Source organism: Nioella aestuarii, from assembly GCF_050896395.1.
Taxonomy (GTDB): domain Bacteria; phylum Pseudomonadota; class Alphaproteobacteria; order Rhodobacterales; family Rhodobacteraceae; genus Nioella; species Nioella aestuarii.
This window is the reverse complement of the sequence record NZ_JBPBBA010000008.1, coordinates 1-56330: the sequence shown is the minus strand read 5'-3', so window position 1 is coordinate 56330 and position 56330 is coordinate 1. Positions and strand designations below refer to the sequence as shown.

The window sequence follows — 56330 nt, the reverse complement described above, 5'->3', positions numbered from 1 at the left end:
CCAGAGGCGTCCTTGACCAGAACGCCGCCCGGCACCGGCACAACCTTGCCGCCGAAGGCGCCGTTCGCGGCAGCCATGAAATAAGCCTGATCCTCGGCCCGCGCCATCTGCGCGCTACCCGGCATTCCCAGCATCACAGCACCATAGGCTTTGCCGCGGGCGATTTCGAACCGGCCCGGGCTGGCCCCATCTTCGCGCTCAAACGCGAGCAGATGCCCACCCGCATCCAGCACCGCCACCGAAAGCGGCTTCAGGCCCAACTCGCTGCCCTTCTCGCGCGCCACGCGCACCATTGTCTTCGCTTGGTCGAGTGTGATCATGTCAACGTTCCATTAAGGTTAACGGTGTGCCCGGTCCCGTCAGGGACTGCCCGGATGCCCATTCTTCTTGGCAAAAATACTCAACTGGAACACCTGCCACAGGCAAGTCCTCTCAGGCAGAGCCCTTCAGTTCCAACCGCCGCCGATGCAAAACCGGTTCCGTGTAGCCAGAGGGCTGAACACGCCCTTCAAACACCAGATCGCAGGCTGCCTTGAAGGCAATTCCGTCAAAGCCCGGCGCCATCGGACGATAGTTCGCATCGCCCGCATTCTGACGGTCCACCACCTCGGCCATTTTCTTCATCGCCGCCATCACGCGCGCTTCGCTGACCACGCCGTGATGCAGCCAGTTGGCCAGCGCCTGGGACGAAATCCGGCAAGTTGCGCGATCTTCCATCAGGCCCACATCGTGAATATCGGGCACTTTTGAACAGCCGACGCCCTGGTCGACCCACCGAACCACATAGCCCAGAATGCCCTGCGCGTTGTTCTCGATTTCCTGCGTGACCTCTTCATCGGACAGATTGCGCCCCTCCATCACGGGAATGGTCAGCAGATCCGCCAGCGTGCCGCGCGCGCCGCCTGACTTGATCTCTTCCTGCCGGGCCAGCACGTCGACCTTATGGTAATGCGTGGCATGCAGCGTGGCCGCCGTGGGCGACGGAACCCAGGCGCAGTTCGCGCCAGATTGTGGGTGGCCGATCTTGGCCTCCAGCATCGCATGCATCATGTCGGGCATCGCCCACATGCCCTTGCCGATCTGTGCCTTACCCTGCAATCCGCACGCCAGTCCGATATCGACATTGCGATCCTCGTAGGAGGCGATCCAGGGGGTCGATTTCATCTCACCCTTGGGCAGCATCGGCCCGGCTTCCATGCTGGTGTGAATCTCGTCGCCAGTGCGGTCAAGGAAGCCCGTATTGATGAACGCCACCCGGTTCTTGGCGGCCCGGATGCATTCCTTGAGATTGGCTGACGTGCGCCGTTCCTCGTCCATGATCCCCAGCTTCACCGTGTAGTGCGGCAGGCCCAGTGCGGCCTCGACGCGTGTGAAGATCTCGTCTGCAAATTCCACCTCTTCCGGCCCGTGCATCTTGGGCTTCACAACGTAGACCGATCCGGTCACGGAATTGCCGCCCGGCTTGCCAAGGTCATGCATGGCGACAAGCGTTGTCACCATCGCATCCATCAACCCTTCCCCGACTTCCAGACCGTCGCGGTCGAGGATCGCAGGGTTGGTCATCAGGTGGCCTACATTGCGCACCAGCATCAGCGACCGGCCCTTGAGCACCAATGTCTCACCTGAAGGTGTCACAACGCTCACATCCGGGTTCAGCGCACGGGTGAAACTCTTGCTGCCCTTGCTGACCTCCTCGGTCAGGTCACCCTTCATCAGGCCCAGCCAGTTGGAATAGGCCAACACCTTGTCTTCTGCGTCCACGGCAGCAACAGAGTCTTCACAATCCATGATGGTGGACAGCGCGGATTCCAAGATCACATCGGAGATGCCCGCCGGGTCCGATGCCCCGATCGGGCTGCTTGAATCTACTTTAACACGGATGTGCAGGCCATTGTTCTTGAAAACATATTCTACACCGCCGGCAGAGGTTCCGACAAACTGTGGATGACCTGTCAGCGCCGCCATATCCGTGACGGAGGACCAGCCGCCCTCTACCGGAACTGCGCCATCGAGAAAGTCCTTGGCCCAGGCAATAACCCGCGCGCCGCGCGCCGCGTCATAGCCTTTACCCGCCGGCAAATCACCCATGGCATCGGTGCCATAAAGCGCATCATACAGGCTGCCCCAACGGGCATTTGCCGCGTTCAACGCAAAGCGCGCGTTCATGATCGGGACCACCAGTTGCGGGCCGGGAACCGCCGCGATTTCGGGGTCGGTCGCGCTGGTTTCCAGCATAAAATCGGGGCCTTCCGGCACCAGATAGCCGATCTCTTGCAGAAACGCTGTGTAGGCTTTCTGATCATGAGGCTGGCCGCGCCGGTTCACATGCCAGGCATCTACCTGAGCCTGGATCTCTTCGCGCTTTTCCAGCAAGGCCCGGTTTTTTGGCCCAAGGTCATGTACCACCGCAGAAAAACCTGACCAGAAGTCTTCGGCCGACACCCCGGTCCCCGGCAAGGCGCGTGTCTCAATAAACGCCACAAGGCGATCATCCACCTGAAGCCCGTGTTTGTCGCTGCGCGTTGTCATGGCCAAATCCCTCTTGAACGTCCCGGTGCGTATGCATTCGCATGCCGTCTCGATATGATCTAGAGCGGAAGTTTCCTATAGGCAACAACTTTGGTAAAACTTTCTGACCAAAAACACCTTCAAATAGGAAATGAAAGCTGACGAGGGGCGACACGCACCGGGCTTGGTCGCTCAGGTCGAGGCGCGGCATGTCTCGAAAGCAGCGCGGCCCGCGTTTCGCGAAAGCCCTCGGCATACCGCACGGCCCAGATTCGCTGACGCGCGGCGCGGGCGGCTCTCAGGGGCTCCACCACTGGCACCGGATAGGCATGGCCAAGCAACCGCCCCGCCCCGGCCCAATCCCAGGGACAATGCAGAAAGGCATCAGGCACAGGCCGCAACTCTGGCAGCCACTGTCGAATGAAGCGCCCATCCGGGTCTTGATCCAGCCCCTGTTTCACCGGGTTGTAAATGCGCGGCGTGTTGATCCCCGTGGTGCCCGACTGCATCTGCACCTGCGGCCAGTGAATACCCGGCTCGTAATCCGTGAACAGCCGCGCAAGATGCTGCCCCGTTACCCGCCAGTCCAGCCAAAGGTGATAGCTGGCAACCGCCATCAGCATCGCCCGCATCCGAAAGTTGATCCAACCGGTATGGATCAGCTGACGCATACATGCATCGACGAAAGGCAAGCCGGTTTCGCCTGCCTGCCAGGCGGCCAGCCGGACCGCATCGGGGACACGGGGCCTTATCCCTTCATAGGCAGGATGCAGGCAGAGCGTCTCGATATCAGGCTGGCTTTCCAGCTTTTGAATAAAATGATCGCGCCAGGCCAGCCGCGAGCCATACCCCTTGAGACACCGGTTTGGCCCGGCCTCGGACCGACTTCGGTCAACCGCCTGAACTGCCTCGCGCATGGACAGCGTACCAAAAGCAAGATGCGGCGACAGGCGCGAACAGGCGGCCCCCGCCGTCAACGGTGACGACATGCGCGATAGGTAGCCCGCCGCGCGGCGATCGAGGAAGGCCGATTGCAGGTCGAGCGCCCGCGCGCGCCCACCCTTTTGCCGCCCCGGACAGGGATCGAAGGCCAAGCGCAGATCGGCCGCATCGGGAATTATCCCGGGATCGAGCCCGTGGGGCGGCAGGCCCGAAGGTACCGTCTCCAGCGGTGCGCGCATCGCCTTGTCGCGCCGCGCCTGCCAGCCACGCCGGTGGCCAAGCCCACGGCTAACGCCGGGTTGCCGCACTTCCTGCCATTCGACGCCGTGCATCCGTGCCCAGTCAGCAACCCGGCGGTCGCGGTCGAACGTCCAGAGATTGCCAGTTTCCTCGTGGCTGATCAGCCGCGTGATGCCATGTGTGGCGCGCAAGGCGTCCAATACGTCGACCGCATCGCCTGTTCGCACCAATAGGGGCGCTCCCATGCTCCCTAGATCGCCCCGCAGCTCGTGCAGGCATTCAGCGACGAAGCGCCATTGCCGGGCCGAGCTGTCGGGCAGCGCCCAATAGTCCGGCTCCACGACATACAGCGGCAAAACAGGCCCGCCTGCGGCCGCCGCCTGTGCCAATGCCGGGTTATCCTCAACCCGCAAATCCCGTTTGAACCAGAGAATCGTGCCCATAAGCCAGATAGGAACATAAAGTGAACATCTGCGGAAGGGGTCTCAGGGATGGTCGCCGCGCGCCTCCATCATGCGATAGAAATCCTGTAGCCGCCTGCCACGCTCTGGCTTGAACCTAGCGCCCTCCTCGACCGCGTCCATCCGGTCCAGCCGGAACATGCGGAAATCCTCTCGCAGCTCGCACCAGCCCACCAGGGTCCAGCTTGCGCCCCAGAACCAAAGGCCCAGAGGGCGGACGATACGTCGGGACGCAGCGCCATGCTGATCGGTATAGGCGAAGGACAGCCGGACGGACCGGTCCACCGCGCCCTCCAATCGGTCGATCAGCGCCCGAAGGTCATCCGAAATGCGCCAGCCGATGGCATGGACCTGCACCTGGGCGGCGCGCTGTCTTTCCGGTTCGGGCAGGACGGCGCCGATCTTGACCAGCGCTTCTTCAGCCGCGCGTGCCATCCCCGCGCCACCAAAGGCCCGGATCAGCCGGGCACCGGCAACCAGTGCGGTGACCTCATCGCGCGTGAACATGAGCGGCGGCAGGTCATAGCCTTCCTCCATCACATATCCCACCCCGGCCTCGCCATCGATGGGCACGCCGGTCGACTGAAGGTCCGCGATGTCCCGATAAATCGTCCGGGTCGAGACCTCCAGCCGCTCGGCCAAGGCCTGCGCCGTCACCAACCGCCCACCCCGAAGATGCTGTACGATCTGGAACAGGCGGTCAGCGCGGCGCATCGGGTTACGATGCCTCGAACAGGCCGATGGAATTGCCATCGGGATCAGTGGCATAGAAGAAGCGGCCTGCTGGTATCTCGATGATCGGTGACACAACGGCGCCGCCGGCCTCCGTCACGCGGCCAATGGCATCCTCCAGCTTGCCCTGTGTGGCCAGATGCACCGTCGGGCCAGTGCCATCGCCTGCGGGTTTGCCCTCGTAGAGATGACCGGCGACACCGCTCGCGAAATCGGCGGCCTGGAAAATCGCCGTTTCATTCGGGCCCATTTGTTCGCGCTTCAGGTTCAGGCCAGTGGCCTTGGCATAAAATGCCATCGCAGCGGTCAAATCACTGATCGGCAGTTCAATCCAGACGGTGGTGTGGGCGGGGGCGAAACTCATCACTTTATCCTTTCAGGTGAGCGTATCGAATGCACCCTGTCTGTCACACCCCTACTGACAGCATTCTGTCAGCATGCCTCTTGCGCCTGCGCGCGCGTTACGAAACCTTGCAGTGATCCAATGCAGGAGACCCCGATGCGCGACGCTGCCCCGCAGACCATTCACCTTTCCGACTATACACCGCCCAATTGGCTGATCGAGCTGGTGGAACTGGACTTCACCCTCGACCCGAAGGCCACGCGCGTGACATCCCGGATCCGGTTCTTCCGTAACCCGGCCTCCACGAAGGGCGATCTGCATCTGGATGGTGAACAGCTGACGCTGATTTCGGCCAGCATTGACGGGGTAAGCCTGTCGGAAAACGAATACCAGCGGACCGAGACCGCCCTGACCATTCCCGCCGACCGTCTGCCGGATGAGGCGTTCATCTGGGAGGCAGAGGTAGAGATTGCCCCGGCTGACAACACCGCGCTAGAGGGTCTCTATATGTCGGGCGGCATGTACTGCACCCAATGCGAGGCGCAGGGCTTCCGCAAGATCACCTACTACCCTGACCGCCCCGATGTCATGGCCCCCTTCACGGTGCGCATCCATTCGCCGATGCCGGTGCTTCTGTCGAACGGCAACCCGGTAGAGCGGCACGGGCCGGTGGCCGAATGGCACGATCCCTGGCCCAAACCCGCCTATCTGTTTGCCCTCGTCGCCGGTGATCTGCTGTCCTATTCCGATCATTTTATGACCATGTCGGGCCGACCCGTGGCGCTCAACATCTGGGTCCGGCGCGGGGACGAGGACAAAACCCACTATGCCATGGGGGCTCTTAAGCGGTCCATGAAATGGGACGAGGACGTCTATGGACGTGAATACGATCTCGACGTGTTCAATATCGTTGCTGTCGATGATTTCAACATGGGCGCGATGGAAAACAAGGGGCTGAACATCTTCAACTCCAAATACGTTCTGGCCAGCCCCGAAACCGCCACCGACCGAGACTATGAGTTTATCGAGGCCATCATCGCCCATGAATATTTTCACAACTGGACCGGCAACCGCATCACCTGCCGCGACTGGTTTCAGCTTTGCCTGAAGGAAGGGTTGACCGTCTTCCGCGACCAGCAGTTTTCCGGTGACATGCGCGGCGCGGCCGTGCAGCGCATCGACAACGTGCTGCAATTGCGCGCCCGCCAGTTTCGAGAGGATGCAGGGCCGCTTGCGCACCCTGTCCGGCCTGAAAGCTTCGTCGAGATCAACAATTTCTATACCGCGACAGTCTACGAAAAAGGCGCCGAGGTGATCGGGATGCTGAAGCGGTTGGTGGGCGATGACGGGTATTCCAAGGCGCTTGACCTCTACTTTACCCGCCATGACGGCGACGCCGCAACGATCGAGGACTGGCTGGCCGTGTTCGAAGAGGCCACAGGCCGTGATCTGACCCAGTTCAAGCGCTGGTATTCCCAGGCGGGCACGCCGCGACTCAGCGTCAAAAGTGACTTTAGTAACGGAACCTACAGAATTGAATTCAAACAGGAAACAAAGCCGACACCAGGCCAGCCAGACAAACAGCCACAGGTGATCCCAGTTGCCATCGGCCTGCTGGACAGCAGTGGTGCTGAGGTAGAGCCAACCCGCGTGCTGGAGCTGACCGAGACGCGACAGGCCTTCCAGTTCCACGGCCTGAAATCGCGCCCCGTGCCCTCGATCCTGCGTGGCTTTTCCGCGCCCGTGATCCTCGATCACACCCCCAGTTTCGAGGATCGGGCGCTGCTTCTGGCCTATGACACCGACCCGTTCAACATGTGGGAAGCCGGGCGCTCTCTCAGCCGGGAAACGCTGATGGCGATGCTGACCGACGACACCCCACCGGCGCAGGCTTATCTTGACGCGCTGGTCCGGGTTGCGGGCAACGATACGCTGGACCCTGCCTTCCGCGCCCAGGTGCTGGCGCTGCCGTCGGAAGACGACATCGCACAAGGCTGTGTAGAGGCAGGGCTGGTTCCCGATCCAACCCGCATTCATGCCACCAGAAAAACGCTCACAACCACGATTGCCGAGGCGGGGCGAGAGACACTTGAAACCGTATACGATCAGATGGTTACGGATGGCCCATACAGTTCCGATGCGGGCCCGGCTGGCAAACGGTCCTTGCGCAATTGCGCACTGCGTTTCCTGTCCCTTCTGGACGGCCCCCTCCGCGCCCGCGCTCAGTATGACGCTGCCACAAACATGACCGACCAACTCGCCGCATTCGCCTGCCTGCTGGATGCCGGCGATACAGACGTCGCCGCGCGGTTCCATGAACAATGGCATGGCGACCGGCTTGTAATGGACAAGTGGTTCATGATGCAGGTCGCACATGCGGCTCCTGAGGATGCTGTCAATCGCGCTAAGATCCTTACAGAGCACCCTGATTTCGATTGGAAAAACCCCAATCGCTTCCGGTCCGTCATCGGCGGGATAACCGCCGCCAACCCGGCCGGGTTCCATGATCCTTCGGGCGCGGGCTACGCGTTCCTGGCCGACTGGTTGCTGCGCCTCGACAAGGCCAACCCACAGACCGCTGCCCGAATGTCCACGGCGTTTGAAACCTGGCGGCGCTACGATGCTGACCGGCAGGCGCTGATCCGCGATCAGCTCAGCCGCATTGCAGACGCTGACGGGCTCAGCCGGGATCTGGCCGAGATGGTGGGGCGGATGCGGACAGACTGACCGCAATTCCACGCGTTCACCGTGTCATCGCCATGAAAAGGACCGAATGGGACGGCACCATCGTCCCATGTCCAAGCGCTACACATATTTGGAGCATCAACGCTCCGGGCTGGCCTGGATGGGGCTGGTCTCTGGCCTCATGATGCTGGCCGTGGCGGCTGATCGCACGGCGCCGATCTGGGTTTGGGCCCTGCTGACCCCCTGTATCCTGATCTGCGTATTGCAGATCGCTCTGCGGCCGTCCTATGGCATCGACTATAGCGCGCGCAGCCTGTCGATCTTCAACGGGTTCTCCCGGCGCAGCCTGCCGCTGTCCCGCGTCGATCACCTTCGGCTTGGCGCTGACCATGCCACGATCGTGCTACTCTCTGGCGATGAGATCATGCTGCCTCAGCAGGTGTTGCACAACACGATCGCGCTGATCCGCGAAACCACGGATCGGGGCATTCCGGTGCGTGCGCTCTAGCCGCTGCAATAGGCCTGCTCCGATACCCAGGCCCGCATCCCTTCGCGTCGCTGGCTGCTGTGAAACGGCCCCCATTCCGCCGCCACGCCCCGCATTCCGCGCGACACGACGCCATCGCGTTCCACGTTCTGCGCCATGATCCGCACGGCGCAACGCAGGTTCGCCGCACCGTTCATCAACGCTTCCCCCGTGCCCACAGCGCAACCGCGATAGCGCGCCGTGGCGGGTGAAATCTGCACGAGCCCAAACCAGCGCCCTCCGCCGCCAACCGCATCCGGCCGGTGTGTGCTCTCGTACCAGCTCAGCGCTGACACGAGTCCGGCCCAAAACGCCGCCCGCTGATCGGGGCCAGCCTCGGCATAGGCCGGGCACCAGGTGTCGATATCTTCCGGCACCACGTCCAGCAGACCCTCCTGCGCCAGCACGGCCCGAAACAGCGCCGGCCCCCAACCGGGGCGCGCCGGCGCTTCCATGCCGGGGCGCAGGTCATCCCAATGAAGGGATGGCACCGCCAAAGCCGGGCGCGGCAAGGGAACCGGGCTCGCCTCTGGCGCAAATCCTGGTCGCGGCACAGGCGCCGGGCTGCCCATCGGGGCCAGGCCCTGCGCCGTGGCAAAGGCCGGGATAAACATGAGGACACAGAGCATCAGTGCACGCATCGCGCAGCTCCTCTCGGCCCCCATGCTGCCCGCCCTGGCCCGCCGTTTCAAGCGCCTAGCCCTGGCAATAGCTTTGCTGGTGCAGCCAGTCGCGCATCTCTGTGTTTACATGCGCCTGCCGCATCGGCCCCCAATCGGCGGCGACACCGCGGCTTCCCTGGCTCACCACCCCGTCGCGCGGCACCGTCTCAGCCATGATACGAAGCGCACAGCGCAGATTGGCGGCCCCGTCGGTCAGCTCTGCACCGGACCCGGCCTCGCAGCCGCGATAGCGCGCCGTGGCGGGCGAGATCTGCATCAGCCCGAACCAGCGCCCGCCGCCCCCGACCGCCTCAGGCTCCCAGGTGCTTTCATAGCGCGCCAGGGCCGAGACAAACCCCACCCAGAACGCCGCCCGGTCCGCCGCGCTGGCGGTTTCATATCCCGGGCACCAAACCTCCGCATCCGCGGGCACAATCGCCGTCAGAACCGACGCATCCCCCTCCAGCATCTCGATGGAGGCGCGGGTCCAGATCTCGGCCTCGGGCCGGTGATCCCATCGCGTGGCGGGAAGTGTTTCAGGATTCGGCTGCGTCGTGGCGCAGGCCGACAGGACGGAAAGGGCCAGAAGCCCCAGAACGATGGAAGACAGCCGCATGGCCAGACTCACAAGATGTTTCAGACCGCGCTTCTCTGCGCCCCTGCGCAGCCTTTGCAAAGCCTCCCCCCCTCTCAGCACCCCAAATCCGGCAATCCCCCGCCGATCCCGCTTCTTCTTGGCCCCAACCCTCCCGCTGGAGGCATCCTGCGCGCAAAACACGCACTCCCTCCGACCCAGTATACCGCCCTCTCCACACGCCCGTGGCAACGCGGCCCGGTGAGGCCTCCGGCGTAAGCCGGGGGTTGAGACGGGCCGCCCGCCGGTCGACGCGCAATGCGCGGCGAAACCCCGCCCACACCCTCTTGCTCCCCTGCCTCCCCTGCCCTAGAACCCGTAGCGTTCAACCGGAGACCGCCCCATGCTCGACCTGACCTATGAGACCCCGAAACCCAAAGTAATCGCCGGCGCGAAGCAGGATTGGGAACTCGTGATCGGGATGGAGGTCCACGCCCAGGTCTCCTCCAATTCCAAGCTCTTTTCCGGTGCCTCGACCAGTTTTGGGGCGGAACCCAATTCGAACGTGGCCTTTGTGGACGCAGGGATGCCCGGCATGCTTCCCGTGATCAACGAGTTTTGCGTGGCGCAGGCGGTGCGCACCGGGCTCGGGCTCAAGGCCGAGATCAACCTCTTCTCCGCCTTCGACCGTAAGAACTATTTCTATCCCGACCTGCCGCAGGGCTACCAGATTTCCCAGCTTTACCACCCCATTGTGGGCGAAGGCGAAGTGCTCGTTGAAATGGGCGACGGCACCGCGCGTCTGGTCCGCATCGAGCGCATCCACCTGGAACAGGATGCGGGCAAGTCGATCCACGACATGGACCCGGCCATGTCCTTCGTCGATCTCAACCGCACCGGCGTTGCGCTGATGGAGATCGTCTCGCGCCCCGATATCCGCGGCCCTGAAGAGGCCGCGGCCTACGTGGTCAAGCTGCGCCAGATCCTGCGCTATCTCGGGACCTGCGATGGCAACATGCAAAACGGCAACCTGCGCGCCGATGTGAACGTCTCGATCTGCACGCCCGGGGCCTATGAGAAATACCGCGAAACCGGCGATTTCTCCCACCTCGGCACGCGTTGCGAAATCAAGAACATGAACTCCATGCGCTTCATCCAGGCCGCGATTGAGTATGAAGCGCGCCGCCAGATAAAGATCGTTGAAGGCGGTGGCACAGTCGATCAGGAAACCCGGCTCTATGACCCAGATAAGAACGAGACCCGGTCCATGCGGTCAAAGGAAGAGGCGCATGATTACCGCTACTTCCCCGATCCCGACCTCCTGCCGCTGGAAATTGAGCAAGCCTGGGTCGATGACATCGCAGCCAACCTGCCCGAACTGCCCGACGCCAAGAAGGCCCGCTTCATCGCCGATTTCGGCCTGAGCGATTACGACGCGTCCGTTCTGACCGCCGAAACCGCCGATGCCGCGTATTTCGAAGCCGTTGCAGCCGACGCCGGCGATGGCAAGCTCTCTGCCAACTGGGTGATCAACGAGCTCTTCGGCCGCCTCAAGAAAGACGACGCAGACATCACGGATAGCCCGGTTTCGCCAAAGCAACTGGCCGGCATCATCCGCCTGATCAAATCAGACGCCATTTCCGGCAAGATCGCCAAGGATCTGTTCGAGATCGTCTATACCGAAGGCGGCGACCCCGAAGAGATCGTCGAAGCGCGCGGCATGAAGCAGGTGACGGATACCGGCGCGATCGAGGCCGCGGTGGACGAGATCATCGCCGCCAACCCCGCCCAGGTTGCCAAGGCCAAAGAAAATCCCAAGCTTGCGGGCTGGTTCGTGGGTCAGGTGATGAAGGCCACCGGCGGCAAGGCCAACCCCAAGGCGGTGAATGAACTGGTGGCGAAGAAGCTGGCCGAGTAAGGCCAGCCACGCGCGCAACGCCCTCCCGCGAAAGCCTGTCATCCCCGCGGAAGCGGGGACCTCACCAAAATAGAGCACAACGCAACAGGTTTCCGCTTTCGCGGGAAGGACAGGTTTGGGGGTACAACGGAAGCGCTCTCCACCTGCCGCAGCTACTCCCCCTCCCACATCGGGACCAGATCCCGCTCCTCAAGCGCAGGGTCGCTGGCGCAGGCATCCAACGGACGATGCCAGTAGCGCCGCACCTCCAGCACCTCCTGGCTGCCGATGGGGCCGAAATCGCCCTCTATGCAGGCGCAGCCATATCCATACCCTGCCGGATGCATCTGCACCCATTCGACCGGGCTGCCTTCCGCGGACCAGGCATCGTCAAATCCCGGCGCCCCGCCGCGGCCTTGGGCAGACAGCGTCCAACCACCATGGGCATCGTCAAGGAAGACATTGGCTGGCGTCGGGTTTGTGAACCAGCCACAGCGCGTTTCGGCGGCGGCGGGCACGGCGATGAGAGAGAAGATCACGGCAAAGCTGTACTGTTTCATGGGGTTAGAATGCCCGTGGAGCCGCTCGGGATCAACCGGGGTCATACTCTGCCGATCTGCACCCTTAACCAGCTTCTTTTCCGATCCTGTGCGCCCGTTTGTATGCACGGGGGGGTGTACAGGGGGTGTACGCCCGGTGTACGGGGGGCGACAGGTTCTGAAGGCCCCCTTTGACAGGCGGGTTGGAGCCGTTAATCATTTGTCCCACGTGCTTTCAGAGGTCAGGGTCCAGCATGACCAGATTTGAATACAAGGTGGTTCCAGCCCCAAATCGGGGGCTCAAGGCAAAGGGCGTGAAACGCGCTGAAGACCGGTTTGCGCTGGCGCTGTCCACCCTGATGAACGAGCTTGGGGCCGAGGGCTGGGACTATGTCCGCGCCGATATTCTGCCCACCGAGGAACGCTCTGGAATCGCCTCCAAGCAGACCGTCTATCACAATATGCTGATCTTTCGGCGGGTGCTGGAAGACGGCGAGGAAGCCCCAGAGCCCCTTGCCTTGGAAAAGGTCGAAGACCCCCTGGCCCTGACCGCCCCAGAGGACGATCCAGAGCCATGGGAAGAGCCGCAGGAAGAGCTGGCAGACACGCCATCCGACGACGCGGCACCGGATGAGGAAGAGCGCCCTCGCGCTGCGGCGGCAGACTAAGGTCAGCCTTGGATCACGACAGACAAGGCATGGATTTCATTCATCAAATCCTTGCCAATCGCTTGGTGGACAGCGCGATGACGCGCGATTCGCGATAGCGGCACCAACGCATCTGCACCGATCACCACGCGAAAATGGCTCTCACCGCCATCCTGATATCCGGCATGGCCCCGGTGGCTCTCGCTCTCGTCAATCACCTCCAGATGACCAGGCGCAAAGGCGCGTTCCAGCCGGTCGCGGATTTTCTCCGATCGCGTCATTTTTCTGCCCTCGCCCCCTTCAATCCCCTGCGAAAAACCTTAGACTGCCTATTCCGAGTCGAGAAGGTGTGTCCAATGGCCGACAAAGATCCATTCAACTTCGATCTGCGCGTCTCCAGCGACAAGAAAAAGCGGCGCGGCGGACGGCGTGGCATGTCCGGCGCTTTTGAAACCTCTCAGCGGGTCTGTGAACACGCGGGTTGCGAAGAACCCGGCCAGTACCGCGCACCGAAATCACCAGATGTGCTGGATGACTACCTGTGGTTCTGCAAGGAACATGTGCGCGAATACAATTTGAAATGGAACTTCTTCGACGGCACCACCGAAGCCGAGATGGAAGCCCAGATGGAACGCGACCGTGTCTGGGACCGGCCGACGAAGACCTTCAAGAAATCGGTCGAGGAACGCGCCTGGTCGCGGCTTGGCGTCGACGATCCGCATCAGGTACTGGGCGGCAACGCCACCCGCAATCCGGGCAAAAGCATCACCGGCTCGCGCCGCCTGCCCCCGACCGAACGCCGCGCCATCGAGATCCTGGAAGCCAAGGACCACTGGACCAAGGCCGAGGTGCGCAAATCCTACAAGGCACTGATCAAGGTGCTGCACCCCGACATGAACGGCGGCGACCGCAGCCAGGAAGAGCAGCTGCAAGAGGTGGTCTGGGCCTGGGACCAGATCAAGGAAAGCCGTAACTTCAAATAAGCGGCGCTCAGCCTTCAGAAACAAAAAGGGCGGCCACCGGGGCCGCCTTTTTCATGTTATGTCAGGGGCTTGTCAGCCGAGGCTCATGCTGGCCGCGCTTTCCGGCAGCTCTTCGTCAAAGCAGCGCTGGTAGAATTCCGCCACGGTCTGGCGCTCCAGCTCATCGCATTTGTTGAGGAAGCTCAGGCGGAAGGCGTAGCCAACGGAGCGGAAGATTTCGGCGTTCTGCGCCCAGTTGATCACGGTCCGCGGGCTCATCACCGTGGACAGCTCACCATTCATGAAGGCGGTCCGGGTCAGGTCCGCGACAGTCACCATCTGGCTGATGGTCTGGCGCCCGGCTGCGGTGTTGTAATGCGGGCTTTTCGACAGGACGATGGCCGTTTCCGCGTCATGGGACAGGTAGTTCAGCGTCGCCACAAGGCTCCAACGGTCCATCTGTGCCTGGTTGATCTGCTGGGTGCCGTGGTAGAGGCCCGTCGTATCGCCCAGACCCACGGTATTGGCGGTGGCAAACAGGCGGAAATAGGGGTTGGGCGTGATGATCTCGTTCTGATCGAGCAGCGTCAGCTTGCCGTCATGTTCCAGAACCCGCTGGATCACGAACATCACATCTGCGCGGCCCGCGTCATATTCGTCGAAGACGATGGCGACAGGATTGCGCAGTGCCCAGGGCAGGATGCCCTCGTGAAACTCGGTCACTTGCTTACCATCGCGCAGCTTGATCGCATCCTTGCCGATCAGGTCGATCCGGGAAATGTGGCTGTCGAGATTGACGCGAACGGCGGGCCAGTTCAGACGGGCGGCGACCTGTTCGATATGGGTCGATTTCCCGGTGCCGTGATAGCCCTGGATCATCACCCGGCGGTTGTGGCTGAAGCCTGCGAGGATGGCGAGTGTCGTGTCGGGATCGAATTTGTAGGTCGGGTCGATCTCGGGCACGCGGTCGGCGCGTTCCTCGAAACCTTTGACCTTCATGTCGCTGTCGATGCCGAACACATCGCGGACAGAGATTTCTTCCGTGGGTTTGACCATCATGTCCATCGAATAGTGCCTTCTCGCTGTATCTTCGGCTCCGCCGCTTGGTGTTGCACGATAATTAGGGGGGCTGCAAGGGGCCTATGGCCGGACCGTTACGGCACAAATGGCCGCGTGGCGCAGGTGCCTTAATTCGCGGCGGCGGCTATGGCGGTGCCTGCTGCATGGGCCGAGGACCAAGCCCATTGAAAGTTGTACCCGCCAAGCCAGCCGGTCACGTCCACAAGCTCGCCAATCAGGTAAAGCCCCGACTGCAGCTGCGATTCCATAGTCTTTGATGAAATCCGGTCGGTTTCGACTCCGCCAAGCGTGACCTCCGCCGTGCGGTATCCCTCTGATGAGGTAGGCGTCAGTTGCCAATCTTCCAACCGGTCCACAAGCGCGCGCAACGCCTTGTCCGACTGGTCCGCCAGATTTCCCGTCAGGCCCCAGCTCTCGGCCAGGAACAGGCACACTGCGCGCGGGAGATGATCGGCCAGAACGGTCGTCAACGCCTTGGCCCCATCGGTTTGACGACGGGCGCGCAACGCGTCGAACAGGTTTGTACCGGGGCAGAGCCGCAGCGAGAGGCTATCCCCTTCGCGCCAATAGGACGAGATCTGCAGGATCGCCGGGCCAGACAGGCCCCGGTGGGTGAACAGCATCGCCTCTTCGAAACTGCCGCCATTGCAGCCCGCAACCACCGGCACGGCGCTGCCCGCCAGCGGACGGAAAGCGGCCTTCTGATCCTCGTTGAAAGTCAGCGGCACAAGGCCAGGGCGTGTGTCGGTCAATCTATGGCCGAACTGTTCAGCGATGCGGTAACCTATGCCGGTCGCGCCCATCTTGGGGATCGACTTGCCCCCCGTTGCCACCACAAGATTGCGGGCCGTGACCGTAACCCCCCGCCCCTCTCGTGTCAGATCAACATGAAATCGGCTGCCATCGTGGCGGATCTCTCCGATCTCGGTCCTCAGCCAAAGGTCAGCAGGCTGCATCTCGGCCAGAAGCATCGCGATGATCTCTTTTGCGGACCCGTCACAAAAGAGCTGACCGAGCGTCTTTTCATGCCACGCAATCGCGTGCTTGTTCACCAGATCGAGGAAATCCCATTGAGTGTACCGGCTGAGCGCGGATTTTGCGAAATGCGGGTTCTGTGACAGGAAATTCTCTGGCCCTGCATACATATTCGTGAAATTGCAGCGCCCGCCGCCCGAGATGCGGATTTTCTCGCCTGGGGCCTTGGCATGATCGATCACTAGCGTGCCGGGCCCTGCATGGGCGGCACACATCAGGCCGGCCGCGCCCGCTCCGAGAATGAGGGTGGTAAAGCTCTGCTCTGTCATGGCGTCCTTCTGCGCAGCCCGAGGCGCGAAGGCAAGGGTCATCGCAAGTCGGGGGTGGCGGCGGGCGGGCTTTGCCGCCATGATCGCCCAAATGTTCAGACCCCGGAGACACACATTGACCTTCCGCATTCTACCACTTCTGGCCCTGCTGCTGCCGCTTCCCGCCTTCGCGCAAGAGGAGATGCAGCCCCTTCGCGTCGAGGTGGGGGACGGCGCGCCCATGTCCTATATCGGCACGCGCTGCGCGGCTTTCTATGCGTCTTCGGCGGCCTATCTTGGCGATCAGATCGGCGAAGACATGCTGGAACAGGTCAACAACATCGTGGCGCTTCTGATGATGACGGCGGCCGACGCGATGGAACAGGAAGGGCTGGAACCCGACGCTGCCCGCGATGCGGTTTCTGCGGATGTGCTGGACCTTTCAGAAGCTTATCGCCTGCGCTTCGAAGCCAATATCGAGGCAGGACGGAACGCCTTTGCAGAGGATCCTGTCTACATGGCTGATAACGAGGATTGCACAGCGGTCATGACCGGCGAGGAATAACGGGCAGCCGCGAATAGTTTTCATTCTGAGTACTTGATAAGCGATATTTTCGCCTGCATGATCATTTCATGCGCAGTTTGAGAACAATTCTACTGCCCCTGCTGTTGGCCGCCCTGCCTTTCGCCCCCGCGGCCCGCGCCTTTTCGAGCCTGGATCTGGTCACAACATTTGCGGGATGCGTCGGGAGGTTCTCGGCGCTTATGGAACATCAATGGCTGTTTTCCGACCCCGGAGCGGATCAGACAGAAGCAGAACGCGACGCCATGGTCAGCCTCATGGACGCGATCCTAACTGAAACCGACACGCGTCAGGCGATGCATGTCCGCCTGATGTCAAAGGCAGCCCATACGCAATTGTTGCGCCGGGCCGTCTTCAACGAAGACACCGAAGACGCGACTTGGGCACTGATGCGCGCCGAGGCGGAAATCGGCCAGTGTCGGGCACTCATGCTGAACTGAGGCTTTTACTGGCCACCACCCGCCTCTACGCTCCCGATAGAATTTGCAATCTGGGAATGTCGCTATGCGGATTTCAGCACTCATTTTATCACTTCTGACCACGCCGCTTGCGGCCCAGGACCTGACCAATGGCGAAGCCGAGATCCTGCCCCGTCTCATCGACAGTCTTTGCGTCGATATCCATCCGCTCAATGGGTGCGAACAGGTGATTGTGCTGACCGGGGCGGAAGATGACGGTAGCGCCGATCTGATGATCCTATCGGACCGACGCCTGTCCGATGACCCTGGCGCACCCCTCTTGGTCCTGCGCAATGCAGCCTTCAACGGATCGATGTGGGGCATGTCACCGTCGCTGGAAGAAGGGGAAGGCCGAACGGTTCTTGTGCACTCCGAGCAATCCGGCATCGGGCGTCATCCGTGGTTTCAGACCCTGCGGATCGGCTGGCAGGATGACGCATTTCGCGTTCTGGGTGTTGGCTATTCCAGCTATGATCGCATGACCTCGGGCAACTATAGCTGCTCGGTCGATTTCGAAACTGGCCACTGGACAGCCGATACGACATGGGTCGATGTGGAAAGCGAAACCGAAGAGTCCGAGGCCAGCAGCGGCACACTGGAAGGCGGTCCGCCCGAGCTGACGGAGTACAGCGCCTTTACCCCGCTTCCGTCCCCGTGCCAGGCCGCGCAGAATCTGTTCTTTTCCCGGCTGCCGTGACGGCGCAGCCGCGCCTGACCCTGCCCTTCTGCCAGGTCTGATCCCTCAGATACGGTCAGTAGACCTCCGGGCAGCCAAGATCCTCTGCCCCGTTCAGACGATCTACGAAATGCTGGTTCAGCGGCGAGTCGATGAACGCGATGAAAGCCTCCATCAACTCTGTCATACGCTCAGACCCATCCTCGGGCGGGGTGTCGGATGCCATCTGTTCGATCAGCTCCATCCGGGCCATGGTCGATGACAGCAACTGGTTCAGCCAGGTCTGTGCATCCGCAACGCCATAGGGCTGGAAGACATCCAGGAGCGGCCCCTCTGCTTCGGTCAGCTGATGGGCAAAGCAGTCGAAATATCGACCGTAGCTAAGCTCCAGCGCCACGACCAGCAGCAAGGCCATATCGACCGCTTGCCGATCCACGCGGGTGTATGTCGTGACAAAGGGCGCAGGGTCGCGAGTCAGCGGATGCAGACGTTCGCTTTCAAGCACCAAAGCGTCCCCGGACTGGCGAAATTGAACCGTCAGCTCGAAATGGTTCAGCTCTGACAAAACATGCAATTCATAAGCGCGTTCCTGTTCCAGCCGGAGCCCGCTATAGGTAATCGCCTCCTCCCCGAAATATCCGGGCTGAAAGCGTCCGTCCGCCAGCGGGATCAGCGCCCCGCGTGAGACCCATCCCGCATAGCCTTCGTCATCCCATGGCAACAAGTCGCTATCCGGGACATTCGGCTTCAACCAGTATTGCGTGATGAACAGGCTGCCTTCGGTTTCGCCCGGCTCGATCACCAGCATCTCGGTGCCCGGAACCGAAACGCCCGACAGATAGCGCAGCACATCATCGCCAAGCCATGTTCCGTAAAGCTGTTCAACATCTGTGACCGGCACCGCGTCGGCAATCGCCGCCTCATTCCTGAGAAACGCCTGCAACTGCCCATCCTCGCAAGGGGCATGGTCCGGGATCGCAATCCCAGGAACCGGGGTGGCGCGAAACGCCTGCATCACGGCGGCGCAATCAAAGGACTGCGCCTGCGCCATCGGGGCCACCAGACAGACCGCCGCCGCGATCCCTATTTTTACTGAAATCCGCAAAGCCAAAACCCTCATTCAAAGCGACTGAAGAACCCCCACCATACTGACTCCGGCCACCGGTGAAATCCCCTCTTTTCGCGGGCGCGGCGCGGGTGCATAACAGGGGCATGAAAAAGCCCTCGGATAACCCCGCAGATCCTTTCAAGAAGGCCCTGGCCGAAACCACCCGCGTAATGGCGGACGATCCTGAGCTTGGGGTCACGTATTCCGTCGATCCGCCGGGCATGACGGGCGATTCCGTGCGCCTGCCGCAGATCAGCCGCCGCATGACACGCGACGAGGTTCTGCTGGCGCGCGGCACTGCGGATGCCTTCGCGCTGAAGCACAAGTTCCACAACGCGGCCACCGCCGCGCGCTATGCCCCGCAAGGCCAGATGGCGCGCGACCTGATGGACGCGATGGAAACCGCCCGCTGCGAAGCCATGGGCGCGCGGTTCATGCCCGGCACGGCCGGCAACATCGACGCCAAGATCGGCAATGACGCCCGCCGCAAGGGCTATGGCGAGATTCGCGAGGCTGCCGATGCACCGCTGGCCGTGGCTGCGGGCTACCTGATCCGCCATCTGGCAACCGGCCGCGACCTGCCGCCAGAGGCAGCCAATGTCATGGATCTGTGGCGCGGTTTCATCGAGGATCGCTGTGCAGACACGCTCGACAATCTCGACAAGGTACTGTCCGATCAGACGGCCTTTGCGAAACTGTCCCGCCAGCTGATCGAGGATCTGGGCTATGGCGACCAGTTGGGGGACGACCCCGACGAGATGGACGAAGATAACGAGGACGAGGCGGAAGCCGACGACGACGAGAATCCGGATTCCACTGGCGAAGCCGATGACGACCAGGACGAACAGGCCGATGCTTCCCCTGAACAGTCGCAAGAGGAGCAGCAGGACGCCAGCCAGGCCTCGGTCGAGATGGACGACCAGGGCGACATGGAAGAGGCCGAGGAGACCGAGTTGCCAGAGGGTGAAGCCCCGCTGGAACCGCCCCCCCCTGCCCCCCATTCCGAGGCAGACCCCGATTATGCCGTCTACACGACCGAGCATGACGAAGAGATCATGGCCGAAGAATTGGCTGAGCCGCAGGAGCTGGAACGCCTGCGCGCCTATCTGGATCAACAACTGGAACCGCTGAAAGGCGCCGTTTCCCGGCTGGCCAACAAGCTGCAGCGCCGCCTTCAGGCACAGCAGAACCGGTCGTGGGAATTCGACAAGGAAGAAGGCGTGCTGGACGCGGGCCGCCTGGCGCGTGTGGTGGCCAACCCGACAACGCCGCTGTCCTTTAAGGTCGAAAAGGACATGGATTTCCGCGACACGGTGGTGACGCTGCTTCTGGACAATTCCGGGTCGATGCGCGGGCGCCCCATTTCCATCGCCGCGATCTGCGCCGACGTTCTGGCCCGCACGCTGGAACGGTGTTCCGTGAAGGTAGAAATCCTGGGCTTCACCACCCGCGCCTGGAAAGGCGGCAAATCGCGTGAGGAATGGCTGGCCGAGGGCCGCAAACAGCAGCCCGGCCGCCTGAACGACCTGCGCCACATCATCTACAAACAGGCCGACGCGCCGATGCGCCGGACGCGGGACAATCTGGGCCTGATGATGAAAGAGGGCCTTCTGAAGGAAAACATCGACGGCGAGGCGCTGGAATGGGCACATCGCCGGATGCTGGCGCGGCGGGAACAACGCAAGATCCTGATGGTCATTTCAGATGGCGCGCCGGTGGATGACTCCACCCTGTCGGTGAACCCGTCGAACTATCTGGAAAAGCACCTGCGCGACGTGATTGCGATGGTCGAAAAGCGCAAGGCGGTGGAACTTTTGGCCATTGGTATCGGACATGACGTGACCCGCTACTATGACCGGGCCGTGACGATCACCGATGCAGAACAGCTGGCCGGTGCGATGACAGAACAACTGGCCTCGCTCTTCGACAGCGACCCCCGCGCGCGGGCGCGGTTCCTGGGCCTCAAGAAGGTGAGCTGACAGAGGCTTTGAGGGGTCTGCGCACAGGCACCCGACCACGAAGCTTTGCGAAAAAGGCGCGCCATGCAGCATGGCGGGTCTTCCTGCGGACCGTTTCGACCTGACGTTGATGCTCGGTCAGCGGCTTCAGATAGTCGGGCGTTGCATTGCAAATGCGTGTGTCAAACTGGATCATGTCAGGCATCTCCTTGTGATTTGCCCCAGATTGGCCCGGCTTTGCCCTGTGCGCTTGAAGGTCTTGCCTGGAAATCCCTTAGAAACCCCTGTGTTTTCACCTGTCTCTTGCGCAAATCCTGCGCTCGGGGCTTAACTTGGCCATGCGTCACGTATTTGCTGATTGCGAGTTGGACACCGACACCCTGACGCTGACGCGGCAGGGCCGCCCGGTCACGGTCGAGCCGCAGGTCTTCGACCTGATCCGGCTGCTGGCGGAGAACTCAGGCCGCGTGGTGACACGGGACGAGATCATCGAGGTGGTGTGGAAGGGCCGGATCGTGTCCGAAAGCGCCATATCCGCCCGCATCGCAGCGGCGCGCAAAGCCGTAGGCGATGACGGCAAGCAGCAGGCGGTGATCCGCACCGTGGCCCGGCGCGGGCTGCAGATGGTCTCCGAAACAGGTGTTCCAACACCGCCCTGTCCGGCATCACAGCGAATCCGCTACACTGCGGATGATGAAGGCCGGGCTATCGCCTATACGGTCACGGGGTCCGGTCCACCGCTCCTGCGGGTCGGCTACAACACCACCCATCTTGAGGCCGAGTGGAACACCCCAAGCGAGAGACAGTGTTTCGACCGACTGGCGCGGCAGTTCAGCCTTCTGCGCTTCGATCCGGTGGGCTTCGGCATGTCGGAACGCTGCGACATCGCGGTCGATTTCTCCACGCTCGCCGAAAATGCCCTGCGCGCTGCCGACGCCGCAGGGTTCGAAACCTTTGCGGCCTATTCCGAGTCCGGGGGCGTGCATACGGCGCTTGCACTGGCGGCGCACCACCCTGATCGAATATCGAAACTGGCAATCGTAGGGGGCTACGCCAATGGGCGTGCGCGCCGCGGCGCCCGGCCTCCCGACACCTTTCACAGTCTCGTTTCGGAAGGCTGGGACACGCCAGCCAGCCCCTTCGCCGCAGCGCTCCTCTACTCCTACTTCCCCGAGGGCCCGCTCGATGCCGTGCAGGCCATGGGCCGCAACATGCAACAGGCCAGCTCCAAGGCGAACCTGCTTGGCATACGAACGGCCATCGATGAGATTTCCGCCATCGATCTTCTTCCCCGTATCACTTGCCCGACGCTCATTATCCACGCGCGTGACGATGCGGTTCACCCGCTCTCAGAGGCCCGAAAACTGGCCGCAGGAATCGATGGGGCGGAGATGGTCGTGCTTGAGACTGCAAACCACATTCCGATACCGGGCAATCCTGTGTGGGAGGATTTCATGACGCTGCTTGAAGATTTCCTGAGGAGCTGACACCGGCCGCAACGGCAGCAATGGACAATCTGCGCGCCTCGGTGCAGGCTCCGCGCCATGACCGATACCAGCCCCACCCGTTTCCAAAGCTTTTCCGCCGCAACCAGCCCCGAACAGGGGCCGCCGCGTCTGGCAGCATTGCGTGCCGATCTGGCCGCGCATGGGTTGTCCGGTTTCCTCGTGCCACGCGCTGATGCCCATCAGGGCGAATACGTTGCGGAACGGGATGAACGGCTGGCATGGCTGACGGGGTTCACCGGATCTGCCGGGTTCTGTGCGGTGCTGCCTGACATTGCGGGCGTCTTCATCGACGGGCGTTACCGGGTGCAGGTCAAAGATCAGGTGGCGCTTGCGGATTTCACTCCGGTGCACTGGCCTGAAACTGCCTTGGAAGATTGGCTGAAAGAGCATCTGCCAAAGGGCGGGATCGTAGGATTTGACCCCTGGTTGCACACCAGTCAGGAGATCGACCGCCTTGAAGCGGCGCTAACGCCGTCGCAGATCTCGCTGCGCCCAGTGGACAACAGGATCGACACGATTTGGACCGATCAGCCCGATAGCCCCGATGCCCCGGCAACCGGTTTCCCCGTTGAAATCGCAGGGAAAACATTGGGTGAGAAACGCGCCGAGATCTCCGGTGCTCTGACCAAGGCAGGGCAAGCCGCAGCGGTGCTTACATTGCCCGATTCCATCTGTTGGCTGCTCAATATCCGTGGTGGCGACCTGCCGCATCTGCCTGTTGTTCAGGCGTTCGCGATCATCGACAGCAGGGGCCATGTGACCCTGTTCAGCGAGCCCGAGAAGTTCGCAACGCTTGGACCCGATCCAGATATCACCATCCGGCATTGGGATGATTTCGAAGCGTCCCTGGCCTCTCTTAACGGTCCCGTCCGCGTCGATCCCGCGACCGCGCCGCATCGTGTGCGGATCGTGCTGGAGGCCGCCGGGGTCGAGATCGTGTCAGGGCAAGACCCCTGCATTCTGCCAAAAGCGCGTAAAACCGCCGCCGAGATCAAGGCCACGACAGCCGCCCATATCCGCGACGGGGTGGCCTTTGCCCGCTTTCTTCACTGGTTCGACGAAGAGGCCCCCAAGGGTCAGCTGACCGAGATTGACTGCGTTCGCCAACTGGAAAAGCTCCGCACAGAGACCGGGGTTTTGAAGGACATCTCTTTCGATACGATCTCTGCCGCCGGTCCCCATGCCGCCCTGCCCCATTACCGGGTGTCCGAAGCGTCCAACGCGACGATCACGCCGGGACAGATTTATCTGGTCGATAGCGGCGCGCAGTACGAAGATGGCACCACCGATATCACCCGCACCATCGCCGTTGGCGACGTAGGTGACGAAGAACGCACCGCTTTCACGCAGGTGCTGCGCGGCATGATCGCTGTCAGCCGCGCCCGCTTTCCCAAGGGGATCGCGGGGCGCGACCTGGACTCGCTTGCACGAATGCCTCTCTGGCAGGCCGGGCGCGATTTTGACCACGGGACAGGGCATGGCGTCGGCGTCTATCTGTCTGTTCATGAGGGCCCGCAACGCATCAGCCGGGTGTCCACCCTGCCCTTGCTGCCGGGCATGATCTTGTCCAATGAACCGGGATATTATCGCGAAGGCGCCTTCGGCATCCGCATCGAGAACCTGATCGTGGTGCGCGAAGCCCCCGCCCTGCCCGGAGCGGACGATCGAGAGATGCTGGACTTCGAAACCATCACCTGGGCGCCCATCGACCGGCGTCTCATTGACGCAGATGCGATGAACAGGGACGAAATCGCGTGGATTGACGCCTATCATGCGCAAACCGCCGAAAAACTGCGATCGCACCTTCCGTCTGATACGGCAGATTGGCTGGATCGGGCCACGGCGCCTCTGTGACATAACCCTGTTACAGGAAAACGGCAGATCGTGCCGGGAATAACGCGTTTACGGACGAGGGAGAGGGAAGAACATGACGAACCATATCACTATTCGCAAAGCCGCGGGCACATGGGTTGTGCGCGCCGGTGGGGCTGTTTTGGGTGAATCCAAGAACGCACTGGAATTGACCGAGGGCGACTACCCCCCCGTCATCTACTTCCCCCGCGAAGATATCGGCATGGCATTCCTCGACGCATCCGAACAGACCAGCCATTGCCCGTTCAAGGGGGATGCCATCTATTTCTCGATCGTAACCAAGTCGAACGTCATCAAGAACGCCGCCTGGAGCTACGAAGCCCCGACCGAAGCTGCCGCTGAAATCGCGGGCTACATCGCCTTCTATCCAAACCTCGTGGCAGTGGAAAAGCTCTGATCAGGGGATGTCGTTTAACAGCCGATCGAAATCGCGCCGCATCATCAGTGACTGAAACGCGCCATAGCCCCGGTTCAGCACCAGGCGGTTCCGGTCAGGGTCAACCGCCGTTTCCAGCCGTATCACAATAGCCGGCTGATCCGCTTCGATCAGCAGCACCTCGGCCTCGGCATCAATGATCTCGGCAAACCCGTCACCCTCGCTGTTGATCGGCACGCCCCACAGATTCGCCTGCAGTCGCGCCACCTGATCTCGCGCTGGAATGATATACGTCGGCAGGAAAGCAACCAGCGTCACATGCCCGTCATCACCAAAAAGATCTGCCGTTATTAGGGGCGAGGGGTATTCGGCGGGCAATATGTCGATGAACAGAGAGGCCAAGATCATGTGTTCATCCTCGTGCGCCGCCAGGTCCAAAGCATCGAGAAGGGTGCGCACATTTCCATCCTCGGTCACGCGCGGCAGATCCGGTGTCAGGACCGTGTCCAGCACCGGCCACCCATTCGAAAAGGCCAGCACATCCCCCGACAGGGCCAACCGAACAGACCGTCGCACAGCCCCGCCATACAGGTCATCGGGCGGCAGATCAGGCTGCATCACCGCGTAATCCTGTTCACCGCGCCAGAAGACTGATTGTCCGTGCCGTTCCTCGGGCGTGAACCCCGCCTCCGGCAGGCCCTGCGCCACGGATGCGCCCGTGCCAAACCCAAGTGAAACCATGTTCAGCCACATCGGTGGCCGGGCGTATTGCAGGTTGGTTTCCACATCCGCAAAGCCAAATCCGTTGGCGCTGCGAAAGCTGCTTTCATCGGCGGATGCCGAGCGGGCAAAGATCTGCGTTCCACCCCGCAGCAACGCCATCATGGCCCGATCTTCCGCATCGACAGGCACAGCCCCGGCCCTTTCCAAAAACACCCGCGCCATGCGCACGTCGCCGAAGTCGATCTGATAGGCCCCGGCGGGCGCGTCTGCCACATCTGGCATCGCATCCAGCATCATCCGAAAGGCAGAAGTCACCGGCGGGTCATCGGCAAGCGCAGGAAAGCCAAGGCACATGGACAGGCACAGGCCACAAATGGCGTGGAGGCGGCGCGAAACGGGCATCGGGGCATCCTCAAATCAAGCAATCAATACCGATACGCTAGCACGGGTTGTGCCGATCCCGAAGCCGGCTCAGCTATGTTCCTCTGCCGCTGTCGCGGCCAGCGCGCGGTTATACGCCTTGAGCGCATCGACCTGATAAAGTGCACCTTCCAGGGCCGGGGGGGCATCGCCGGGGGCCAGCGTCACCACCGGAATGACGTCCAGCCCGGTGCGTTCGAATATCGGCATCGCCCGTTCCAGCGTTGCGTTCATCTCTAGGTAAACGCCCTGTTCGACCAAGGTCAGCAGCGCCTCACTGTCAGCGGTCCGCTCGTGATCCAGCGGCCGCATCACCTTTGCCACCCGGAACATGCCAAGCAGATACGCCTGCGGCCCGGCGGCCAGATGGATGTTGCGCCGCTCCAGTTGCGTCAGGAAGAAGGACCGGTCGACCATTCGGCTGGCCACGGCGGTCGACAGCGACACAGACACCATCACCGCAAGCCCCGTCTGCCAGTCCCCAGTCAGTTCAAAAACGATCAGCGTCGTCGATATCGGCGCGCCCAGAACCGCCGCGGCCACTGCGCCCATCCCTGCAAGAGCATAAAGCGTCTCGGACCCCGACACATCGGGGAAGATCCCCGTGGCGATCATCCCGAAGGCCAACCCAGTCAGCGCCCCGATCATCAGTGAAGGCGAAAAGACCCCGCCGCCCATGCGTCCGCCCATGGTGATCCCAACGGCGATGACCTTGAGAATGGCAAAGACAATCGCCTCATGCAGCAGCAATTCGCCGGTCAGCGCGGCAGAGGTCGTTTCATAGCCCACCCCGATGATATGCGGAAAGGCAATGGCGATGGCCCCAAGAAACGCCCCGGCTACGGCCGGTCTCAGCCAACGCGGCATCCCCGTGGCCCGCTGCACCACGCTGCCCAGATCATCGGCCCAGAACATCGCGCGCATGAAGACGGCGGCGATGACGCCTGCAAGAAGTCCAAGCAGCAGAAAGGCCGGCAACTCCACGTAAAATTCCAGCGCGCTGTCGGTGCCCAGATGGAATTCGGTCATGTCGCCAAATTCCAGCCTGTTGATCACCGTTCCCGCGACAGACGCGATAACGATTGGCGCAAAGGCATGTACCGCGAAATGGCGCAGAACCACCTCAAGAGCAAAGAGAGCCCCGGCAATGGGCGCGTTGAACGAGGCCGAGACCGCCGCCGCCACCGCACAGCCCAAAAGGTCGCGGCCCGTGATCCCATCGGCCTTGATCCAGTCCGACACGCGGGATGAGACCACGCCCGCCAGGTGCACAACCGGCCCCTCTCGCCCCGTTGACCCGCCCGATGACAGTGTGATCAGCGACGCAACAGCCGAGGCGATCCCGGCCTTCTGCTCTACCCGGCCATCGGCCAGTGCCGCCCCCTCGATCACATCGGCCACCGCCCGCACCCGGCCATCAGGTGTGAACCAGTGCAGGATCAAGCCGACGATCAAACCGCCGATGATCGGTGCGACTAGGATCAAAAACCACGGCAGGCCTTCGGCGAAGCTGTGCAGCATCCGCGGGTCTTCAACGCCGTAGATCGTGCTTTGCAGCCAGTCGATGCCCTTGCGAAAGAACAACGCCGCAAATCCTGCGGCAATACCGACAGCCAGCGCAATGAACCAGAACTGGATCTGGCTTGGCCCCTTGTGGCGCAGCACCTCCCACCCGCTTTTGGCAGCCGTCACCGCCTGGGTCAGCTGCTGGCGGAAAAAGGGCTGTCTCTCGCCTGCCAAGGGCGCATTCCTCTTGATTGCCCGGCCCGCCCGCTGCGCACCGGCTCTCCCCATCCCTAACCGCTTTTTAAAGCAATGAAAATCTCGATGTCAGTCACGTCGGACGCCGTCCCCTGGCCTGTCAAGGCGCGCGTAAGCGCCCGCCGCAAGGCGGCTTGGCCTTGACAGGCCAGGGGACGGCAAAAGGCTTGCAAAGGCCCTGAAGCGGGCAGATCCCGGCTTCAGGGCTTCTCAGCGGATTGCCAATCGCTCAAAACCAGCCTGACGCGGGATCGTCTCATATCACACCTCCCGATATCCCGTGGCAACGCGGCCCGAGGAGGGCCCCGAAGGGGCTTGACGAGGGCCGCTCCCGGATCGACGCCGTCAGGCGGCGAAACCGTCTACAGTTTCAGCAATTCCCGAGCCGCCTGATGCGCTGCCTCGGTTACCGTGTCGCCCGAAAGCATCCGTGCCACTTCGCCAACCCGATCGTCCCTGCCAAGCGGCACGACACGGCTCAGCGTCATCTCGCCCTCAACGCGCTTCTCCACCCGCCAGTGATGCGCCCCAAGGGCCGCCACCTGCGGCGAGTGTGTCACCACCAGCACCTGACCACCATCGGCAAGCGCCTTCAATCGCCGCCCGACCGCATCGGCGGTCGCCCCGCCCACGCCCCGGTCGATCTCGTCGAAGATCATTGTCAATCCGGTCGCCCGTTCGCTCAGGCAGACCTTCATGGCCAGCAGGAATCGTGACAATTCCCCGCCCGAGGCAACCTTGTTCAGGGGGCCAATTGGCGCGCCGGGATTGGTGCGTGCGGCAAAGACCACCGCATCCTGTCCCGTGGGGCCGGGATCGGCAGGCGATATTTCTGTCACGAACACCGCGCGCTCCATCTTCAGCGGTGCCAGTTCCTTCATGATCCGCGCATCCAGCCGCTCCGCCGCGGCCGCACGCGCGCCGGTCAGGGCGTTTGCCGCCGTGTCAAAGGCCGCGCGGGCTGCGTCGCGGGCGGATTTCAGCGCCCCCAGATGCGCAACCGACCCATCCAAAGCGTCCAGTCGTCCGCGCAGCTCATCCGCGAAGCCACCCAGTTCGTCCGGTGCAACCCCGTGCTTGCGGGCCAACGCACGCAAGGCAAAGAGCCGCTCTTCGGTTTCCTCCAGTTCCGCAGGGTTGAAGCTCAGCCGCTCGGCAAAAGCTTCCACCCCCGCCTGCGCTTCACCCAGTTCCACCAGGGCGCGTTCCAGAGCCGCCATCGGCGCTTCCAGGCCACCTTCCGCCTTGTCCGACAACCCGTCGAGCCAGCGCAGCGCATCTGACAGCGCCCCTTCGCCCCCTTGGCTCCCGAGCGCTTCCAGCGCGCGGGCCACATCGGACCGCATCTTCTCGGCCCCCTGCATCAGGCGACGACGCGCATCGAGCTCTTCTTCCTCTCCCGCTTGCGGGTCGAACCTGTCCAACTCCGCAACGGCATGGCGCAGAAACTCTTCCTCGGCTTTCAGCTCGGCCGCTTCGGCCTCGGCTGCGGCCAGCGCCCGCCCTGCGGCCGAGACAGCGCGCCACAGGGCAGCAACCTCATCCCGCTGCGCTCCAAGGCCGCCGAAATCGTCCAGCATGTCGCGATGCACGCGCGGGTCCAGCAAGCCCCGGTCATCGCCCTGCCCGTGCAGTTCCACCAGCGTGTCAGACAGCGCTCGCAACACCTCGCCCGACACCCGCCGGTCATTGACCCAGGCCGTCTTGCGCCCCTGTGCGGTGTTCACACGCCGCAGGATCAGTTCGTCGCCGCCGGGCAGCCCTGCCTCTTCCAGTACCGCATGGGCGCCATGGCCCGGGGGCAGATCAAAGACCGCCTCCACCTCGCCCTGTTCCGCGCCCGTACGCACCAGATCGGCACGGCCCCGCCATCCCAGAACGAAGCCAAGCGAGTCGAGCAGGATCGACTTGCCCGCCCCGGTTTCGCCGGTCAGCACGTTAAGACCCGGCTGGAAGCTCAGTTCCAACCGGTCGATGATCAACATGTCACGAATGTCGAGATTGCGCAGCATCTCTGCCCTCACGGCCCTTTCGCGTCAGAGCCATTCCCCACGCACAGTCTGCTGCCAGATCTCCCGCAGCCAGCTTTCGCCGGACGCCTCTGGCGCAAGTTCCTGGTCGTTAAGCAGGCGGTAGGCATCGTCATAGAAAGGCGACGCCTGGAAGTTGTGGCCCAGAATCGCACCGGCGGTCTGCGCTTCGTTCGGCAGGCCAAGCGCCAGATAGGCCTCGACCAGACGCAGCAGCGCCTCGGGAGTATGGCTGGTGGTCTGGAACTGTTCCACGACCACGCGGAACCGGTTGATCGCGGCCGTATAGTTCTCGCGGCGCAGATAGTAGCGCCCGATTTCCATTTCCTTGCCTGCCAGATGGTCAAAGGCGAGATCGAATTTCAGAATGGCCGATGCTGCATATTCGCTATCCGGGTAGCGTTCGATCACCACGCGCAGGGCCTGCAACGCCTGATAGGTCAGGCCCTGGTCACGGCCCACCTGGTCGATCTGATCGTAGTAGGACAGCGCCAGCAAATACTGGGCATAGGCGGCGTCTTCATCGGCAGGATAAAAGTCAAGAAAGCGCTGCGCAGTGGCGCGGCTGTTTTCGTAATCCTGGTCCTGATGATAGGAATAAGTGGCCATGATCAATGCACGGCGGGCCCATTCGGAATAGGGATGCAGACGCTCCACCTCAAGGAACAGGGCGGCAGCGCCATCGAAGTCTTCCGCTTCCAGCTCGGCCTCGGCCTGCTGGAAAATCGGCTGCGCTTCCATTTCCTCGATCGGGGTTTCGTTGTTTCGGTTGCGCCAGCCGGCACATGCCGAAAGCGACAAGACCAACGCCAGAGCGACACTTGCTTTCAACCCTGTTCTCAGCAATCCCCGCCCCCGTGCCATTGCCCGAAACCTCATGCGTCACATGCGGCAGGTTTGCGCACCTGCCCTCTCTGCACACGGTCCTAGCACATTAATTCTGAGGGCAAAACGCCTGAATTGCCCCTTGCGCATTTCACGCAACGGCGGACAGGTCTTCCGGGTGCAAATCAACACCCGGCAACTGCGCCGCCTGATCGGGCGTGCATTCTACCATCCGCCACGCGCCAGGGGTCGAGAACAGCTTGCGAAGCAGTTGATTGGTCAGCATATGACCGGCGCGCACGCCCTCGTACTCGCCCAATACCGGTGCCCCCGCGAGGCCAAGATCACCTAGCGCATCCAGCATTTTGTGGCGCACGGGTTCATCCGCATGGCGCAACCCGCCCGGGCTGACCACATTGTCCCCATCCACGACCACGGCGTTTTCACCGGGCACACCGCCAAGCGCCAGGCCGTTGGCCTGCATGAATTCCACATCCGCCTGACGGCAGAACGTGCGGCTGTCGCACAGCTCGCGCACGAAATGACCGTTGCTCAGGTCCATCTCGCGGGTTTGATGGCCAATGGCTGCATCGGGAAACTCGATGTCGAACCGCATCTTCATGCGCGGGGACGGGCGCAGAGTGGCGCGTGCCTCTCCTTGTTCGACGCTGACTTCTTTTAGGATTTCGATCGCGGTGATCGCGCTGCCCTGCCCCTGCACGCCACGGGAAAGAATGCCGCGCACGAATTGCGCTGCCGACCCGTCGAGGATCGGGACTTCGGGGCCGTCAATCTCAACAAGCGCATTGTGAACACCGCAACCGACGAGGGCCGCCATCACATGTTCCACGGTCGACACCTCGACACCCGCCTCGTTGCGCAGGATCGTGCACAGCTGGCTTTGCGGAACGGCGTCATAGCGGGCCGGGATCATGTTATCGCGGTCGGTGATATCGGTGCGCCGGAACCAGATGCCGCAGGACGCCGCAGCCGGATGAATCGTCAAACGCGCCGGACGCCCGGAATGGAGCCCAATGCCCTTGAATTGAACGGCTGATCTGATGGTGGCCTGCAAAGCGCGCTCCACTGTCTGTCCCAGGAACGTGAGAACCGTTTCAGCCACATCCCACGGCCTTGAAGCAATTCCCACCACAAACGAAAATGCCCCTCCGTCTGCGTAGCCAAGGACTTACCCCTGCCCCATGTGATTAACAATTCAAGGATTGTGACTCGCTGCAACAAAGCGGAAATATGTCGGCAAATTTTCGCCAACCGCCTGTGGATAACCCCATATGCCACTGTAAAATAACAAAAAAAGACCGCCCCTAAGGGCGGCCTTCTTTGTCACAATGTGTAGGGAAATCAGTTCGCCTGACGCCGCAGGAAGGCCGGAATTTCAATCCGATCCTGCTCTGGGTCGACCTGTTCTTCCTCGTGATGCGCCCGCGATTGCATACTCGGCTGACGGCGCTGCGTCGGCACCGGGGCCTCTTCGCTGTGGCCGGTCATCCGGTTGATCAACGAGTTGATGCCGAAGCGCGACTTGCCGCCGTGCTCCTCTGCCTCTTGGGCCGGGGCTGCGACAGTACGAGGTGCGTTCCCACGGTCCTTGGCGATGGCATCGCGCAGGCGGGACAGGGTTTCCGGCGAGGGATGGCCCTTGTTGGCGCGCGGGGCGACATATTCATCGGCCACCGGTTCGGCCGAAACACGAGGTGTCGGGCGCGGTTCGGGGGCTTCTGCCGCTTGCGGCGTGTAGGCCGGGGCCGGCACGGCGTCATCCTCTTCGAAAAGGTCTTCGGCCTGTTCATGCGCGGTTTCAGCATCAAACCGGGTGAAAAGGCTGGGTTCGGCTGCCGCAACCGGCTGCTCTTCCTCAATCTCTTCTTCCAGCACCATCGGAGCCGCTGCGGCAGCGGTCGCCGCGCCCCGGCCTGATGACATCAGGGATTCCGTGTGCAGGCGGCGCATCGGTGCGGGAATATCCTGCTGCACATCCGCGGCATCAATGCCCGTCGCCACGACGGAAACGCGCATTTTGCCTTCCATGTCGGTATCCAGCGTAGACCCGACAATGATGTTTGCCTCCGGGTCCACTTCCTCGCGGATGCGGTTGGCGGCCTCATCGAGCTCAAACAGCGTCAGGTCATAGCCACCGGTGATGTTGATCAGCACACCGCGCGCGCCCTTGAGGCTGATTTCGTCAAGCAGCGGGTTGGCAATGGCGCGCTCGGCGGCCTGGATCGCACGATCTTCGCCCTCGCCCTCACCGGTGCCCATCATCGCCTTGCCCATCTCGTTCATCACTGCACGAACGTCGGCGAAGTCGAGGTTGATCAGGCCCGGACGCACCATCAGATCCGTCACGCCCTTGACGCCCTGATACAGAACATCGTCTGCTAGCGCGAAGGCTTCGGTGAACGTGGTCTTTTCATTGGCCAGCCGGAACAGGTTCTGGTTGGGAATGATGATCAGCGTATCGACGACCTTTTGAAGGGCCTCGATGCCCTCATCGGCCTGGCGCATCCGCTTGGCACCTTCGAACTGGAAGGGCTTGGTCACGACGCCAACGGTCAGCACACCCAGTTCACGGGCGGCCTGCGCGATGATCGGGGCTGCACCAGTTCCGGTGCCGCCGCCCATCCCGGCGGTGATAAAGCACATATGCGCGCCGACCAGGTGGTCAACGATGGTCTCGATGCTTTCCTCGGCGGCAGATGCGCCTACTGCGGGGCGTGCGCCCGCACCCAGACCTTCCGTCACTTTCGCGCCCATCTGGATGCGAGAAGAGGATTTGGAATGCTGCAACGCCTGAGCATCGGTGTTGGCGACCACGAATTCGCAGCCGTCCAGGGATTTGTCGATCATGTTGTTGACGGCATTGCCGCCTGCCCCGCCAACGCCGAACACGGTGATGCGCGGCTTCAGGTCCGGTTGATCCGGCATGGTCAAATTCAGGGTCATTTGAAAGTCCGCCTGTGGTTCTTGTTAGGTGGCCCCGATCTTGTGCCGGATAGCCGATTTCTGCCTTGATTGAGGTGAATCCTAACGCGTTCGCCGCGGGGCGTCACGCAAAAACTGGCCTAATGGCGCGAAATATGGGGCAAAATCAGGACCGGCAGGCGGGATTTTGCCCGTTCACCCCGTATCTAGCGTCAAAAATCCCGGCCCACACCACCAGTGCAGGGTCAGGACGCTTGGTCAGGGGTCCGCGGATCACCAGTTGTCGCGGAACCATTTCACCGCGCGGCGCAGTGACCGGGCGGGATATCTGTCGGCGGGAACCTCGAAATCCCACCATTCATCCTGCGGGTAGGCCGCGAACAGCGCGAGCCCCACACAGGCGGAAAAAGCCGGCCCGCAGGCCGATTGCGGAAGGCCCTGAACGCGCAGGGGACGGCCAAGGCGCACCTGGTTGCCGAGGACGCGGCTGGCAAGCTGGTCAAGCCCAGGGATCTGGCTGCCGCCGCCGGTCAGAACGATCCGCTGCGAGGGCAGATGGTCAAAGCCCGCATCCTCCAGAATGGCACGTACTTCTTCTAGAATTTCTTCGACCCGGGGGCGCATCACGCCAATCAGCTCCGCCCGGCTGATCGAGCGCCGGTCATGTTCCCAATCGCCGGTATCCGCCTCCAGCTCGATCCGCTCGCGGTCATCCATGCCGGTCGCGACAAGCCCGCCAAACCGGGTCTTGATCCGTTCTGCATCTGCCGCCGGGATCTGCAATCCCTGGCTGATATCGCTGGTCACATGGTCGCCACCCATACGCACGGTGTCTGCATAGATCATGTGTTTCTTGATGAAGATCGACACGCCCGTTGTGCCGCCCCCCAGATCGACGCAGGCCGCGCCAAGTTCCTGCTCATCTTCCACAAGGCTCGACACGCCTGCGACGTAAGGAGATGACGCAACGCCCGCCAATTCAAGATCGCACCGCTTGACGCAGTGCAGCAGCGTCTCGATCGCATGGGCCTCGATGGTCAGCATATGCATATCCGCCGACAGCCGGTTGCCCACATGCCCGCGCGGGTCTTTCAGGCCGGACCGGTGGTCGAGCGCGAAATTCACTGGTTGAGCATGAAGCACCTCACGGCCTTCGCCGATATCGGGCACATCACAGGCGGCCAGCGCGCGTGCCACATCGCATTCGGTCACGGTGCCGGTTTGCAGGCTGGTTTCGCCCACCAATCCATAAGACCGGGGCCGCGCGCCAGAGAAACTGACAATCACATGATCGACGCGCATATTGGCCATCTTCTGCGCCGCCTGAACGGCAGTGCGAATGGCGCGTTCGGTTTCCTGAACGGTATCGATCTCTCCGAATTTCACCCCGCGTGACCGGGTCGTTGCGGCACCGATCACGCGGAAATTCGACTGTCCCGCCATCGCGCCCACCTCTTCCGAGGGGTGCAGGTCATCCGAGCTGTCAAAGCGCAACACAAGACAAGAGGTCTTGTAGCTGCCGATATCCAGAATGGCGATGACGCCCCGGCGCATGGCTTCCTGACGCTTGGCGCGCATGGCCCGCTGTGACTGATACAGCATACTCATCCGTTCCGCTCTCCCGTGATATCCGTCGCCCGCATTCGGCGCAGTTCCGCCATTGCCTGCGGGGTCAGTTGCAACACTGTCCGTGTCCCATCGCGCATATCCACGCGGGCCACGTCCCTATCCAGCAGTTCCTGCGCATCATGCAGGGCCAGCACCTCTTCCAACGCGCGCACCGGTTGTTCGGCGGGCAGCTGGATCCGCGGACCATGGGTCAGGACGACATCCCACCGACGTTCCCCTATTCGCACAAGACCACGCAGCCGATCCCCCAGGGGGCGGGACACGGAAAAAAGCATCATCGCCTCTTCCGCCGCATCATTCGCACCATCGCCAGAGATCACCGGCAGATTCACCAACTGCGGACGCGCCAGCAGCGGCGCAACCCGCTCGCCCCCCGCATCGACAACCCACAGCCCTTCGCGCGCTTGCCAGACCATCGCCGGGCGTCGCTCGGTCACGATGACCGCAAGTTCCCCGCCAGAGCGCACGCGCAACTCCGCCGCTTCGACGGCGCGGATCTCCTCAACCCGTTCGCGGAGACGCGGCAGGTCGAGGTCAAAGGATGATGTGGGAAAATCCAAAGCCAGCGTCGCGCGAATTTCCTCGGCCAGCACCGGGGTTGCGCCCTCAATCGCCATAAGGTTGACGCGAAATTCGGGCCGGTCCTGAATAGAGCGGCGGATTTCGGCGACATTGTCCTGCAATTCCTGGATATTTGTGGGATCGGAGGCATAAAGCCCAACCGCGCCCGCCACGATGAAGGACGGCACGCCCACCCGCAGAACAGACCGGAAAAGCGGCGTCAGCCACAGCCGTTGTGCGCGGTATGACCAGCGCGACGGCGCGGGATCGCGCGGCACATCCCCCCGGCGGCGGATTATCTGTCGCATGACGCATCCTCCACCATCCAGGCACACATCTGGCCGAAGCTGATGCCGCAATGTTCGCCCTGTTCGGGGCTCAGCGATGTCGGCGTCATTCCCGGCTGCGTGTTGACCTCCAGCATGATCAGCCCGTCCAACCCGCGGGTGTCATCCCACCGAAAATCGGCGCGGCTGACACCCTTGCAGCCAAGGGCGTTGTGGGCGGTCAGCGCCATCTCCATGCAGGCATCGAACACGTCCTGCGGCACGGAAGCGGGCATTTCATGCCGCGATCCGCCGGGGGAGTACTTGGCGTGATAGTCGTACCAGCCATCGGTGAAAATCTCGGTCACTGTCAGGGGTCTGTCCCCCATGACCGTGACGGTCAGTTCGCGGCCCGGCGCATAGGTTTCGACCATCAGCATCTCGGGCATATCCTCGGACAGCGCCGGCGGGCCGTTCGCGGCCTCCTGCACGATGTATACCCCGACAGAGGAACCCTCGTTGTTGGGCTTCACCACGTAGGGCGGGTCCATCAGATGGGCGGCCATGATCTCTGATTTCGGGGCAATCACGCTTTCCATCACTGGAATTCCGGCGGCGCGGAAGGCATCCTTGGATCGCTGCTTGTCCATCGCCAAGGCCGAGGCCAGAACGCCCGAATGGGTATAGGGCAGCCGCATCCATTCCAGAATGCCCTGCACACAGCCATCCTCACCCCACCGACCATGGAGCGCGTTGAACACGACGTCTGGTTTGATCTCGGCAAGCCGCTCGGCCAGATCAAGGCCTGCATCGACCTCGATCACCGTGAATCCTTCATCCCTCAGCGCGGTCACGCATTCCTTGCCGGACGACAGGCTGACCTCGCGCTCGGCTGAGAGCCCGCCCATCAAAACCGCAACTGTGGGGAGTGTTCTGCCCGAACTATCCGCCACCTGTGCCTCATTCATGCCGCTGGCTTATCTGCCCGTCTGGCTTATCGTTATTGTCGCCGGTTGCCCGGCAAATGCCGGTTAGTCCGGCTTGTCATCCGACGCCGGTTCCCCGACGCGCATGATTTCCCATACTAGCTCTATTCCGCTGTTTTGGAAAACCCTTTTTCGGACCTCTTCGCCAAGAGACTCAAGGTCATCGGCGGTTGCCCCCCCTGCATTGAGCAGGAAGTTGCTGTGTTTCTCTGACATCTGCGCGCCACCGCGCCGGGCCCCGCGCATCCCTGCGTCGTCAATCACCTTCCAAGCCTTCAGGTCATGCACATCATCGGCACGGCCCGTGCTGGAAAATCCCGCCGGGTTGCGGAAGGTGCTGCCCGCGCTGCGCTCTTTCGTGGGCTGCGTCGCGTCGCGCTTGGCCAGTTGGTCTGCCATTCGGGCTTCCAGCGCTTCCGGGTCGCCGGGATCCGCGTGGAAGGTGACAGATGTGATCACCGCGCCTTCAGGCAAGTCAGTCTGGCGGTACTGGAACTGGATGTCGTCAGGGGTGAGCGTTACGCGGGTTCCATCGCGCAGCACCGCCTCAGCGCTTTGGAAATGGTCGGCCACGTAGCTGCCATAGCAGCCTGCATTCATCCGCAAAGCCCCGCCGATACTGCCCGGAATGGTCCGCAGGAAGGTCAGATCGAGCCCTGCCGCCGCCGCCTTGCGCGCGACATGCGCATCCAGTGCCGCCGCACCCGCTGTCACGGTCCCCTGCCCCGTTTCAATGGCGTTAAAGCCCCGTCCCAGCCGGATCACAACCGCGCGCAAACCGCCATCCCGGACGATAAGGTTCGATCCCACACCCATGGGAAAGACCGGTACGGACGGATCCAGTGCCGCCAGAAAATCACTCAGATCCTCCACATCCGCAGGCTGAAACAGCGCATCCGCAGGCCCGCCGACGCGCAGCCAGGTCAGGTCCGCCAAGGGTCGGTCGAGGGTCAGGGTGCCACGCACGTCGGGCAAGGTCAGGGACATGGGCTACTCCGCTTGTCTCCGCTCCTTTTGCCGCAAACCAAGCCAGCCGCCAAGAAGCGATGCCAGAAAAGTGGGAAGGATAAAGAAAAACGCCAGAAAGACCTCGGCCACCCCTTCGAACCCGTTGCCCTCTCGCCAGCCCATCCGCAGCTCGATCGCGGGCCACAGAATCCAGACAAAGCTGATGATCATCGCCAGCCAGAGGCCACGCAGCAACGCCCGCGACAGGAACCGCCCGATAGCCCATGACAAAACGCCGCCAAGCAAAAGGCACACTGCCAGCATGATCCAGATTGCCAGTGGCATCATTCTGCCCGACCCCGCATCCGCGACGCACGCCACAGCCCGATCCCGCCAAAGATGATCATCCCGGCCATGGCAGGCGCAAGGATAAGGATGCTAACGGCCGCAAAGCCCAAATGGTTGAAACCGTCGCGCGGGACGCCGAAGGCTTCCAGCACCGGGCTGCTCAGAAGCCCAAGGGCCACAACGGCAATCAGCAAGGTGCACCCAAAGAGCCAGCCGCCCCCTGCATAGCGCCCAAGCGAAAATCCTATGCCGGAGCCGACAACCAGCCCGCCGATGATCGCAATCCAGGCTTCTGAATTCATCGCCCTACCCCTGCATCAGACGGCGGCGCAGCCAGCGCCCCGCGTAAAATACCGGCCAGCGCAGCACCGACACGCCTGCCGCCAGCAAGGCGAGCCCCCACCACGGCCCGACCTGCATGGTGACATATCCCAGCAAGGGGATGCCTGTCGCGATCAGTGCTATCGCCGCAGGCCAGTGAAAGCGACTCGGGGCGAGCCCCAGAAGACAGGCGATGACGGCCCAAAGGCTCGCCAATGTCAGGGAAAGTGGCATCACGTTTCTCCTTCTCTCAAGCGCCCCACCAAACGACGTCCCAAAAACCAGAGCGGCCTGCGAAACATCGACACAAGCCCGCCAATGGCCAGCAAAACCACCCAGAACGAATGCTGAATGCCGATATAGACGAGCAAGGGAAGCGCCAAAATGAGCAGCGTCAGCCCCGGCACATACTGCAACCGCATCGGCAGAAAGGCGACAATGGTCGCCGCCACAACCCAGATGCAGGCCAGGATGAGCGAGATCGTCATGTCAAACCCTCCACTTTTATCTGGCCAGCCTGAGTAACAGGGCTAACCCTTCAACCGCGCAGGCAGCCCGTGTGCCCATGCGCTGATCGTGCCTGCCCCAAGGCAGACGACCATGTCACCGGGCCGGGCCTGTTCTCGGACCAGCCGTTCCAGATCATCCTCGTTCAATATGGCGCGCGCATGGCGGTGCCCGTGGGCGACCAGACCCGCGACCAGACCGTCACGGGTGGCGCCTTCAATGGGATCCTCGCCCGCCGCGTAGACCTCGGCGATGGCGACCACGTCCGCTTCGTTGAAGCAGGTGCAGAAATCCTCAAAGAGCGAATGCAGCCGGCTGTAGCGATGCGGCTGATGCACGGCGATGACCCGGCCCTCGGTGGCCTGACGGGCGGCTTTCAGAACGGCTGCGATTTCAACGGGGTGGTGGCCGTAATCGTCGATAATGGTGATGCCATCTACCTCACCCACCTTGGTGAAGCGGCGATTGACACCCTTGAAATTGGCCAGTGCGGTGCGGATTTCGGCGGATTTCATGCCCAGGTGGCGGGCCACAGCCACAGCGGCCAAGGCGTTGGAAACATTGTGGTCCCCCGGCATCGGCAGGGTGCAATCCTTGATCACCTGATCCTCATTGCCAAGCCGGATATCGAAATGCGCGACGCCCGCCTTGTAGGTCAGGTTCACGGCCCGCACATCGGCCTGCGCGTTAAACCCGTAGGTGACCACGCGCCGGTCGGTGATCTTGCCGACAAGGCTCTGCACCTCGGGGTGATCGGTGCAGCACACGGCCAGTCCGTAGAAGGGTATGTTCGACGCGAAATCGAGAAAGCCCTGACGCAGCCGGTCGAAATCACCCCAATGTTCCATATGCTCGGGGTCGATATTGGTGATGATGGCGATGGTCGCGGGCAGGCGGTTGAAGCTGCCGTCTGACTCATCGGCCTCCACCACCATCCATTCGCCCTGCCCCACGCGGGCATTCGATCCGTAGGCATGGATGATGCCGCCATTGATGACGGTCGGGTCAACCCCGCCGGCATCCAGCAGCGTCGCCACCATGGTCGTTGTCGTGGTCTTGCCATGCGTTCCCGCCACGGCGATGTTCGACCGAAGGCGCATCAGTTCGGCCAGCATCTCGGCCCGGCGCACCACCGGCAGGCCCTGCAATCGCGCGGCATCGAGCTCCGGGTTGCCGGGCTTGATGGCCGACGAGATCACCACGACCTCTGCATTTTCCAGGTTCTCGGCCTTCTGGCCGATGAAGATACGCGCGCCGAGACCTTCCAGACGCTCGGTGATCTTCGACGCCTTCAGGTCCGACCCCTGCACCGCGTAGCCATGGTTCAGCAGCACCTCGGCAATGCCCGACATGCCGATGCCGCCAATGCCGACGAAATGGATCGCGCCCAGTTGGGTGGGCAGTTTGGTGGCGGCGGCGTTCATTCGGTATCCTTTTCGGTGGCGGCATCCCCGGCGAGCTCTTCAACCAGGCCAACCAGCAGCTCGGTGGCATTGGGCATCCCGACAGACAGCGCGGCCTGAGACATCATGAGGGCGGCGTCGGGTTGGCTCAGCACTGTGGTGATCGCCTCGGCCAGCGTCTCGGGGGTAAATTTGCTTTCAGGGATGCGGATTGCAGCACCTGCTTCGACCAGCCCTTTCGCATTGGCGGTCTGATGGTCGGCCGTTGCGGCGGCATAGGGGATCAGGATCGAGGGTCGACCAATCACCGAGATATCGGCCACGGAAGACGCGCCCGAGCGGCTGATCACCAGCTGCGCCTCGGACAGGCGGCGGGGAATGTCGCGGAAGAAGGGTTCGACCTCGCAGCCCACGCCGCTCTCGTAATAGGCGGCAATCACGCGGTCCTGATCCTCGGGGCGCGCCTGTTGGGCGACACGCACATATTGGCGGATCTCCTCGGGCAGCAGCGCCACGGCAGCGGGCACCACATCCGACAGGATGCGCGCGCCCTGGCTACCGCCGATGACAAGCAGGCTCATCGGGTAGTCGCCGGGGCTGATATAGGCCGCCCCCGCCCGGTCCAGCACCGCAGCACGCACCGGATTGCCGGTGTGAACGCCTTCGATGCCCGCCGGCAGGTCGGTCGGCCACGTGCCGCAAGCGACCGCATCAACGCGCTTTGCAAAGATCTTGTTGACCCGCCCCAGAACTCCATTCTGTTCATGGATCATCCGGGGGCGCCGCGTGATCCAGGCAGCCGCCAGCGCCGGGATGGTGGGATATCCACCAAAGCCCACAACGACGGCAGGCTTCTCGCGCATCATGCCGAAGGTGGCCGAGATAATCCCGCCCAGAATGCGAAACGGCGCCACCAGCTTGGCCAGCACACCGCCGCGCGCAAAGGTGGCCGACGCCACCTGCCGCACCTCGACCATATGGGGGAACCCGCCCGCATAGCGCGCGCCCCGCGCATCTGTCGACAGCCGCACCCGCCAGCCCTTGCGGATCATCACCTCAGCGAGCGCCTGCGCGGGAAACATATGCCCGCCCGTTCCGCCTGCCGCGATGATCAAGAGGGGGCCGTTTGACATGAACTCACCTGTGCCGGTTCAGAAGAATATCGCCGATCTCGCCCTGCGGACGCGACCGGGTGAAAGACAGAAGCATCCCGACGGCGATCCCCGTCGCGATCAGTGACGAGCCGCCATAGGACACGAAGGGCAGCGTCATCCCCTTGGCAGGCAGCAGGCGCACCGCAACCCCCATATTGATGATCGACTGCAACGCGAAGAGCGACGCAATCCCCGCACCGGCCAGCCGGGTAAACGGGTCGCGCTCCTTCATCAACCGGAAAAACGCACGCATTGCGACCGTTGCAAACAAAGCAATGATCAAGAGGACCAGAACCAGCCCGTATTCCTCGGCCGCGACCGCGATGATGAAATCCGTATGCGCGTCCGGCAGCGTCCATTTAACCGAGCCTTCGCCAAGCCCGGTGCCGAAGATGCCCCCCTCACGGATGGCATTGGCAGCATAGGCCAGCTGCGTGTTGGGATCGACCTCGGGCGACAGGAACCCGTCGATGCGCCGCGCCACATGTTCAGAGCTGGAATAGGCAAACACCCCGCCCGCACAGACCAGCAGCGCCACCAGCCCCAGAATCCAGATCGGCGCACCGGCCACGAAATAGATCACCGCCCAAGCGAACAGGATCAGCGCCCCCTGCCCGTAATCAGGCTGCATCACCAGGAACCCCACGATGATCAGCATCACGAACAGCGACAGCGTCTTGCCCGGCGGGCCAGCGATCTGCTGGCTGGCGGAAATCATCCAGGCCGTGAAGATCACGAAAACCGGTTTCAGAAACTCCGACGGCTGCACGCTGGCAAAGCCAAGCGAATACCACCGCGTTGCACCCTGCCCGAAATCGGTGCCGAAGACCGGCAGCAGCGCCAGCGCCGCGAAGGCGGCGAAGAACCCCATCACCCCAAGCCTGCGCACCATGGTGGGCGTCAGCATCGAGGTCAGGATCATCGCCACAAAGGCCATGCCGCCAAAGAACGCCTGCCGAGAGACATAGTAGAACGGATCATGCCCATTGCGTTCAGCCAGCGGCGGCGACGCGGCGAACCCCAAAAGCAACCCGATCAGAAAAAGCGAGAGGATACAGGCCAGCGTGACCCGGTCCACAGTCCGCCACCACCGTGGCAGAATCGCCTCGCCAGACTGCACGAGAACCGTGCCATGCGCCATTTCCGTCATTGAGTACCGCCCGATACTGCCTCTGTTCGCCCGGTTTTCCGGGTCTGATCGGCAGTCTAGCGCGAAAACCCGGCTGCGGCTAGGGGCATGGCGTTTCAGCGGCAAGCTGCTGCCCTCCCCCCCACATCCCCCTTTGCCCGCGCCGCGGAAAGTGCAACGCTGATCCTATCCCCCAAGAAACAGGAGATCCCGATGGGACAGATCGCGACAAGCTGGCAATTCTGGGCAGGTCTTGCGGCTGTATTTGCAGCGCTTACCGCCATTTTTGCCAAGGTGGGCGTGCAGGATATCGACAGCGACCTTGCCAAGTTCCTGCGCACCATCGTCGTCGTGGCGGCGCTTGGGGCACTCGTCTGGGCCACCGGCAAGACCCAGGGCCTTGGCGCTCTCACCCCGCGCACGACGCTCTTTCTGCTCCTGTCAGGGCTGGCAACCGGTGCGTCCTGGCTGTGCTACTTCCGCGCCCTGCAACTGGGCGACGCGTCCCGTGTCGCGCCGATCGACAAGCTCAGCGTGGTGTTTGTCGCCGTCTTCGCGGCCCTGTTTCTGGGCGAGCGATTGTCTGGTGTCGGCTGGGGCGGCGTGGCGCTGATCGGTCTGGGGTCGGTTCTGGTGGCGGTAGGCTGACAGGCGCTATTCCGCAGCGATCGCAACAGCCTTGCGCACCCTGACCCGCGCATTCGGGCCCTTCGGGTCCAGATCGAAATGCTGGGGCCGGGCCTGAAGATACCCGCGCCACGTCTTTTCCGGGTAGTGGCCGATGGCGACCCGGTGCTGGCGGTGCATCAGATGGTTCAGGGCCGACACTTCAAGCCCCGTGTCAGGGCTGCCGTTCTGGGTGATCACCCCGATGATCTTCTTCGTCACATTCGCCACCTGCCCCGCCGGACCGGATGGCGCGGGCGCGGGACGCGGCGCAGCAGCAGCCGGGTCATGGACGAGTCTGAGATCTGCAGTGCTGGCTTCAGCGCGCAATACGACAAAACGGCTGCAGCTGGCCTTGAACCGCATCCCCGCCTTTTCCTGCCCCATCCCCACAACCGTCACCCCACGTTCGCGCAGCCGTTCCGCCAGATGCCGGAAGTCGCCGTCGGAACTGGCGATGACCACCACGTCACAGGCCCCACTCAGCGCCCGCTCCATGGCATCGACACACAGCAACAGATCGGCGGCGTTCTTGCCAATCCCGGAATGGATCAGCCGAAACTGTGCAATCTCCTCCCAGGCTTTCAGCAGCCCCGCATCCCCATAGACGCGCAACAGGTCAACCACCCCATGTGCGCGCGCCTCCGTCACAATGCCCGACGCATGGCAGGCCGAGATGTTCTCTCCATCAACGAAAACGGACACGCGAGTCATGTGATCTCTCCCTGCACTGGTGACGGGGACAGCCTGCCCGGACAGTTTGACGAGAATTGGACCGGGCGGGGATTTTCAGGCCGCATCCGTTACCGTTATGAACATCCTGGTCCTGACCTTGGGCAGACAGCCAAGCCAAAACGACGCCAAGACATCCGCGCACGCTCGGCTCCCCTCCTGTCTCACCCCTTTCTTCTTTGCCCAAATACTCCCGCCGGAGGCATCCCACACCCAAGGCACGCCCCGGTTTCAGACACGGCTCACTGGCCTTCCCGATATCCCGTGGCAACGCGGCTCTTCGAGGCCTCCCGCGCAAGCGGGGGGTTGAGAAGGGCCGCTCGCGGGTCGACGCGCAGCGCGCGGCGAAACCGCATCCTATCCGTAGGGGGTTCACAGGGGGTGTGTGCAAGGCACTCCCCGTTTCGGGCCTCAGCCCGGCAGCGCCGCGACCTGCGCGGCAAAGTCATCGCCGCGCTGTTCGAAATTGTCATACTGGTCGAAACTGGCCGCAGCCGGGGCCAGCAAAACCACCTCGCCAGGCTCTGCCTCCGCCGCCGCACGGGCAACGGCGACCGCCATGGTGGTGCAAATTTCCGCTTCCGTATCAGTCAGTTGCAGGGCAAATTTCTCCGCTTCGCGACCGATTACATAGGCTTTCACCACCGACCCGAGCACCGGTGTCAACGCCTCCAGCCCGCCGTCTTTTTCCAATCCGCCGCAGATCCAGCGGATCTTTGGGAAGGCCGCCAGAGCTTTCGCCGCCGCATCCACATTCGTGGCCTTGGAATCATTGATGAATTTCACCCCGTTCCGCTCAGCAATCAATTGCGAGCGATGCGGCAAGCCTTTGAAACTATGAAAGGATTTCTCAACAATCCGGGGCGCCACCCCAAGCGCCCTGACAGCCGCATAGGCGCAGCAGGCGTTTTGATGATTATGCGCCCCCGGCAATCCCGGAACGCCGCGCAGATCAATCGACCCAACCTGCCGCCCCTTGCGCCATTCAGCCAGAAACCCCTTGCGCGCGAACACATTCCAGCCCGGCCCGCCGAGCTTTCGCGCCGCCGACACCCGGATCAACCGACCATCGCCATTGCCCTCACTCATCTGCCCCGCCAGAAACGCGCCCTCGGCCTCATCCACGCCAATCACCGCCCGATCTGGCCCACCTTCAGCAAACAGCCGCCGCTTGGCAGCGAAATAGCCGCCCATGCCGCCGTGCCGGTCGAGGTGATCGGGCGAAAGGTTCGTAAAAACAGCCACATCGGGGGTCAAAGACCGGGCAAGCTCGGTCTGGTAACTCGACAGCTCCAGCACGATCACTTCGCCATCCACCGGCGGATCAATGTCCAGAACCCCGCGCCCAATATTACCGGCCAGCTGCACCGGCGTGCCGTTTTCCTCCAGAATATGGGCGATGAGCGCCGATGTCGTGGATTTCCCGTTCGAGCCCGTCACCGCAATGACGCGCGGCGGCGTGTCCATCTCGTCCCAGCCCGAGGCCGCAAGCGAGCGAAAGAACAGTCCTATATCGTTGTCGACCGGCACCCCCGCTTCATAGGCCGCCGCAATCGCCTTGTGCGGCGCCGGATACAGATGCGGAATGCCCGGACTGGTGATGAGCATCGCACAGTCGTCCATTGCCCCGTGACGGCTGAGGTCGAGGATTGGAAATCCTTCGGCTTCCGCCGCTTCGCGCCCCTTGGCACCATCGTCCCAAGCCACCACATCGGCTCCGCCCGCCCGCAAGGCGCGCGCCGCTGACAGGCCAGACCGGCCGAGGCCCAGAACCGCCACCTTCTGCCCTTCCACACCCTGAACCGGGATCATGCTTCGCCCTCCGCATCCGCCAGTGCCTGCAGTATTGCCAGCGCACCGGGGGCGTCGTCCAGCGGTACGAAGGCGTGGTCGTGGTGAAAAGCGGCAACCATGTTGCAGGGAATGCCCGCTTCGGCCAGCGCAGTCGCGACGGCGGCAGTCAGCCCTACACCGTCCAGAGCGGAATGAACGGTCAGAGTGATGCGCGCCATGGGCAGATCGGTGGTAAGCCCAAGCCCGGCGGCATCCCGGTCAGACAGGATCAGCGACAGACCCTCGTCCTCTCGGAATGTTGCCAGAGGCGCAGCGCGTGCGGCTGTAGCGGGATCGGTGGCAAGGCAGAAATGCCAGCGTTCAGGGTCAAGCACCGGCGCCATGCCCCGGATCATTGCCCCCCTGTCCCTGACCGGTTCCATCAGCGCAGTTTCAGCGTGGCAAGGCCAATCAGTGCCAAGATCAGCGAGATGATCCAGAAGCGGATCACGATCTGCGGTTCGGCCCATCCACGTTTTTCGAAATGGTGGTGGATCGGCGCCATCAGGAACACACGCTTGCCGGTGCGCTTGAAATAGAGCACCTGGATGATGACACTCAATGCCTCGGCCACGAAGAGACCGCCGACAATGGCCAGCACGATCTCGTGCTTGGTGCAGACCGCAATCGCGCCAAGCGCGCCGCCAAGCGCCAGCGATCCGGTATCGCCCATGAACACCGCCGCAGGTGGCGCGTTGTACCACAGGAACCCAAGCCCGCCGCCAATGAGACCGGCGGTGAAGATCAGCAATTCACCGGTGCCCGGCACATAATGCACATCGAGATATTCGGTAAAGTCGACCCGGCCAACGGCATAGGCGATCACGCCCAAAGTGGCCGCTGCGATCATCACCGGCATGATGGCCAACCCGTCCAGACCGTCCGTCAGGTTCACTGCATTGGCGCTGCCGACGATCACGATCATGCTGAACGGAATAAACACATATCCCATGTTCAGCAGCAATTCCTTGAAGACCGGAAAGGCCAGTTGCCCAGACAGCTCTGCAGGGTGAATATACATCGCCACGCCGCCCGCGATTGCCGCAATCACCAGCCCAAGGCCAAAGCGCACCTTACCGGACACGCCAGCCGTCGAGTTGCGGCTGACCTTGGCATAGTCGTCAACGAAACCGATGGCCCCAAAGCTGACCGTCACCAACAGCACCAGCCAGACATAGGGATTGTCGAGCCGTGCCCATAGAAGTGTGGACAGCGACAGCGCCGCAAGGATCAGCAATCCGCCCATGGTCGGCGTGCCAGCCTTCGTCTCGATATGGCTTTGCGGACCATCCTCGCGGATCGGCTGGCCGTTCTGGTACTTCTTGCGCAGAAGGTTGATCAACGGTCGCCCGAAGACAAAGCCAAACACCAACGCTGTGAAGAACGCGCCCCCTGCCCGGAAGGTGATATACCGAAACAGATTGAAAAAATCGCCGCCATCCGACAGCTCGTTCAGCCAATAAAGCATTTAGCGGGGGTCCTCTTTGCTTTGATGGGCCGCTTGACCCAATTTTCGCAAGGCGTCAACCACCAGCGAGAGTTTCGAGCCCTTGGAACTCTTGATCAGCACGATATCGCCGGGCCAGAGCAGGCCGGGCAAGAGGCGGGCCATCTCTGCGGCACTGTCCGTGTGAGGACCGCGTTTTTCAGCAGGGAGCGCGGCATCGAGATGCTCCATGAGCGGGCCAGAGGTGCAGATGAGGTCAATTTTCCGGATTGCGGGCAGCTCGGCCACACCCGCGTGCAGGGCAGGTCCGGTCGGACCCAGTTCAAGCATATCACCCAGAACGGCAATGCGGCGGCCCTTGCCGTTCGGGATTGCGGCGGCCAGTACATCAAGGCTGGCGGCCATCGAGGTGGGCGAGGCGTTGAAGGCGTCGTCTATGAGTTCCACCGCCTGATCGTCGGTTTCATTCAGTACGATCCGTTCCCGCCGCCCGCGCCCATCCACCGGCTGCCACGCGCCCAGTGCAAGCATGGCACGGGTGACGTCGCGCCCAAGGGCATCGACCACAGCCAGCACCATCAGCGCGTTTTGCGCCAGGTGCCGCCCTGGCGCGTCGAGCTTGAACAAAAGATCAGTGCCAAGCAGGTCCGCCTTCACCACGGTCGCAATATCTGTCAGCGTCACGTCCGTCAGCCGGGCCTCACCGCTTTCGCCCACGCCGATGATCCGTGCCCCCACGTCCTGTGCCTTTGCGCGCAGGATGGAGGTTGTGTCGATCTCAGCATTGATCACGGCGATGCCACCTGGCTCCAGCCCCTCGAAGATCGCGGCCTTTTCATGGGCAATGCCTTCAACCGACTCGAAGGCCTCCAGATGCACAGCGGCAACGGTGGTGATCACGCCCACATGAGGGCGAGCCAGCCGCGACAGGGGGGCGATTTCACCGGGATGGTTCATGCCGATCTCGATCACCGCAAATTCGGTGTCGGCGGGCATCCTGGCGAGTGTCAGGGGCACCCCCCAATGGTTGTTGTAGCTGGCCTCTGCGGCATGGGTTTTCCCAATCGCCGACAACGCCGTGCGCAGCATTTCCTTTGTGGTGGTCTTGCCGACAGACCCGGTAACCGCAATGACCTTGGCTTCGGTCCGCGCCCGGGCAGCCGCCCCGAGCGCCTCCAGCGCCGTCAGCACATCCGGCACGATCAGAAGCGGTGCATCAGCGGGCACATCTTCGGGGATGTGGCTGACAAGGGCCGCGCCCGCCCCCTTTTCAAGCGCCTGAGCCACGAACTCATGCCCGTCCCGGGCGGCCTTGAGTGCGACGAAAAGATCGCCAGGCCGGATTGTCCGCGTATCGATGGAGACCCCCGTTGCAGACCAGTCGCCCCGCGCGTCCCCGCCCGTCGCTATGGCGGCCTCATTGGCAGTCCAGACCACGCTCATATCCGGCCCTCCAAAGCGGCCACGGCAACGGATGCTTGTTCAACATCATCAAAGGGATAGATGACATCTCCTACCTGCTGCCCGGTTTCGTGCCCCTTGCCGGCGATCAACAGCGCGTCACCGGGTCCGAGCGCATCAACGCCGCGCAGGATCGCCTCGGCCCGGTCGCCAACATTGGTGGCCTCGGGGCAACCTGCCATCACCTCGGCCCGGATCATGGCGGGGTCTTCGCTGCGGGGGTTATCATCGGTCACGATCAGTACATCGGCATTTTCCGCAGCCGCCTTGCCCATCAAGGGCCGCTTTGTCCGGTCCCGGTCGCCGCCTGCACCGAAGACAATCACCAGTCGCCCCATCACATGCGGGCGCAGGGCCTTCAACGCGGTTTCGATGCTATCGGGCGTGTGCGAATAATCCACATAGACGGGCGCGCCGTTTTCGCGGGTCGCGGCCAGCTGCATCCGGCCCCGCACCCCCTTGACCTGCGGCAGCACGGCAAAGACCTCATCAGGTTCCTCGCCCGCACCGATGACGAGACCCGCCGCCGTCAGAACGTTCATCGCCTGAAACGCACCAATGAGGTCCAGCCGCACCTGATAGCTTTGCCCCTGCCAGCGGAACAGCACGTCTTGCCCGGTTTCATCCATCCGCCGCCCGGTGATCTTGAGCCGCGCGTCATCGGAATACTGACCAACGGTGATCACCTCGATCTCTCGCCGTTCACAGATATCGGCCAAAAGCGCGCCCTTGGGGTCGTCTAGGTTGATGACGGCGGTAGACTCCTCGGGCAGCAGTTCCGTAAACAGCCGCGCCTTGGCGTCGAAATAGGCCTCCATCGTGCCGTGGTAATCCAGGTGATCCTGGGTGAAGTTCGTGAAGGCCGCGGCGGCCAGATGCACCGCCTCCATCCGCCGCTGGTCGAGCCCGTGGGACGACGCCTCCATCGAACAATGCGATACCCCCGCCGCCGCCATATCGGCCAATAGCCGGTGCAGGGTCAGCGGTTCGGGGGTGGTGTGGATGCCAGGGGCCGAAAACGCGCCCTCAACGCCTGTGGTGCCAATATTGGCGGCCTCACGGCCCAATGCGGCCCAGATCTGGCGGGTGAAGCTGGCCACGCTGGTCTTGCCGTTGGTGCCCGTCACCGCAACCATGGTTTCCGGCTGCACCCCGAACCAAAGCGCACAGGCATGGGCGAAAGCGGCGCGAGGATCTTCGACCACCACCAGCGACGCATCGGAGGCGGCCAATTCGGTGGCGGCAATCTCGGCCCCGGCGCGGTCGGTCAGAATCGCGCCCGCCCCCTGCCGCAACGCGTATTGGATAAACTCTCCACCATGGACGCGACTGCCGGGCAGAGCAGCAAACAGATGGCCCCGCTCAACCGTGCGGCTGTCCAGCGACACGCCAGTCACCAGAGCATCGCCGCCGCGCGTCGCGGTCAGCCCGAGCGCCGAAAGCGGTTTCGTGTCGGTCGCCATCTGTCCCCCAATATCTGCGGGGTCCACGCCCGCGAGTCACATCTTATTGTGATGCGCTGGATAGACTATAGGCAAGCTCGGGATCAACGGTCTGCGGGCGCATACCCAAAAGCGGCGCGACCCTGCGGATGACCTCTGCCGCAACGGGCACTGCCGTCCAGCCTGCGGTGCGCCGGGTTTCACCCAGAACCGAGATCGAGGGTTCATCCAACGTCACCACCAGCACGTATTGCGGATCATTCGAGGGGAAGACCGAGGCGAACGTTGCGATGACCCGGTCATCATAGTAGCCGCCATTGGGGTTTGGCTTGTCTGCCGATCCGGTCTTGCCACCAACCTCATACCCCGCGATTTCAGCAAGATTTGCGGTGCCCTCATCCTCAGCCACCACGGCGCGCAGCATTTCGCGCAAGGCAACCGAGGTTTCCTCGGAAATCACCCGTTCGCCAAGTTGCGGTTCCAGCTGACGCTGCAAGGTGGGGCGCACCAGGGTGCCACCATTGACCATCGTCGCATAGGCTGCTGCCAAATGGAGCTGCGTGGCGGAAATGCCGTGACCATAGGAGATCGTCATCGTCGAAAGCTGCCCCCAGTTCGACGGGTAAAGCGGACGGCCCTGACGCGCCTCGATCATCTCGAAATCAAGCGCTTCCAGAAGGCCAAGACGTCCCAGGAACTGCTGCTGTCGCTCTGGCCCGATCATCTGCGCCAGACGCGCAGTGCCGATATTGGAGGACTGCACCAGAACATCACGCACCGACAAGCGCGGGCCATAGTCGTGGAAGTCATTGATTTCAAAGCCCGCCATCCGCAACGGACCTTGCGTATCGATCATTGTCTGCGGGTTGACCAACCCTTCCTCCAGGGCTTGCGCCACGGTGAACAACTTGTAGGTCGATCCCAGTTCATAGACGCCCTGAACGGCCCGGTTATAAAGCGGGCTCTGTGACGGATCGCCTTCCAGAAGCGGCCTGGGTCGGGCATTCGGATCAAAATCGGGCAAGGACGCGAGCGAGATCACCTCGCCCGTATGGGCATCCATCAGCACCGCGGACGCGCCTTGCGCATTCATGATGGTCATGCCGCCGGCCAGCACTTCCTCGACCGCGGATTGCACGGTCAGGTCAAGCGACAGTTCCAGAGGCGCGCCGTTGCGGGCCGGATCGCGCAGTTCTTCGTCAAACTCCGCTTCGATACCGGCGACGCCGATGATCTCGGCAGCATTCACAGCCTGTTCGCCAAAACGCGCGCCGCCAAGCACATGCGCCGCCACGGCCCCGTTTGGATAGAGCCGCATCTCGCGCGGGCCGAACAACAGGCCGGGTTCGCCAAGATCATGTACAAGCTGTTGTTGCTCCGGGGAGATCGACCCCCTGACCCACATGAAGCGCGACCCTGACCCGAAGCGGCGCAACAACGTTTCCTCATCCAGATCGTCAAAGATCGCCGCAAGCCCGGCAGCGGCGGCCACCGGATCGATCAGCTCATGCGGATGCGCGTAGAGCGCGTTGGTCACGAGATTGGTGGCCAGAACCCGCCCCTGCCTGTCAACGATATCGGCGCGGGTGGAAATTATGGAGGTGCCGGACGTCGCGCTGCGCGGCTCTTCCGGTTCGGATGACGCCAGCGCCGTCATCTTGACCCCGACGGCTGTAAAGGCCGCGAAAAAACAGATGGCCAGCACCAGAAGACGGCTTTCAGCACGCTGGCGCAGGCGGTCGCGCTGCTGTTCGTGCCGCAAGCGCAGGTTTTCACGTTCAATCGCGTCAGGGTTTTCACCCTTCTGGCGGGCGTCCAGAATGCGGGCCAAAGGGCGCAGGGCAATACGGCGGGGGTCAGTCATGGCAGGTCCTCCGCCTCGGATGCGCTGAACAGGACGTCCTCGACGCCAGGCTCAAGCGTATCGGGCACCTCTGGCCGCCAAATCACCTCATCCATCACTGCGAACTGATCCGGCGTCATGGGCAACAGGTTGAGCCGTTCGAAATTCAGATCCACCAGTTCGCGCAGCCGGTCGGGGCGGTTCAGATAGGCCCACTCGGCGCGCAGCACGCCAAGGCGTTCGCGTTCCCCAACGATGGCGCGTTGTAGTCTTTCCACCTCGCGCAGGGCTTGCTGCGTCTGGATGTTCTGGTGATAGGCCCAGTATCCGAGGGCGACGACGGCAACGGCGGCCAGGAAGGTGAGGAAACCGCGCATGGTTACAGGATCTCCGATAGGCGGGGCAGGCCCATGATGTCTCCATTCGGGGCCATTGCGGGTGCATGGGTGCGCCTTGCGACGCGTAGTTTTGCTGACCGGGCGCGCGGATTGCGGGCAATCTCTTCGGCATCGGGCGCAATGGCCCGGCGCGGGGTCAGGATAAAACCGGGTTCACGGGCTGCTGCTTCGGGCGCATAGCGAGAGCCACCGCCACCAAAGCTGGCCCGGTCTTGCAGGAACCGCTTGGCAATGCGGTCTTCGAGCGAGTGAAAGGTCACAACGGCCAGTTGCCCGCCCGGCGCAAGGGCGCGTTCGGCGGCCATCAAACCGTCGGCCAACTGCCCAAACTCGTCATTCACGGCGATGCGGATCGCCTGAAAGCTGCGGGTCGCGGGGTGGCTTTGACCCGGCTTGGCCCGTGGCAGGCATTTTTCAACAATTCCAGCCAGTTGAAGGGTGGAGCCGATGCGCGTTTCTGCCCGCGCCTTGACGATCGCCTTGGCAATCCGGCGCGCGGCGCGTTCTTCGCCATAGTGGAACAGGACATCGGCCAGCGCGCTTTCCGACGCGTCGTTCACGAGGTCCTCAGCCGATGGTCCAGCCTGCCCCATGCGCATGTCCAAAGGCCCGTCGCGCATGAAGGAGAAGCCGCGCTCCGCCAGATCGAGCTGCATCGAGGAGACGCCAAGATCGAGCACAACGCCATCAAGCTGCGGAAACCCGGCCTTGGCGGCGTGCTGGTCGAGCTCCGAAAATGTGCCCTCCACGAGGATCAGCCGATCGCCAGTTTCCGCCGCCCAAGGGGCTGCCAACTGAAAGGCCAGCGGGTCGCGATCCACGCCGATCACCCGATCGGCCCCTGCCGCCAACAGCCCGCGCGAATACCCGCCCGCGCCGAAGGTGCCGTCCAGCCAGACGCCACTGACCGGGGCGACCGCGTTCAGGATCGCATCGAGAAGCACGGGGATATGGGGCTCGGCTGCCGATCTGTCGGATGCCGCGCCGCCGGTCATTCTTCGCCACCCACGGGCTGGCCCACCAGACTGAGCGGGTCGAAGAAATCGCCCTCCCCAAGCGAGGCGAGAAGCGCCTCGATATTATCTTCGGCTTCTTTGCCGGCCTCGGGGTTGAGAATGTGAAACTGGTCGCCCTTGCCCTGGAACAATGCCTCGGCACCCAGGTCGATCTTGTCCCGCGCGGCGGGCGGCAAGACGAGGCGGCCGGTGTCGTCCACCGTCGTCGCCTCGCATTTGGCGTAGTAGAAATGCTCCAGCACTGTGCGCAGGCGGGTGCCGCGCTGCACGGACTTGATCATTGCGTCGATCTCGTCAAACGCGTCGCCGGACAGGCATTCCAGATAATTCTTGTTGGGGTCGCCATAGGCGATATAGAGGCGCGGAGCGCCGCCGGGGGTATATTCGCTGTCGGAATTCTGAAGCACACGACGGAACTTAACCGGGATCGACACCCGGCCCTTTCCGTCTACCTTGTTCAGGCTTTCGCCCTGAAACCTGCGCTCCACTGTCCCCGTCCTTACCTATCCCTCGTTTTGTGTCCCCGAAAGGACAACGGCGGATCGAGCAAGCTGCCACTGCTCAATCCGCCGCCCTCGTCCCATTTCTGGGGTGTCCGACTACGCGCGCATTACCTGGGGGGGGATGTCTGCTCTGCCCGCGCGCCGGATCTCTCTATGTCAGCGAATGAGATTGCCTGTATGAAACTGCCGTTTTTTGTTTTCCGGTCCTTGGTCTTGCGCCTTGGTCCCGGTGATCTCGTTTGCTGTGCCATTGTTGTCTCATGGAATGATTTCCCAATCAATCCCTTTTTATGGGAAATTTCCCCACATTTTGCCGAAGCCACCCTCCAAACACAGCATTTTGTGGCAAAAGCCGCGGCCAAATGCGCAGATGAAGTGGTCGCAAGGGCGGGAGCCACAACATATGGCTGTGCCAATTGCACCACAGCGCATGGGATTTTTTTCCAGATTTCCACGAAAAACCCCCGGTCGCGGGGCGATCCGGGGGGTGTTTCCATGTTTTCCCAGGATGTGGGACCGCAAAAATCAGGCCATGCCGCCCTCAACGAGTCGGGAAGCCAGGGCCGCATACGCATCGGACATCGGTCCCTCACCTGCCGCGATCGGGGTTCCACCGTCACCCGCCAGCCGGGTTTCCAGCGAAATCGGCAACTCGCCCAGGAACGGCACGCCTATCCGCTCCGCCTCGGACCGCACGCCGCCATGGCCAAAGATATGCTCCTCATGGCCGCAATTGGGGCAATGAAAGACCGACATGTTCTCGATCAGCCCCAGAATCGGAGTTTTCAGCGTCTGAAACATGTTGATGGCCTTTTTGGCATCCAACAGCGCCACGTCCTGCGGTGTTGAGACAACGATTGCACCCGTCACCTCGGATTTCTGGCACAGCGTCATGGCCACATCACCGGTTCCCGGCGGCAGGTCCACGATCAGCACATCCAGATCGCCCCATTCCACCTGGGTCAGCATCTGTTGCAACGCCCCCATCAGCATCGGCCCACGCCAGACCACCGCTTGATCCTCCGGCAGCATGAAGCCGAGCGACATCAACGTCACGCCATGATTATGCAAGGGAAGGATGGTCTTTCCATCAGGCGATGCGGGACGCTTGTTCACCCCCATCATGCGCGGCTGCGAAGGCCCGTAGATATCGGCATCGAGCAGCCCCACCTTCCGTCCCTTACGCGCCAGCGCAACAGCAAGGTTCGATGATACAGTGGATTTGCCCACGCCGCCCTTGCCGGACCCCACGGCCAGTATGCGCTGAACCGATGAAGGCTTCATGGATCCTTGCTGCGGTTTGGGATGCCCCCCGATCTTCAGGCTCGGCGGCTCCCCCTGCCCCGGCGCAGGCCGGGCAGCGGGGCCATGGGCCGTCAACGCAACAAAGGCGCTGTCCACGCCGGGCAATCCCTTTACCAATGCCTCTGCCGCATCGCGCACCGGCCCAAGGCGGCGCGCCTCATCGGGGGTCGGCGCTTCAATCACAAATGACACACGGCCCCCGTCGATCTGTAGGGCACGCAGTAAATCGCGGCTGACCAGCGTGCCGCCATCGGGAAGTGCCAGTTTTTCGAGTGCGGCAAGAATCGAGTCGCGTGTCTGGCTCATGGAATGGCCTTTCAGATCTGTGGGTTTTCTCGTGCCCGATGAGATAGGGCGAATTGGCCCGAACTGCACCCCCTAATCAAACTTGGTCTTTCGGATGACGTTTAGGCTGAATGACCTTGGGTAAGCCAAGAAATTGAGCACCTTACGCTTGCGATATGCGCTTTCTGCATAGCAGCATTGAGTAACTCGGGGATTGTGCAGGCGCAGCATTGCGATATTTTTTAGTCATCGAAACAAACAAGGGATCGACACGGATCGCCGCAACACCGCGACGCAGACCGCCGGGCCCAACCGACCGAAGGATGAAGGCACATGGCCTACGCACACCAAACTCAAGCTGGCTCGATCTCGCTGCTGGCCCGCTTCGCAGAAATCCGTGAACACGCCGCCGAGGCTTATGCTGCATGGCGCGTTTACCGCACCACGGTGAATGAACTTCGCCAACTGGGCACCCGCGAACTCAACGATCTGGGCATTTCCCGCGCAGAGATCCGCTCGATCGCTCTGGAAGCAGCCTACGGTCAGTCCAACTGATCGAAACGACATAGAACACTGCCGGTTTCCTCCTCCCTTTTACCGGCAGCCCTGCGGCGGCGCCTCTCCTCCTCCCTGGCGCCGCCGCCGAAAGACAAGGCCCGAACGGGCAAAGCAGATACGGAACCTCTCCTCCTCCCTTGAGGGTTCGTAGACTGGCGGTGGCACCTCCTCCTCCCTTGGTGTCGCCGCTCGAAATACCGCTCCTGACGGGGCAACAGTTACGGACCGTCCTCCTCCCTTAGGTCCGTAGATTGGCGGCGGCACCTC

55 protein-coding genes (1 of these 55 running past the window's edge) are annotated in these 56330 nt (G+C 62.5%); 14 read left to right on the top strand and 41 right to left on the bottom strand.

Features of this window, described 5'->3' with window-relative positions:
• From ACROHD_RS07250 to ACROHD_RS07230, 5 genes are all read right to left on the bottom strand, one after another.
• A protein-coding gene (locus ACROHD_RS07250) for a GlcG/HbpS family heme-binding protein (RefSeq protein WP_432676781.1) crosses the window boundary here: on the bottom strand, nt 1-320 show its 5' portion. It extends 103 nt beyond the left edge of the window; the window shows 320 of its 423 coding nt (coding positions 1-320); it begins with the start codon at nt 318-320; its stop codon lies beyond the left edge, outside the window.
• Between the two features lie 112 nt (nt 321-432).
• A complete protein-coding gene (locus tag ACROHD_RS07245) occupies nt 433-2529 on the bottom strand; it encodes a malate synthase G (protein WP_432676779.1) in 2097 nt (698 codons plus the stop codon).
• 119 nt (nt 2530-2648) lie between these two features.
• Complete coding sequence (locus tag ACROHD_RS07240; protein ID WP_432676777.1) at nt 2649-4133, bottom strand: FAD-binding domain-containing protein; 1485 nt, start codon at nt 4131-4133, stop codon at nt 2649-2651.
• Nucleotides 4134-4175: 42 nt separating this feature from the next.
• Nucleotides 4176-4865 carry a helix-turn-helix transcriptional regulator gene (locus ACROHD_RS07235; RefSeq protein WP_432676775.1) on the bottom strand — a complete coding sequence of 230 codons (690 nt, stop codon included), beginning with the start codon at nt 4863-4865 and terminating at the stop codon, nt 4176-4178.
• A 4-nt stretch (nt 4866-4869) separates the two neighbouring features.
• Entirely contained in the window at nt 4870-5247 is a 378-nt protein-coding gene (locus ACROHD_RS07230; protein WP_432676773.1) for a VOC family protein, read from the bottom strand.
• Nucleotides 5248-5382: 135 nt separating this feature from the next.
• Between ACROHD_RS07230 and pepN the strand changes: the two genes are divergently transcribed.
• Entirely contained in the window at nt 5383-7953 is a 2571-nt protein-coding gene (gene pepN, locus ACROHD_RS07225) for an aminopeptidase N (protein WP_432676771.1), read from the top strand.
• Nucleotides 7954-8020: 67 nt separating this feature from the next.
• Complete coding sequence (locus ACROHD_RS07220) at nt 8021-8419, top strand: hypothetical protein (protein WP_432676769.1); 399 nt, start codon at nt 8021-8023, stop codon at nt 8417-8419.
• Here ACROHD_RS07220 and ACROHD_RS07215 read toward each other — a convergent pair.
• On the bottom strand, nt 8416-9078 hold the full coding sequence (locus tag ACROHD_RS07215) for a lytic transglycosylase (protein ID WP_432676768.1): 663 nt from the start codon (nt 9076-9078) through the stop codon (nt 8416-8418). The two genes, ACROHD_RS07220 and ACROHD_RS07215, sit on opposite strands and share 4 nt — an antisense overlap.
• A gap of 55 nt (nt 9079-9133) precedes the next feature.
• Nucleotides 9134-9715 (bottom strand): transglycosylase SLT domain-containing protein, encoded by a 582-nt coding sequence (locus ACROHD_RS07210; protein WP_432676766.1) that lies wholly within the window; start codon nt 9713-9715, stop codon nt 9134-9136.
• Between the two features lie 361 nt (nt 9716-10076).
• On the opposite strand from ACROHD_RS07210, the gene gatB reads away from it, so the two are divergent.
• Entirely contained in the window at nt 10077-11591 is a 1515-nt protein-coding gene (gene gatB / locus ACROHD_RS07205) for an Asp-tRNA(Asn)/Glu-tRNA(Gln) amidotransferase subunit GatB (protein ID WP_432676764.1), read from the top strand.
• Nucleotides 11592-11743: 152 nt separating this feature from the next.
• On the opposite strand, the gene ACROHD_RS07200 is transcribed toward gatB, so the two are convergent.
• Complete coding sequence (locus tag ACROHD_RS07200; protein ID WP_432676762.1) at nt 11744-12130, bottom strand: DUF4087 domain-containing protein; 387 nt, start codon at nt 12128-12130, stop codon at nt 11744-11746.
• Nucleotides 12131-12363: 233 nt separating this feature from the next.
• Here ACROHD_RS07200 and ACROHD_RS07195 point away from each other — a divergent pair, with 233 nt between their 5' ends.
• Nucleotides 12364-12777 (top strand): DUF4177 domain-containing protein, encoded by a 414-nt coding sequence (locus tag ACROHD_RS07195; protein WP_432676761.1) that lies wholly within the window; start codon nt 12364-12366, stop codon nt 12775-12777.
• Between the two features lie 2 nt (nt 12778-12779).
• Here the strand turns inward: ACROHD_RS07195 and ACROHD_RS07190 are convergent, their stop codons facing one another.
• Entirely contained in the window at nt 12780-13037 is a 258-nt protein-coding gene (locus ACROHD_RS07190; protein ID WP_432676760.1) for a BolA family protein, read from the bottom strand.
• Between the two features lie 75 nt (nt 13038-13112).
• On the opposite strand from ACROHD_RS07190, the gene ACROHD_RS07185 reads away from it, so the two are divergent.
• Nucleotides 13113-13739, top strand: coding sequence for a DnaJ domain-containing protein (locus ACROHD_RS07185; RefSeq protein WP_432676759.1), 627 nt, complete (start codon nt 13113-13115; stop codon nt 13737-13739).
• A 72-nt stretch (nt 13740-13811) separates the two neighbouring features.
• Here ACROHD_RS07185 and cobS read toward each other — a convergent pair whose 3' ends face one another.
• Together cobS and ACROHD_RS07175 are read right to left on the bottom strand one after the other, a co-directional pair.
• Complete coding sequence (cobS, locus tag ACROHD_RS07180; RefSeq protein WP_432676757.1) at nt 13812-14783, bottom strand: cobaltochelatase subunit CobS; 972 nt, start codon at nt 14781-14783, stop codon at nt 13812-13814.
• A 122-nt stretch (nt 14784-14905) separates the two neighbouring features.
• A complete protein-coding gene (locus tag ACROHD_RS07175) occupies nt 14906-16102 on the bottom strand; it encodes a BaiN/RdsA family NAD(P)/FAD-dependent oxidoreductase (protein WP_432676755.1) in 1197 nt (398 codons plus the stop codon).
• Nucleotides 16103-16217: 115 nt separating this feature from the next.
• On the opposite strand from ACROHD_RS07175, the gene ACROHD_RS07170 reads away from it, so the two are divergent.
• The 3 genes from ACROHD_RS07170 (at nt 16218) to ACROHD_RS07160 (ending at nt 17819) form a co-directional block, all read left to right on the top strand.
• The gene (locus ACROHD_RS07170; protein WP_432676754.1) at nt 16218-16646 is read left to right on the top strand and encodes a hypothetical protein; all 429 of its coding nucleotides are present in this window, start codon (nt 16218-16220) and stop codon (nt 16644-16646) included.
• A 68-nt stretch (nt 16647-16714) separates the two neighbouring features.
• Entirely contained in the window at nt 16715-17104 is a 390-nt protein-coding gene (locus ACROHD_RS07165; protein ID WP_432676752.1) for a hypothetical protein, read from the top strand.
• A 64-nt stretch (nt 17105-17168) separates the two neighbouring features.
• Nucleotides 17169-17819, top strand: coding sequence for a hypothetical protein (locus ACROHD_RS07160; protein WP_432676750.1), 651 nt, complete (start codon nt 17169-17171; stop codon nt 17817-17819).
• Between the two features lie 55 nt (nt 17820-17874).
• Here the strand turns inward: ACROHD_RS07160 and ACROHD_RS07155 are convergent, their stop codons facing one another.
• The gene (locus ACROHD_RS07155; protein ID WP_432676748.1) at nt 17875-18903 is read right to left on the bottom strand and encodes a hypothetical protein; all 1029 of its coding nucleotides are present in this window, start codon (nt 18901-18903) and stop codon (nt 17875-17877) included.
• A gap of 107 nt (nt 18904-19010) precedes the next feature.
• Here ACROHD_RS07155 and cobT point away from each other — a divergent pair, with 107 nt between their 5' ends.
• Nucleotides 19011-20885 carry a cobaltochelatase subunit CobT gene (gene cobT, locus ACROHD_RS07150; RefSeq protein ID WP_432676746.1) on the top strand — a complete coding sequence of 625 codons (1875 nt, stop codon included), beginning with the start codon at nt 19011-19013 and terminating at the stop codon, nt 20883-20885.
• Here cobT and ACROHD_RS07145 read toward each other — a convergent pair.
• Entirely contained in the window at nt 20869-21060 is a 192-nt protein-coding gene (locus ACROHD_RS07145; protein ID WP_432676744.1) for a hypothetical protein, read from the bottom strand. The two genes, cobT and ACROHD_RS07145, sit on opposite strands and share 17 nt — an antisense overlap.
• 142 nt (nt 21061-21202) lie before the next feature.
• On the opposite strand from ACROHD_RS07145, the gene ACROHD_RS07140 reads away from it, so the two are divergent.
• The 3 genes from ACROHD_RS07140 (at nt 21203) to ACROHD_RS07130 (ending at nt 24641) form a co-directional block, all read left to right on the top strand.
• On the top strand, nt 21203-22351 hold the full coding sequence (locus ACROHD_RS07140; RefSeq protein ID WP_432676743.1) for an alpha/beta hydrolase: 1149 nt from the start codon (nt 21203-21205) through the stop codon (nt 22349-22351).
• Between the two features lie 57 nt (nt 22352-22408).
• Nucleotides 22409-24226: an aminopeptidase P family protein gene (locus tag ACROHD_RS07135; RefSeq protein ID WP_432676741.1), complete on the top strand. Its 1818-nt coding sequence runs from the start codon at nt 22409-22411 to the stop codon at nt 24224-24226.
• A 73-nt stretch (nt 24227-24299) separates the two neighbouring features.
• The gene (locus ACROHD_RS07130) at nt 24300-24641 is read left to right on the top strand and encodes a DUF427 domain-containing protein (RefSeq protein ID WP_432676739.1); all 342 of its coding nucleotides are present in this window, start codon (nt 24300-24302) and stop codon (nt 24639-24641) included.
• Here ACROHD_RS07130 and ACROHD_RS07125 read toward each other — a convergent pair whose 3' ends face one another.
• The 17 genes from ACROHD_RS07125 to ftsW form a co-directional block, all read right to left on the bottom strand.
• Nucleotides 24642-25745, bottom strand: coding sequence for a hypothetical protein (locus ACROHD_RS07125; RefSeq protein WP_432676738.1), 1104 nt, complete (start codon nt 25743-25745; stop codon nt 24642-24644).
• Between the two features lie 69 nt (nt 25746-25814).
• On the bottom strand, nt 25815-27503 hold the full coding sequence (locus ACROHD_RS07120; RefSeq protein WP_432676736.1) for a chloride channel protein: 1689 nt from the start codon (nt 27501-27503) through the stop codon (nt 25815-25817).
• A 383-nt stretch (nt 27504-27886) separates the two neighbouring features.
• Nucleotides 27887-29536 (bottom strand): DNA repair protein RecN, encoded by a 1650-nt coding sequence (recN, locus tag ACROHD_RS07115; protein ID WP_432676735.1) that lies wholly within the window; start codon nt 29534-29536, stop codon nt 27887-27889.
• A gap of 24 nt (nt 29537-29560) precedes the next feature.
• On the bottom strand, nt 29561-30418 hold the full coding sequence (locus tag ACROHD_RS07110) for an outer membrane protein assembly factor BamD (protein WP_432676734.1): 858 nt from the start codon (nt 30416-30418) through the stop codon (nt 29561-29563).
• 112 nt (nt 30419-30530) lie between these two features.
• Entirely contained in the window at nt 30531-31454 is a 924-nt protein-coding gene (gene lpxC / locus ACROHD_RS07105; RefSeq protein ID WP_432676919.1) for a UDP-3-O-acyl-N-acetylglucosamine deacetylase, read from the bottom strand.
• Between the two features lie 287 nt (nt 31455-31741).
• Nucleotides 31742-33343 (bottom strand): cell division protein FtsZ, encoded by a 1602-nt coding sequence (gene ftsZ / locus ACROHD_RS07100; RefSeq protein WP_432676733.1) that lies wholly within the window; start codon nt 33341-33343, stop codon nt 31742-31744.
• 252 nt (nt 33344-33595) lie between these two features.
• Nucleotides 33596-34930: a cell division protein FtsA gene (gene ftsA, locus ACROHD_RS07095; protein ID WP_432676732.1), complete on the bottom strand. Its 1335-nt coding sequence runs from the start codon at nt 34928-34930 to the stop codon at nt 33596-33598.
• Complete coding sequence (locus ACROHD_RS07090) at nt 34927-35820, bottom strand: cell division protein FtsQ/DivIB (RefSeq protein ID WP_432676730.1); 894 nt, start codon at nt 35818-35820, stop codon at nt 34927-34929. Before ACROHD_RS07090 ends, ftsA begins: the two co-directional genes overlap by 4 nt.
• A complete protein-coding gene (locus tag ACROHD_RS07085) occupies nt 35808-36746 on the bottom strand; it encodes a D-alanine--D-alanine ligase (RefSeq protein ID WP_432676729.1) in 939 nt (312 codons plus the stop codon). Before ACROHD_RS07085 ends, ACROHD_RS07090 begins: the two co-directional genes overlap by 13 nt.
• Nucleotides 36747-36809: 63 nt before the next feature.
• Entirely contained in the window at nt 36810-37751 is a 942-nt protein-coding gene (gene murB / locus ACROHD_RS07080) for a UDP-N-acetylmuramate dehydrogenase (protein WP_432676727.1), read from the bottom strand.
• A gap of 3 nt (nt 37752-37754) precedes the next feature.
• Nucleotides 37755-38057 carry a hypothetical protein gene (locus tag ACROHD_RS07075; protein ID WP_432676726.1) on the bottom strand — a complete coding sequence of 101 codons (303 nt, stop codon included), beginning with the start codon at nt 38055-38057 and terminating at the stop codon, nt 37755-37757.
• A complete protein-coding gene (locus tag ACROHD_RS07070) occupies nt 38057-38362 on the bottom strand; it encodes a hypothetical protein (RefSeq protein WP_432676724.1) in 306 nt (101 codons plus the stop codon). The genes ACROHD_RS07075 and ACROHD_RS07070 overlap by 1 nt, the downstream gene beginning before the upstream one ends.
• A gap of 4 nt (nt 38363-38366) precedes the next feature.
• Entirely contained in the window at nt 38367-38615 is a 249-nt protein-coding gene (locus ACROHD_RS07065; protein WP_432676723.1) for a DUF2484 family protein, read from the bottom strand.
• Entirely contained in the window at nt 38615-38869 is a 255-nt protein-coding gene (locus tag ACROHD_RS07060; protein ID WP_432676721.1) for a DUF2484 family protein, read from the bottom strand. Before ACROHD_RS07060 ends, ACROHD_RS07065 begins: the two co-directional genes overlap by 1 nt.
• Nucleotides 38870-38911: 42 nt before the next feature.
• Nucleotides 38912-40312 carry a UDP-N-acetylmuramate--L-alanine ligase gene (murC, locus tag ACROHD_RS07055; protein WP_432676719.1) on the bottom strand — a complete coding sequence of 467 codons (1401 nt, stop codon included), beginning with the start codon at nt 40310-40312 and terminating at the stop codon, nt 38912-38914.
• Nucleotides 40309-41424 (bottom strand): UDP-N-acetylglucosamine--N-acetylmuramyl-(pentapeptide) pyrophosphoryl-undecaprenol N-acetylglucosamine transferase, encoded by a 1116-nt coding sequence (locus tag ACROHD_RS07050; RefSeq protein WP_432676717.1) that lies wholly within the window; start codon nt 41422-41424, stop codon nt 40309-40311. Before ACROHD_RS07050 ends, murC begins: the two co-directional genes overlap by 4 nt.
• Before the next feature lie 4 nt (nt 41425-41428).
• Nucleotides 41429-42595: a putative lipid II flippase FtsW gene (gene ftsW / locus ACROHD_RS07045; RefSeq protein WP_432676716.1), complete on the bottom strand. Its 1167-nt coding sequence runs from the start codon at nt 42593-42595 to the stop codon at nt 41429-41431.
• 192 nt (nt 42596-42787) lie between these two features.
• On the opposite strand from ftsW, the gene ACROHD_RS07040 reads away from it, so the two are divergent.
• Nucleotides 42788-43222, top strand: a complete 435-nt coding sequence (locus ACROHD_RS07040) for an EamA family transporter (protein ID WP_432676714.1) — start codon at nt 42788-42790, stop codon at nt 43220-43222.
• Nucleotides 43223-43228: 6 nt separating this feature from the next.
• Here the strand turns inward: ACROHD_RS07040 and ACROHD_RS07035 are convergent, their stop codons facing one another.
• From ACROHD_RS07035 to ACROHD_RS06985, 11 genes are all read right to left on the bottom strand, one after another.
• Nucleotides 43229-43954 (bottom strand): NYN domain-containing protein, encoded by a 726-nt coding sequence (locus ACROHD_RS07035; RefSeq protein WP_432676713.1) that lies wholly within the window; start codon nt 43952-43954, stop codon nt 43229-43231.
• Nucleotides 43955-44383: 429 nt separating this feature from the next.
• On the bottom strand, nt 44384-45784 hold the full coding sequence (gene murD / locus ACROHD_RS07030; RefSeq protein ID WP_432676711.1) for a UDP-N-acetylmuramoyl-L-alanine--D-glutamate ligase: 1401 nt from the start codon (nt 45782-45784) through the stop codon (nt 44384-44386).
• On the bottom strand, nt 45781-46188 hold the full coding sequence (locus tag ACROHD_RS07025) for an ACT domain-containing protein (protein WP_432676709.1): 408 nt from the start codon (nt 46186-46188) through the stop codon (nt 45781-45783). The genes murD and ACROHD_RS07025 overlap by 4 nt, the downstream gene beginning before the upstream one ends.
• A complete protein-coding gene (mraY, locus tag ACROHD_RS07020) occupies nt 46188-47273 on the bottom strand; it encodes a phospho-N-acetylmuramoyl-pentapeptide-transferase (RefSeq protein ID WP_432676708.1) in 1086 nt (361 codons plus the stop codon). Before mraY ends, ACROHD_RS07025 begins: the two co-directional genes overlap by 1 nt.
• A complete protein-coding gene (locus ACROHD_RS07015; RefSeq protein ID WP_432676707.1) occupies nt 47274-48695 on the bottom strand; it encodes a UDP-N-acetylmuramoyl-tripeptide--D-alanyl-D-alanine ligase in 1422 nt (473 codons plus the stop codon). It lies immediately after the preceding gene.
• A complete protein-coding gene (locus ACROHD_RS07010) occupies nt 48692-50176 on the bottom strand; it encodes a UDP-N-acetylmuramoyl-L-alanyl-D-glutamate--2,6-diaminopimelate ligase (protein ID WP_432676705.1) in 1485 nt (494 codons plus the stop codon). The genes ACROHD_RS07015 and ACROHD_RS07010 overlap by 4 nt, the downstream gene beginning before the upstream one ends.
• Before the next feature lie 43 nt (nt 50177-50219).
• Nucleotides 50220-52019: a peptidoglycan D,D-transpeptidase FtsI family protein gene (locus ACROHD_RS07005; protein ID WP_432676703.1), complete on the bottom strand. Its 1800-nt coding sequence runs from the start codon at nt 52017-52019 to the stop codon at nt 50220-50222.
• Entirely contained in the window at nt 52016-52375 is a 360-nt protein-coding gene (gene ftsL, locus ACROHD_RS07000) for a cell division protein FtsL (RefSeq protein ID WP_432676701.1), read from the bottom strand. Before ftsL ends, ACROHD_RS07005 begins: the two co-directional genes overlap by 4 nt.
• 2 nt (nt 52376-52377) lie before the next feature.
• On the bottom strand, nt 52378-53391 hold the full coding sequence (rsmH, locus tag ACROHD_RS06995; protein ID WP_432676700.1) for a 16S rRNA (cytosine(1402)-N(4))-methyltransferase RsmH: 1014 nt from the start codon (nt 53389-53391) through the stop codon (nt 52378-52380).
• A complete protein-coding gene (locus ACROHD_RS06990; protein WP_432676699.1) occupies nt 53388-53900 on the bottom strand; it encodes a division/cell wall cluster transcriptional repressor MraZ in 513 nt (170 codons plus the stop codon). The genes rsmH and ACROHD_RS06990 overlap by 4 nt, the downstream gene beginning before the upstream one ends.
• Nucleotides 53901-54440: 540 nt before the next feature.
• Nucleotides 54441-55526 carry an Mrp/NBP35 family ATP-binding protein gene (locus ACROHD_RS06985; protein ID WP_432676697.1) on the bottom strand — a complete coding sequence of 362 codons (1086 nt, stop codon included), beginning with the start codon at nt 55524-55526 and terminating at the stop codon, nt 54441-54443.
• Between the two features lie 312 nt (nt 55527-55838).
• On the opposite strand from ACROHD_RS06985, the gene ACROHD_RS06980 reads away from it, so the two are divergent.
• Nucleotides 55839-56060, top strand: a complete 222-nt coding sequence (locus ACROHD_RS06980; protein ID WP_432676696.1) for a DUF1127 domain-containing protein — start codon at nt 55839-55841, stop codon at nt 56058-56060.
• The last annotated feature ends 270 nt before the right edge of the window (nt 56061-56330 follow it).

Coding starts and splice junctions, on each gene's coding strand:
- ACROHD_RS07090 (WP_432676730.1), bottom strand. CDS start 35,820: ATGCGACAGATAATCCGCCGCCGGGGGGATGTGCCGCGCGATCCCGCG.
- ACROHD_RS06980 (WP_432676696.1), top strand. CDS start 55,839: ATGGCCTACGCACACCAAACTCAAGCTGGCTCGATCTCGCTGCTGGCC.
- ACROHD_RS07165 (WP_432676752.1), top strand. CDS start 16,715: ATGCGCAGTTTGAGAACAATTCTACTGCCCCTGCTGTTGGCCGCCCTG.
- ACROHD_RS07035 (WP_432676713.1), bottom strand. CDS start 43,954: ATGACTCGCGTGTCCGTTTTCGTTGATGGAGAGAACATCTCGGCCTGC.
- ACROHD_RS07190 (WP_432676760.1), bottom strand. CDS start 13,037: ATGACGCGATCGGAGAAAATCCGCGACCGGCTGGAACGCGCCTTTGCG.
- ACROHD_RS07140 (WP_432676743.1), top strand. CDS start 21,203: ATGCGTCACGTATTTGCTGATTGCGAGTTGGACACCGACACCCTGACG.
- ACROHD_RS07125 (WP_432676738.1), bottom strand. CDS start 25,745: ATGCCCGTTTCGCGCCGCCTCCACGCCATTTGTGGCCTGTGCCTGTCC.
- mraY (WP_432676708.1), bottom strand. CDS start 47,273: ATGCTTTATTGGCTGAACGAGCTGTCGGATGGCGGCGATTTTTTCAAT.
- ACROHD_RS07015 (WP_432676707.1), bottom strand. CDS start 48,695: ATGAGCGTGGTCTGGACTGCCAATGAGGCCGCCATAGCGACGGGCGGG.
- ACROHD_RS07110 (WP_432676734.1), bottom strand. CDS start 30,418: ATGGCACGGGGGCGGGGATTGCTGAGAACAGGGTTGAAAGCAAGTGTC.
- ACROHD_RS07220 (WP_432676769.1), top strand. CDS start 8,021: ATGTCCAAGCGCTACACATATTTGGAGCATCAACGCTCCGGGCTGGCC.
- pepN (WP_432676771.1), top strand. CDS start 5,383: ATGCGCGACGCTGCCCCGCAGACCATTCACCTTTCCGACTATACACCG.
- ACROHD_RS07085 (WP_432676729.1), bottom strand. CDS start 36,746: ATGAATGAGGCACAGGTGGCGGATAGTTCGGGCAGAACACTCCCCACA.
- ACROHD_RS07050 (WP_432676717.1), bottom strand. CDS start 41,424: ATGTCAAACGGCCCCCTCTTGATCATCGCGGCAGGCGGAACGGGCGGG.
- ACROHD_RS07075 (WP_432676726.1), bottom strand. CDS start 38,057: ATGCCACTGGCAATCTGGATCATGCTGGCAGTGTGCCTTTTGCTTGGC.
- ACROHD_RS07135 (WP_432676741.1), top strand. CDS start 22,409: ATGACCGATACCAGCCCCACCCGTTTCCAAAGCTTTTCCGCCGCAACC.
- ACROHD_RS07025 (WP_432676709.1), bottom strand. CDS start 46,188: ATGGAACCGGTCAGGGACAGGGGGGCAATGATCCGGGGCATGGCGCCG.
- ACROHD_RS07245 (WP_432676779.1), bottom strand. CDS start 2,529: ATGACAACGCGCAGCGACAAACACGGGCTTCAGGTGGATGATCGCCTT.
- rsmH (WP_432676700.1), bottom strand. CDS start 53,391: ATGACCGGCGGCGCGGCATCCGACAGATCGGCAGCCGAGCCCCATATC.
- ftsL (WP_432676701.1), bottom strand. CDS start 52,375: ATGCGCGGTTTCCTCACCTTCCTGGCCGCCGTTGCCGTCGTCGCCCTC.
- ACROHD_RS07065 (WP_432676723.1), bottom strand. CDS start 38,615: ATGCCACTTTCCCTGACATTGGCGAGCCTTTGGGCCGTCATCGCCTGT.
- ftsW (WP_432676716.1), bottom strand. CDS start 42,595: ATGACGGAAATGGCGCATGGCACGGTTCTCGTGCAGTCTGGCGAGGCG.
- murD (WP_432676711.1), bottom strand. CDS start 45,784: ATGATCCCGGTTCAGGGTGTGGAAGGGCAGAAGGTGGCGGTTCTGGGC.
- ACROHD_RS07145 (WP_432676744.1), bottom strand. CDS start 21,060: ATGATCCAGTTTGACACACGCATTTGCAATGCAACGCCCGACTATCTG.
- ACROHD_RS07210 (WP_432676766.1), bottom strand. CDS start 9,715: ATGCGGCTGTCTTCCATCGTTCTGGGGCTTCTGGCCCTTTCCGTCCTG.
- ACROHD_RS07215 (WP_432676768.1), bottom strand. CDS start 9,078: ATGCGTGCACTGATGCTCTGTGTCCTCATGTTTATCCCGGCCTTTGCC.
- gatB (WP_432676764.1), top strand. CDS start 10,077: ATGCTCGACCTGACCTATGAGACCCCGAAACCCAAAGTAATCGCCGGC.
- murC (WP_432676719.1), bottom strand. CDS start 40,312: ATGAACGCCGCCGCCACCAAACTGCCCACCCAACTGGGCGCGATCCAT.
- ACROHD_RS07005 (WP_432676703.1), bottom strand. CDS start 52,019: ATGACTGACCCCCGCCGTATTGCCCTGCGCCCTTTGGCCCGCATTCTG.
- ACROHD_RS07040 (WP_432676714.1), top strand. CDS start 42,788: ATGGGACAGATCGCGACAAGCTGGCAATTCTGGGCAGGTCTTGCGGCT.
- ACROHD_RS07175 (WP_432676755.1), bottom strand. CDS start 16,102: ATGACAGAGCAGAGCTTTACCACCCTCATTCTCGGAGCGGGCGCGGCC.
- ACROHD_RS07130 (WP_432676739.1), top strand. CDS start 24,300: ATGACGAACCATATCACTATTCGCAAAGCCGCGGGCACATGGGTTGTG.
- ACROHD_RS07235 (WP_432676775.1), bottom strand. CDS start 4,865: ATGCGCCGCGCTGACCGCCTGTTCCAGATCGTACAGCATCTTCGGGGT.
- ACROHD_RS07160 (WP_432676750.1), top strand. CDS start 17,169: ATGCGGATTTCAGCACTCATTTTATCACTTCTGACCACGCCGCTTGCG.
- ACROHD_RS07185 (WP_432676759.1), top strand. CDS start 13,113: ATGGCCGACAAAGATCCATTCAACTTCGATCTGCGCGTCTCCAGCGAC.
- ACROHD_RS07060 (WP_432676721.1), bottom strand. CDS start 38,869: ATGACGATCTCGCTCATCCTGGCCTGCATCTGGGTTGTGGCGGCGACC.
- ACROHD_RS07010 (WP_432676705.1), bottom strand. CDS start 50,176: ATGGCGACCGACACGAAACCGCTTTCGGCGCTCGGGCTGACCGCGACG.
- ACROHD_RS07230 (WP_432676773.1), bottom strand. CDS start 5,247: ATGAGTTTCGCCCCCGCCCACACCACCGTCTGGATTGAACTGCCGATC.
- cobT (WP_432676746.1), top strand. CDS start 19,011: ATGAAAAAGCCCTCGGATAACCCCGCAGATCCTTTCAAGAAGGCCCTG.
- cobS (WP_432676757.1), bottom strand. CDS start 14,783: ATGGACATGATGGTCAAACCCACGGAAGAAATCTCTGTCCGCGATGTG.
- ACROHD_RS07240 (WP_432676777.1), bottom strand. CDS start 4,133: ATGGGCACGATTCTCTGGTTCAAACGGGATTTGCGGGTTGAGGATAAC.
- recN (WP_432676735.1), bottom strand. CDS start 29,536: ATGCTGCGCAATCTCGACATTCGTGACATGTTGATCATCGACCGGTTG.
- ftsZ (WP_432676733.1), bottom strand. CDS start 33,343: ATGACCCTGAATTTGACCATGCCGGATCAACCGGACCTGAAGCCGCGC.
- ACROHD_RS07070 (WP_432676724.1), bottom strand. CDS start 38,362: ATGAATTCAGAAGCCTGGATTGCGATCATCGGCGGGCTGGTTGTCGGC.
- ftsA (WP_432676732.1), bottom strand. CDS start 34,930: ATGAGTATGCTGTATCAGTCACAGCGGGCCATGCGCGCCAAGCGTCAG.
- ACROHD_RS06985 (WP_432676697.1), bottom strand. CDS start 55,526: ATGAGCCAGACACGCGACTCGATTCTTGCCGCACTCGAAAAACTGGCA.
- murB (WP_432676727.1), bottom strand. CDS start 37,751: ATGTCCCTGACCTTGCCCGACGTGCGTGGCACCCTGACCCTCGACCGA.
- ACROHD_RS07200 (WP_432676762.1), bottom strand. CDS start 12,130: ATGAAACAGTACAGCTTTGCCGTGATCTTCTCTCTCATCGCCGTGCCC.
- ACROHD_RS07195 (WP_432676761.1), top strand. CDS start 12,364: ATGACCAGATTTGAATACAAGGTGGTTCCAGCCCCAAATCGGGGGCTC.